The organism is Martinezella calliandrae (assembly GCF_030272695.1).
Lineage (GTDB): Bacteria > Pseudomonadota > Alphaproteobacteria > Rhizobiales > Rhizobiaceae > Rhizobium > Rhizobium calliandrae.
This window is the reverse complement of sequence record NZ_JARFYN010000037.1, coordinates 1-57671: the sequence shown is the minus strand read 5'-3', so window position 1 is coordinate 57671 and position 57671 is coordinate 1. Positions and strand designations below refer to the sequence as shown.

Below are 57671 nucleotides of genomic sequence, written 5' to 3'. Positions count from 1 at the left end.
TCACGACTGAGGCGCAAGTCTTGCTCGACGATATGTTTCTAGTTAGCGGCGAGATTCCCCGCATGACGAGCTACGAGAAGGGGTTCCCCGGCCACAAGCAGCGGAGCGAGGACGGCCAATCTTGGGAAGATGATCCGCTCATCATGGACGAGCGCTTTCTAGCCGTTCACGTGGGCGGCAAAGGCATTGTCGTACTCACGGCCTGCTCGCACGCAGGTATCATCAACGTTCTCAAACATGCGCAGTCCAGTTTCCCGACGATCCCGCTCTATGCTGTTGCTGGCGGCTTCCACTTGGCGGGCGGCAACGAGAAGATCATTGCCGAATCCGTGCGCGATATCGGAACGTTCGGTCTTACCTTAATTGCGCCGGGCCATTGCACAGGCTGGCGGGCGGTGAATGCCCTCGCGAACGCTTATGGTGACAGCACCGTGGCACCCTTGGCCGTCGGAAAGATATTCGCAATCTGACGCGCGAGCATTCCAAACGTGAGGCCTCGACTTCAGCTCCTGGCCCTTTGCGTCATCCAGCTTGCGCTGCAGAATTTGGTTGCTATCGGTGCATAGCGGACTCTGGCAAGCCGTCCGCCCTGCAGATTTATGGGTTCACGGCCTAGCGAAGAACGGAAAGCGTGGCGCATGTCCAGGCGCCCGCCAAGACCTCTATCGGCGCGGCCCCACTGGCTATCTTCGCCACAAGAATTTCATATCAAGGAGTTACAAGCCCATGTCTATCACGCGCGAAACCCTGATCCTGTCCCATGCCGGCGCAATGCAGGCTCTTGCCGCCGCGATCGCCCACGCCGAAAAGATCGGCATCCCGCAATGCGTCTTCATTGTCGACGCGAGCGGCGAAACCATTGCCAGCATCCGGATGGACGGTGCGAAATATCTGAGCATGCACACGGCTCGCGCCAAGGCCCGCACAGCCGCTTCGAGCAACGCGCCGACGGGTACCATGTCTTTCGAATTCGGCACCGCCGCCGGCATCGCCTCAAAGGGCGGCGTCACGCATCTGCCGGGCGGTCTGCCCATTCGTTTCGGCAGCCGGCTTGCCGGTGCGATTGGCGTAGGATCGGGCACGGGCGATCAGGATTTCGAAGTCGCCCGCGCCGCGCTTGCCGCCATCGGAGCCGATGCCGTTTGAAGGCGTGATCGATCATCTACCTCGGCGGGGTCTAAACCGCCGAAGCCGTTTCGATCGGCAATAGCTATTTGGCCATGGCACAATAAGGCGCCGGCAGGCTCTACCGCTCCCTTACCAATTTAAGGACGAGCTGTTGGAGATTGCCTCCGTCACTGAGCTCGGTTTTGTCGAAATCCCGGGCTCGCTGCCTCTCTTTGTTCGAAATCTCGGCTAGGCGCGTTGTCAGATCGGCTCTGATTTTGCGGCAATCAGGATCATCCGCGGCGGACAGGCCGACGCTTACAGCCTCGATCTCCTTCACCATGTCCTTGATCATCTCGCCATGCACGAGCTCATGTTTGTGCACGCCAGCGATAAAGGTTTCCCAACTTCTCCGAGTTGAGGCCGGCAACTGCTCCGCAGGCTTGGGCAACGTATAGGTGATGATCAGCTTCGGCTGTGCCGAAACAAGGACACAGGAACTCCCTTGAGGCTCATATTTCCTCGTCCAGGTCAGCTTGAAACCCGTGTATGCGATAGCGCGAACTTTGCTTCCAACCTCAGGGCCCCGTCCCCCGATTGATTCATAAAGTTCGGCGCCGGATTTTCCCGCTATGGCATAGGTCTTCACCTTTTCGACGGCCTGCCATTGCGCATGTGCAACCACCGGCAAAGACACGAGACAGGCCACAAGCAAATAAAATCGAATGCCTAGCCCCATGCAAAGCCCCCAAAACGATGCCGTCATTCCCGACGAAACTACCGGCTGGAGGTTCCGCTTTCAATCGGGCTGCCTATATTCGGGAATTCCTCGACGGAAAGGAGCCGAGGTTTTCGGTCCGTCCTTGCAAAGCACGATCGACCTGTCTTCGGCGAAACGCGCGCGGCAGCGGAACAAAGGCTCGCCGACATGAATAGCATCGCGGTGCCCGAACATCTGCTCGCTAAGATGTCGTCGTTTCTCGGCGTCGACCTGAGCGGCGCAGATCTTCCCTGAGGATATCGTCAGCTCCGACATCAACCAGTCGAGCCGGCACCGCGTCTCGGTAACTTGTCGGAATTGCCAGGCGCGATGGCCTTGCTTTGCGGCAACTGCTGTTGCGGCTTGCCAGCGGCGGTGGCCATCTTTTGGCCGTCGGCACGGGAAGCGAATTTGCCGATGTCATTCAGTAATGGTTTCAGGTGGGTGCGGTCGACGGCTTCAACGTTATGTGCTCGTCATTTCCGCCGACCTACAAACGTTCAACGTTATGGTCGCGCCGGAGCTTGTGAAGCGGCTATTGCGCCAGCCCGACCTCGGCTCAGCACCTTACGCCAACGCTACCGCCTGACCGACATCCGAGCCCAACGCGTCTTACTCAGAATGCCACCGACGAGTATAGAAGTTCTTCGGCCTCCTGGTGGGTCATATTGAAAACCGCCTTACCGATCTCAAAACCGAAACCGTTCCGGGCGAACGCAGCCAATTCTTTCGCCTTTCGCTTCTCATCGAGCTCATTTCGCCGAAACGGGCCGAAGCCGCGCTTGCGGGCAAAGATGACCGCGGCGAATACATCGTCGGTCGCATCCAAAGCCGCCGCCGCCGTCTCACCATCTATGCCGTTCGCAGAAAGCTTGTAAGCAATGGCCTTCCTTGATTTGCCGGAACGAACCGCCGAGCGCGTGCTGACCTCGGCATAGGCGACATCATTAAGCGCCTTCTGGCCATAGGCGAATTTGACGGCGAAGTCAGCGACGGCCTGAATCTGCGCGTCGCTGATGCCTTCAAATTTCTGCTTCGCCTTTCTCGTGATCGCATCGAACAACTGCTTTTCGGTCATCATCTTGCGTTCAAGACGATAGATCGTCGAATTGCGCGCCCAGGCCAGCATGCGAGTGGTCGGTGTTTGGTCCATGGGCGGAAAGCGTTCAGATTCGGCGAAACAGAGATTTGGAGAAAACGGTCTGTACGTCATGCACCTTGTTTTCGCAATGAACCTCTCGCCTCAGGCTAGGGATTTCAGGAGCGAATTCACGCCGTCTCTCCAGGCCCTGTTTGCCTGCAATTCCGCAGGAAAAAGCCCCGGTACAGCAAAGAAGGAAGCTGTTTCATCGTCGGTCTGCACGACGTCAGCCGCCGCCTTCAACAGTTCCCCGGAGCGTGGATCGTCCAGAGTGCCGGCCTGTTTGAGAAAGGCGATCCAAACGGCCGTAGCAAACGCGAACGCAGCCCCGTCGCTTCCTGAAGAAAGAGCGTCGACGGCGGGCTGAAAGAGCCGCTGAGGCAGTTTCTGCGAGCCGTCCATGGCGATTTGCAGCGTGCGATGGGCGATGGCTGGGTTTTCGAACCGCTCAACCAACTGGTCCATATAATGGGCAAGATCGATGCCCGGCACTGGATCAAGCGTCCCAACCGCGGCCTGCATGTGCCGTCGGACCAGCGCGACATTCTCGGGCACTCCCATGACGTCGCGGACGAATTCGAGCTTGTGCAATTGTCCGAGGTAGGCAATCAGCGAATGCGAACCGTTGAGCAACCGTAGCTTCATTTTCTCATAGGGCTCGACATCTTTGACGAAGAGCGCGCCGCCCGCTTCCCAAGCGGGGCGTCCCGAAACGAAATCATCCTCGATCACCCATTGCGAGAAGGTTTCGGCCTCGATCGATAGTCTGTCCTCCACTCCCAGTAGCTTTTCGGCACGGGCGCGAGTCTCTGGCGTTGCGGCAGGAACGATGCGATCGACCATGCTGCACGGAAAGGATACGTTTTCTTCGATCCATCCCGCGAGGGAAAGATCGCGCGCCGCTGCCATCTCGATCACAAGGCGCCGGACGATGCGTCCATTGCTCGGCAGATTGTCGCAGCAAAGCACCGTGAACGGCGGCTGACCTGCGTCCCGTCGCCGGGCGAGCCCTTCTGTCAGGTAACCGATGACCCCGATCGGGCGAGTAGGCGACTTCAGATCGTGGACGATTGCCGCATGGGCATGATCAAGTCCGCCGCCGACGGGATCTATGCCGTAAGCCTTTTCGCTGACAGTCAGCGTGACGACGCAGACAGCCGGATCGGCGAGCCTCGCAAGGACAGCCTCGCCATCCTCGCTGGCGGCGAGCGCCTCCACGATCGAGCCCACCACCCGCACACTATCGCCGGAGCGGTCGCGCGCAACAACACTATAAAGACAATCCTGCGCCCGCATATCGTGAGCGATTTCCGTCGACCGTAGGCTGACGCCGACAATACCCCAGTTTCCAAATCCATCCGCAAGCGCCGCATCCGTGTAGACCGCCTGATGCGCACGGTGAAAGGCGCCAAGGCCGATGTGAACGATCCCGGGCTTTAGAACCTGCCTATCATAAGCCGGCGACTGAATTGAACCATGTAGTTGCGTGCGGGCAGTCAATCGTTCCATCATTGGGCAAATCCATATTGGGGGTGTGACAAGGCGCGCTCGATGCCACGCAGTTCCGCGAGACCCTTCAACCGGCCGATGGCAGGATAGCCCGGTTGAGCGCCGCGCGCCAAGTCGTCCAGGATTTCCTGGCGCCGGCCTGAACGGCATCCTTGGCGCTGACCTTGTCGATCGGTCCAAACCATCTCCAGGTATGTCTCATCCTGAATTTTCCTTTGAAAACCGGCGCTACCGAACGCGGCGATAATCACTCTCGATTCAGATATACTACCATGGTAATATGTCAATTAAGCTTGTCGTGAACGCTGCCACTTCCCTTGTGTATAGAAGCGTTCCACCACGCACCGGAAGGCTCCATTGTCTCTGACCGACAAACAATCGGCATCCTTGCTCGCGATTGATCCGAAGTTGCCGATGGCACCGCAGATCTATGGCAATATCCGCCAGTCGATCCTCAATCTCCGTCTCGCGCCCAAGCAGGCTTTGAGCGAAAAAGAACTCGCCCTAATGCTCGGTGTCAGCCGTACGCCGGTTCGCGAAGCGCTGATCAAGCTCGCCGAGGATGGGCTGGTCGATATCTTTCCCCAGCGCGGCACATTCGTTGCGCCGATCCGTGTTTCGGAGGTCCTGGAAGCCCAATTCATTCGCGAAGCGCTCGAAATGTCAGTTGTCGCACGCGTCGCCGAACTATCCGACCCCGTCGCCATCGCCCGCCTGCATGAGAGCCTGGCGCGGCAGAAGCGTGCAGTCGACCATAGTGATCTTGATGGATTCTTGGCGGAGGATGAAAATTTTCATTTCATCCTGTCCGTGTCCGTCAATCTGACGAGGGCCTGGAAGGTCATCCAGAATGTCAAAGGCCAGCTCGACCGCGTTCGTGTTCTAAGCCTGCCCGAGCCGGGTCAACTGGCAGCGCTTTACGAGCAGCATCTGGCAATTGTAAACGCCATCGAAGCTGGCAATTCTTCCGCAGCCAAAAGACATATGGCCAAACATCTCCAGCAAGTGTTCCGCACCATCGAATCCCTGCTGGCAAAAAGAGCCGAGATCTTTGATTGATCCATGCCAGCAAGAGTGGCGCTGCTTATTTTCCAAACCCACTTGTCGCAGCGGCATGATGGGCTATGGTTGCAGCACGGCCCCGCGCTTTAACGTGGAGCGCCGAACGTCATTCGATGGCCGGAGGCCGTCTCAAGCACGACATCGCTATAGATCACGGGGCTCTCGCTCTGCCGACCGCTTTGCGGCTCGGATGCAGGTGCTCCACCAGAGGAGGCAGGAATGGATTATCGCAAGCTCGGCCCCAGCGGGGCTGTTGTCACGGCATATTGCCTTGGCACCATGACCTTCGGCGCAGAAGCGGACGAAGCGGCATCTCACAGATTGCTGGACGACTATTTCGCCTGGGGTGGCAATTTCATCGACACTGCCGACGTCTACGGCGCCGGCAGATCGGAGGAGATCATTGGAAGCTGGCTCAAAGCACGGCCGACCGAGGCGCGACAGGCGGTTATCGCCACCAAAGGGCGTTTCCCGATGGGCACTGGGCCGAACGATATCGGTCTATCACGCCGCCATCTCAACCAAGCTCTCAATGATTCGCTGCGGCGCCTCGGTGTCGAACACATCGACCTCTACCAGATGCACGCCTGGGACGCACTGACCCCGATCGAGGAAACGCTGCGCTTCCTCGACGATGCCGTCTCTGCCGGCAAGATCGGCTATTATGGTTTCTCCAACTATGTTGGCTGGCATATCGCCAAGGCCGTCGAAATCGCCAAGGCGCGTGGCTATACGCGCCCAGTCACGCTTCAGCCGCAATACAATCTGCTCGTCCGCGATATCGAGCTCGAAATCGTCGCGGCCTGCCAGGATGCCGGTATGGGCCTTCTGCCCTGGTCGCCACTCGGCGGCGGCTGGCTGACCGGCAAATACAAGCGCGACCAGATGCCGACAGGAGCTACTCGCCTCGGTGAAAACCCCAATCGTGGCAGCGAATCCTACGCCGCCCGCAATGCGCAGGAGCGGACCTGGGCGATCATCGCGGTCGTCGAAGAGATCGCCAGGGCGCACGGCGTCAGCATGGCGCAGGTGGCACTCTCCTGGACGGCCGCGCGACCGGCCGTGACCTCGGTCATCCTGGGCGCGCGCACGCCGGGACAACTTGCTGACAATCTCGGTGCAGCGGAACTGACGCTATCGGAAGCGGAGATGGAAAGGCTTAGCGAAATCAGTGCACCGCAGCCGTTGGATTACCCTTACGGCAAGGGCGGCACCAACCAGCGTCACCGCAAAATCGAAGGTGGTCGGTAAGATCGGCAACGGAGGCCATAGCTTCTCCGCCATCGGTCATCGCCAGGCATGCGGCGCAGGTAGTTTTGTGAGCCTGCATGGATTTGTGTGAGACAGACAACACATTGCCCGCAAAGCGCCCGCCTCCTGGCGGGCGCGTTCTTCTTTTTTTGAGAATGGTTATGCCTTGAAGAAGGCAAGCAGGTCCGCATTGATGACATCTGCATGGGTGGTGGCCATGCCGTGCGGGAAGCCCTTATAGACCTTCAAAGTCGCGTTCTTGAGGAGCTTGGAAGACAGAAGCGCCGAATCTGCGATCGGCACGATCTGGTCGTCGTCGCCATGCATCACTAGTACCGGAACATCGATCTTCTTCAGGTCTTCGGTGAAATCGGTTTCCGAGAAGGCCTTGATGCAGTCGTAGTGAGCTTTGGCGCCGCCCATCATGCCCTGGCGCCACCAGTTGTCGATGATGCCTTCCGAGACGGTCGCACCCGGACGATTGAAGCCGTAAAACGGGCCGGCCGGAACATCATGGAAGAACTGGGCACGGTTGGCGGCAAGCGCAGCACGGAAACCGTCGAACACTTCTATCGGCAAACCACCAGGATTTTTCTCGGACTTGACCATGATCGGCGGGACCGCGCCGATCAGCACCGCCTTGGAAACCCGGCCGTTGCCGCCGTGTTGGGCCACATAGCGGGCAACTTCACCGCCGCCAGTTGAATGGCCGACATGAATGGCGCCCTTCAGGTCGAGGTGTGCCGCAAGCTCTGCGACATCGGCGGCGTAGGTATCCATTTCATTGCCGGTCGCCGTCTGGCTCGAGCGGCCGTGACCGCGGCGGTCATGGGCGATGACGCGGTAACCCTGGTTCAGGAAAAACAGCATCTGCGCGTCCCAGTCATCGGCACTCAGCGGCCAACCGTGATGGAAGACGATCGGCTGACCTTTTCCCCAATCCTTGTAGAAGATCTGCGTTCCGTCCTTGGTCGTAATCGTGCTGCTGCTCATAGTGTCCTTACCTTTCGAAGATTGCTTTGCGGGAGAGGCTTGTGTGGTTTGAGCAAAGGGCATGACGGCGGCCGTCGCGGCCAGGCCGAGCCCGGCCGTCATGACACCTCGGCGAGTAGCTTGATTGATCGACTGGCTCATTTCAATCTCCATTAATTAATATCGCACGATTTATTATCGCGATATGCACACACCTAAAACCATTTCAGATTGCTGTCTATAAAAAAATTATCGCGATATCATTTTTCGTGATAGAGAAACATGGCGCGCGCCGATTGGAAGACTTGCATGTCCGGACCCAAACCTGTCCCCTTGGACAACCAGCTTTGCTTTTCGCTCTATGCGGCAAGCATCGCCATCAACCGCACATACAAGCCGATGCTGGATGTGATGGGCATTACCTATCCGCAATATTTGGTTCTATGCACGCTGGGTGAGAACGATGGGCTGACGGTCGGTGCGATCGCCGATCGGCTCGCACTGGAATCGAGCACCGTCACGCCGCCGGTACAGCGTCTGGAACAGGCGGGCCACGTCGAACGCCGCCGCAGCAAATTCGACGAGCGCCAGGTCCATGTATGGCTTACCGCGACCGGTCGCGCCCTGTTCAATAAGAGCAGCTGCCTCGGCGAGACCCTGGTGGAGCGGTCAGGCATGACAGCTGAGCAAGTCGAAGCATTGAACCAGAGCGTCCGGGAGCTGAAAAACGTGCTCGCAGGAGACCGATAGCCGGAGTCCATCAAGAGACCCAGCCTAATTGCCTCAGGCCGTCACCATCGAGCGGTGTGCTTAATGCCCACTCAAGGATTGCGCGAGTTGCAAATGCTTCTGCAGCGTCGGCAAAGCTTTCGCCGCAAGTTCGGGAACCTGTCTGTTGCCCTCGCCGGCCTTCTCCTTGAACTCGGAAATGACCTTCTCATGTTCCGTCACCATGAAGCTTACAAACTCCTTGTCGAAGTCGGAACCGGTCAAATGCTGGAGCTTGTCGAGTTCTTGTTGCGCCTCCCCCGAAAGGCCTGCGGAAACATTCACTTCGAGAGCTGCTGCGAGAGCGGTAGCCTCGCCCTTCGCTTTGCGGTGATCGGTGACCAAGGTCTGTCCGAACGAGCGCACGCCGTCGCTCCCGCCTTTTTGAGCAGCCAACTGTCCGAGTGCGATTTCCGCAGTGTCGCCTTTGATGGCATCGCTCAGGAATTGTTTATCGCTTGTCGCCAATGCCGATGAGGCTATCAGACATCCGGCTATTACCGTTGCACTCGCAAGTATTATTTGGGTTCTCATCGCAACACCCTCGTGATTGAACGCTCCGGCGCTATTCCGTTTAAAGCCAAATCGAAAATTCGCGTTTGATTTAGGCGGCATAATCGCCGTGAACCCCTATCCCAACGACTCGTCTTGTCGTGTCGGTCGTACCTTCGCCCGCATCACCGATAACCGTGTTGGAGGGGAGATAGTTCCTGTGTTTTTCTTTGAATTATCCTCGCGGCAGAAACCGCCGGAAGATGACGGCCAACAGCCGAACATAAGCTGTGATATGCAGGGGACCTTCGAGCCCTATATTCTGGAACATTTCCCCCACAAAGCAGTTGAGGTTCCGGATCATCCGACGCACAAATGTGGAGAACGGAACCGGATGAGCAAGCGGCAGAACCCGGATGACACGAAGAATACTCCACCGACTTTCTCCGCGCAGGACGCCCGTCAAGGTGAAATCATTTTGCAGAAGCGCTGGCAACGGTGGGTATTTGTCGCCGGTCTGGTAGGCATCGTACTGTTGGCGTTGCTCCTGGCACTGAAACTTTGACTAGGTTGGGACGGCAATCAGGGATGATATCGGCGAAGAAGAGGTAGTCTGCTTCGATGATCAACGGCGTGCTTCTGGATCTTGCTGGCGTCATCTATGACGGCGAAGACCTCATAGCCGGCGCAACATCTGCTGTTGCCCGGCTGCGCGAGGCGGGCCTTCCCATCCGCTTCGTCAGCAATACGACGCGCTCAAACAAGCAAACGATCTTGGACCGGCTTGAAAGATTCGGACTTTCCGTCACGGGCGACGAACTCTTTACTCCCGTGCAGGCAGCCCGCGATTGGCTTGGTCGACACCAGCGATCGCCCTACCTTCTGACCCATCCTGATCTGGCATCCGACTTCCACGGTCTGGCGGCGGGTCAAGGCAAGGCTCTCGTTGTCGGCGATGCCGGCGAGATTTTCGATTATCGGACCTTGAACGAAGCTTTTCGGGAATTGATCGGAGGCGCGGACTTCCTCGCGCTCGCACCCAACCGGACATTCAAGGATGCGGATGGAAAGCTCAGCCTCGATGCGGGTGCATTCGTGGCGGCATTGGAGTTTGCAACTCAAAGGCATGCCGTTGTCCTGGGCAAGCCGTCGCCCGACTTCTTCTTGTCGGCGCTTGCCAGCATGCATTGTCCGAAAACAGAAGCCGTGATGGTGGGTGATGATGCGGAAACCGATGTCGCAGGCGCCTTGCGGGCTGGACTTTCCAGTGCGCTGCTGGTCCGTACGGGCAAGTACCGTCCCGGCGACGAGACGCGCTTCAAACCCCAGCCGACAGCATTGGTGGACGATATTTCCGCCGCTGTCGATTGGATCATCGCGACGCGCAGCGTTTAGCCCGCAAGCGGAGATGATTGTGCCGGGAACGCCGCGTTGCGTCCTAGCCTACATCGCCGGTACGAACTTCCAAAACACGCCCTCAAAGCGTTCCGGATAATATTTGAATTCACACTCAAAGCGCCGGCCATAGGCTTCGGCATTCTCGAGGGCGATTTTGCTGACCGGGTTCATCCCGGTTCCCGGGGCAAACCAATCCTCAAGCAGATCCTCGGGCACATAGGCGCCGATCCGGAGCGGAAGCTTTGTCAATACGTCGTTCATCTCTTCTGGAGGCATTGTCTTCTCCAACTTGTAACGTCGCTGGTATCGGACATCGCGAGCCGGAGAGATTAGCTCCGTCGTTGGGCGACGACAGGATACCTATGCCCACTGATAGGGAGCTCCGCCCTGGGGCGGAGCCGTGTTTTCAATTTGCAGTATAACGCGTTGTCCGCAAAGACCCCGAGCTCAGCCGCGGCATCACCTTGCGAGGCGCCAAAACTGCCGGCATATCTGCCTCCAGGCACGCAGCGACAAAAGCCTCGCGCGCGACGATCGAGGGAATCGCGCCATTCAATGTTCCCCGGCATGTCTTCACGGCGCGGTCATACGGCTCTCCATTCCGGAGAGGCCACTCATTTTCGAGGAAATCCAACGCATCATATGCGCCGGCAAAGCTTCGTTCCAGACCACATTGCAATCGAATGGTAACGGGTCGTGTCCAGGGAACGCTATTGATCAGCATTTTCTTCCTCCTCGAATGCCGCCCGAATCACCCTGTTAGAATATTGCCGAGTCTCTCCTACGTTCAAGGGATAGCCAATGGCATTTGGAGGTCCATCCCCTCCCTTCGAATGTCGATTTCGATGCGCATCTCGGCGATGAAGAACCTCTGGTGCCTGAAGGACGCGATGTCCACCAGCAACTGGAGGTGAATGTCGATGGCTCTATCAGCGCTCCGACACGCCCAGGTCTCGGTTTCGATCTCAACCGCACCGCATTGGAGAAATTCAAGATCGAGGGTTGAGCTACCGGTGCCGATGAGGTCTCAGCGAGTACCTTAGGATTGGCGAATGTGACGTATCGTCAGGCGTTTCAGTTCTTCGACATCGCCGGCCTCGATGGCATTGATCATCAGATGATGCTCCCGGCCGGACTGCTCAATGCGCGCGCGGGTACGCCATTGCGAGACCGGCGCCGAAGAGGTGCGCTGGCGGATCTCGGTGATCAGCTCGACCAATTCCTTGTTGCCGCCGAGCGTCAGCAATTCGCGGTGGAAAGCAAGATTGGCTTCATAAAGTTCCAACATGGTGCCAAGGAGGATCGTTTGATCGAATCGCTTGGCTAAAGCGCGTAATTTTTGGATGCTGTCGGGCGAAGCGTTCGCGATGATTTCGCCGGCAATCGCCGTCTCCAAAATTATCCGGATATCGCTGACTTCCGCAGCGCGCCGGCCGTCCGGCTCATAGACATGGTAGCCCCGATTGGGCACATGCTCGACCAGTCGCTTCTGGGCGAGCCGGTCCAGTGCGCGGCGTACTTCCGGCCGCGTACACCCATAGCGCTTTTCTAGATCGATCTGCTTGAGCCAAGTTCCGGGAAGAAGCAATCCTGCGAGGATATCATTCAGAATGAGATCAGTGACATCACGGCTTGCCTCCCCTTCGACAACCGTCTCGTCGCTCTTCAATCCGACATCGCTCATCTCAATTCCCCTGCCTTCTACCTGCGATCGATATCATGTTGCTGCGGATTTCTGTAGCCGGTTGCGCGGAACTGGAAACCGTCCTGATGAAAAAATATCCATGCCGATATATTGCGCAAAAAATTTTTGTATCCTAAATTGGCGCCAATTTTGGTAACTCTATAATCCGAGCCTCATCGAAACGCCATGAAAAACTCATCAAAAATTTGGGACACGGTCGAAGAAAAGAGCCAGGCCTTTTTTGACCTCAGCGACCGCATTTGGGGCATGCCGGAAACCAACTATGAGGAGTTTCGCTCTTCGGCCGAGCACGCGCTTCTCCTTGAACAGGAAGGCTTCCGCGTTCAACGCAACGTCGCCGGCCTGCCGACGGCCGTCATGGGCGAAGCCGGCGAAGATGGTCCCGTAATTGCGATCCTCGGCGAATTCGACGCCCTACCCGGCCTCAGCCAGGAAGCTGGGATTGCCGAAGAACGGCCACTGGTTGCCGGCGGCAATGGCCACGGCTGCGGTCACAATCTGCTCGGATCGGGTTCGATGCTGGCCGCCGCCGCGGTCAAGGATTTCTTGGCCGCAAGCGGCCTGAAAGGTCGGGTCCGCTATTATGGCTGTCCCGCCGAAGAAGGTGGCTCGTCGAAGGGCTTTATGGTACGAGCCGGCGTCTTTGACGACGTCGATATCGCAATATCCTGGCATCCGTCGGCCTTCGCGGGCGTCAACAATCCGATCTCGCTTGCCTGCAACGAAATCAATTTCCATTTTTCGGGCCGGGCATCGCATGCCGCAGCAACGCCGCATCTTGGCCGCAGCGCGCTTGACGCCGTGGAACTGATGAATGTTGGCGTCAACTATATGCGCGAACACATGCCATCGACGGCACGCATCCACTACGCCATCACCGATGCCGGCGGTGCTGCGCCGAACGTCGTGCAAGCGCGAGCGACGGTACGATATCTGGTCCGGGCCCGCACACTCCCCGAGCTGCTGAGCCTCGTCGCCCGGGTCAAGAAGGTTGCCGAAGGCGCCGCCCTGATGACAGAGACCACAGTACGCAGCGAGATTATCAGCGGCGACGCTAATCTGGTCGGCAACACGCCGCTGGAAGAGCTGATGTTTGCCAATCTCGAAAGGCTCGGACCGCCGGTCTTCGACAGCGCCGACGAGGCAACTGCGCGCAAATTCCAGGAGACTTTCAGCATGGAGGACATTGCCGCCTCCTATGGTCGTTTCGGTTTGAAGCCGAAGAAGAACCAGGGACTTTGCGATATCATCTTCCCGCTTGATGCCGGCGACGGGACGCTCGTCGGCTCCACCGACGTCGGCACTGTGAGCTGGGTCGTGCCGACCGTGCAGATGCGCGGTGCTACCTATGCCATCGGCACACCCGGCCATTCCTGGCAGCTTGTCGCGCAGGGAAAGCTTCCTGCCGCCCACAAGGGCATGGAGCACGCAGCAAAGATCATGGCGAGCACCGCCCTCGACCTTATCAGCAATCCCGCACTCATCGAGGCGGCCAAATCGGATCACAAGGCCCGTCTCGACGGCACTCCTTTCGTCAATCCAATCCCGGATGATGTAGAACCGCCGCTGCCGGAGAAGAACAATGATTGACGCGACCGGCCTTGATCCCGATTCCAACCGCCTCATGGTGCATATCCGAGAATTCTCGCGGCGCGTAAAACTCTCGGGAACGCCTGAAGAGCTTCAGAGCTTCCATTATCTCCAGGCTGAAATGGACGCCTACGGTTATCGTACCCGACTGCTGTCACATGATGCCTTCATCAGCCTTCCGGGTAGAGCCAGGGTGGAGGCCGATGGCGAGGCTCTACGCTGCATCACCCATTCCATGTCCATATCCACACCGGCCGGTGGTATCGATGCCGAATTGATCCATGTCGGCGAAGGGCATGAGGCTGATTTCGCCTCACGGGATGTGCGCGGCAAGATCGTCCTGGTCGATGGCATCGCGACCGAAGAGGTGGCAGCACTTGCAAGCGCTGCCGGCGCGATCGGACAAATCCATGTCAGCCCGAACGAGCATCTCTACGAAATGTGCGTCTCGCCGGTCTGGGGAAACCCTTCACAGCACACGCGCAACAGGCTTCCGACGACGGCGATCTGCACGATCGCGTTGGGAGATGGCGAACGTCTCCGCAAGCGCCTTGCCGGCGGTGAAACGATCCGCGCCTCGATCGAAGCCGAAGTCGATACTGGCTGGCGCGAGACGCCCATCCTCGTTGCTGAACTCGGTCCGGACAAAGGCGCCGAGGATACTCCTTTCGTCCTCTTCTCTGGCCATCATGACACCTGGCATTTCGGCGTCATGGACAATGGCGGCGCCAATGCGACCATGCTCGAAGCTGCGCGACTGCTGGCCGAGGGACGACGGGATTGGAAGCGTGGACTGCGTATCTGCTTCTGGTCGGGTCATTCCCATGGCCGTTATTCTGGCTCGGCTTGGTATGCCGATGAATATTTCGACGAACTCGACCGCCGTTGCGTCGCCCATGTGAATGTCGATTCCACCGGCGGAGAAGGCGCGACCGTCCTGACCAATTCCGGCGTTATCGACGAATTGCGCTCCGTCGCTGCCGAAGCGATCGAAGCCGTATCGGGGCAGAAACATGCCGGCCGGCGCCATGGCCGCGCCGCCGATCAATCCTTCTGGGGTGTCGGCATTCCCTCCATGTTCGGCAGCCTCAGCCACCAGCCGCCGTCCCCGGTCAAAATGCTGACGGCCCTTGGCTGGTGGTGGCATACGTCACAGGACACGGTCGAGCACATCGATCCGGACAACCTTGTCCGTGATACGCGTATCATTCTTTTGGTGCTGCGCCGCCTTTTGACGGCAAAGGTCCTGCCTCTGGACTATGCAGTCTATGCACGATCGCTTGGCGACGAGCTCGCGCGACTGGACCAGACCCTCGCGGGGCGGCTGGATATCGGCGCACTTCGACTGTCGGCGGCAGACCTCGAGCGACAGGCCACTGTCTTGAAGAAGCGTTCGGACGGCGCAACCGAGGCTGCAGCAGAACGAATAAATACGGCGCTGATGCGTGCATCGCGCCTGCTGGTGCCGCTCAACTACACCAGCGGCGAACGCTTCCATCCGGATTCTGCTCTGCCGCACGCGCCCTGGCCGTCGCTCGATGGCATAAGGGAGCTTGCGCGCCTGCCGGCTCGTTCAGAAGACACCGCCTTTCATGTGGTTCACGCACGCCAGACCCGCAATCGCGTCGCTGTTGCGCTGCGGGAAGCGAATGCCGTCCTCAAGAGCGCCCTCGACTGAAAAACCGACAACCATCGAAACTGACAGGGGGCGGACAACGCTCCATCCAACCGGCGCCAACCACGCCGCACCGAAAAGGGGAATGAATAGATGAAGAAGATATTTGGCCTGACAGCCATTGCAGTTGCCCTTGCTTTTGCGCCAGTCGCCGCGAACGCCAAGGACTGGACCCATGTGAAGGTCGGCATCGAAGGTGCCTTCCCTCCCTGGAATCTCATGAATTCCAGCGGCCAACTCGCGGGACTGGATGTCGATCTCATCAACGACCTCTGCGCTCGCGCCAAGGTCGATTGCGAACTGATCGCCGGTGATTGGGCCGGCATGATCCCCGGCCTCAATGCCGGAAAATACGATCTCATCATGACCCTCGGCATCAATGACAAGCGCAAGCAGGTGGTGGATTTCACCCTACCTTACGCGAGCGGCGTCGCATCCTTCCTGCTGCTGAAGGGCGGCACGGTCGCCGATCTCCCCGATACCGGCAAGCGCTTGAATCTCAACGACAAGGCGGCGGCGGATCCAGTCATGGCCAAGATTGGCGAGGAATTGAAGGGCAAGACAATCGGCGTCGTTCAGTCGACCAGCCAGGAACAGCTGATCAATGCCTATTTCGGCAGCGATGTCAGTGTCCGTTCCTATCAGAATTCCGGCGAACGCGATCTCGACCTGAAGGCCGGGCGCATCGACGCCGGCTTTGACAGCGGTGTCTATGGCACGACGGCACTCGCCAAGCCCGGAAACGAGGACCTGGAAATGTCGGGCCCGCTGATGAAGGGCGCTATGCTGGCAACCGAAGTCGCCATCGGTATGCGCAAGGGTGAAACCGACTTGAAGGCGAAGTTCGATGCGGCGATCGAAGATGCTGCCAAGGCCGGCACGATCAAGACGCTTTCCGAAAAGTGGAGCAAGCTTGACCTGACGCCGACTTTGGCAACGAACTAAGCGCTTTCCGTCTCCTGCCCTTTCCGATCATGGCGGCATTGGCCACCATGCAGGAATTGGCTTTGCAGGATATGAGCCTGGCCGGAGTGCATCCTCCGCAAGCGAGATCATGGATATGTCAATTCCAATCCCTATCTTGACCCCCAGCGTCCGGCCGGTTCGACAATGAGCCAGCCGGGTTTCTTCGACATTTTAAGCTTCGGACCCGATGGCTGGGCGAAGGCATTGCTGGCCGGCGCCTGGATGACCATTCTTATCGCGATTGCCGGCTATACCATCGGCATCGTCATCGGCGGTTTCGGCTCCTGGGCGAAGGTTTCAGGCGGCAGCGCCACGCGGATTGCCGCCGACACCTACACAACCCTCCTGCGCGGCATTCCGGATCTGCTCGTTATCTACCTTCTCTATTTCGGCGGCAGCACGGCGGTGACAACCGTCGGGCGCCTGTTCGGTGCGGAGGGTTTTATCGGCTTTCCGGGATTTCTGGCGGGCTCGCTGGCGGTCGGGATCACGTCGGGCGCGCAGCAGACGGAGGTCTTTCGCGGCGCCTTCAAGGCCGTGCACCGCGGCGAGATCGAGGCGGCAGTTGCCTGTGGCATGTCGCGTTGGCTGCGCTTCCGGCGCATTGTTGCACCACTGACCCTGCGGCACGCGCTTCCTGGGCTCGGTAATGTCTGGCAGGTGGTGCTGAAGGAATCCGCCCTCGTCTCGATCACCGGCGTTGCCGAGCTGCTGCGCCAGGCGCAGGTCGGCGCCGGTTCCACCGGCCTGCCTTTTGATTTCTACCTGATCGCCGGGCTGCTTTACCTGGCCATCTCGACACTATCCAGCGTGCTGATGCGCCAGGCGGAACGCTACTTCAGCCGCGGCGTCAGGAGGGCCTGATGGACTGGAATTTCCTCAGCGAAACCTTCGTCAGCCTGATCGCGGCCATCCCACTGACGCTCTCGCTCGCGGGCCTGTCGATCATCTTCGGCGCCGCGCTGGCGCTGGCGCTCGCCATGGCGCGCCTGTCGGGCGTTGCGGTGCTTGACTGGTTTGCACGCTTCTATGTCTTCATCTTCCGCGGCACACCATTGCTGGTGCAGATCTTTCTGATCTACTACGGCCTCGGTCAATTCCCCGCGGTACGCCACAGCATTGTCTGGCCGATCCTGCGCCAGCCCTATTGGTGCGCTGTCCTGGCGCTCACGCTGAATACAGCCGCCTATGCCAGCGAGATCATTCGCGGCGGCCTGCTGTCGGTTCCGCATGGCCAGGTCGAGGCAGCGCGTGCCTGCGGCATGGGGCGCTTCATGCAGTTTCGGCGCATCATCCTACCGCTCGCCATCCGCCAGGCGCTTCCGGGCTATGGCAACGAAATGATCGCCATGGTCAAGGCGACCTCGCTTGCCTCAATCATCACGTTGATGGAGGTGACCGGCGTTGCCGCAAAGATCATCGCTGAAACTTATCGCGCCATCGAAGTCTTCGTCGTTGCGGGTGCGATTTATCTTGCCATCAACTTCGTGCTCACGCGCCTCGTCCAGCTGCTCGAATATTGGCTGAGCCCACATCTGCGCGAGCCGCGGCCCTTTCTTATCTCGACCACAGAAGGAGATGCGCCATGACCGATATGGCTCCCGCGCTCAGCGTCAGGAACCTGCACAAGAGCTTTGGCCCGGTGGCGGTCCTCAGAGGCATATCGCTTGATGCAGAGGAGGGCGACGTCGTCTCCATTCTCGGTTCGTCGGGATCAGGAAAATCGACCTTCCTTCGCTGCATCAATATGCTGGAAACGCCCGATTCAGGCGACATCATCGTGGCCGGCGAGACCATTCACATGCAGTTCGGCCGCAAAGGCACGCGTCCGACCGATCGCCGGCAAGTGGACCGCATCCGCTCGAGGCTCGGCATGGTGTTCCAGAGCTTCAATCTGTGGAGTCACAAGACAGTTTTGGAAAACATCATCGAAGCGCCTATCCACGTGCAGCGCCGCCCAAAAGCGGAATGCGTCGAGGAAGCGGAGGCACTGCTTGCCAAGGTGGGCATCGTCGACAAGCGCAACCACTACCCCTCGCATCTTTCCGGCGGACAGCAGCAGCGCGCAGCGATCGCCCGCGCGCTCGCCATGCGGCCGAAGGTAATGCTGTTCGACGAGCCGACATCGGCGCTCGATCCCGAGCTGGTCGGCGAGGTCCTGCGCGTCATGCGCGGGCTAGCGGAGGAAGGACGCACCATGCTCGTCGTCACGCACGAGATGGGTTTTGCCCGCGACGTCTCCAGCCGCGTAATTTTCGTCCACAGGGGTCTGATCGAAGAAGACGGCGAACCGCACGAGGTTTTCGGCGGCTCGAAATCGGAGCGTTTCCGCCAGTTCATTTCCAAATAAATCATCCACCGACAACAAAAAAGGGAACAATGACAATGAAATATCTGAGGTTTCTGCTGAAGGCTCTCAGCGTTTTGACGCTCGTCTTCGCCTCCACCGTCGCGCATGGGCAGGAGAAGAAATGGACGCATGTGACGATCGCCACCGAAGGTGAATTCCGCCCCTGGAACTTCACCAAGGCGGACGGCACTCTGGACGGCTACGAAATCGACCTGATCAAATACCTCTGCGCCCATATGAAGGTGGAATGCACGACTGTCGTCCAGTCCTTTGACGGCATGATCCCGGCCCTGCAAGCCGGCAAGTTCGACGCCATCATTTCCGGCATGTCGGCAACGCCGAAGCGCGAAGAAGTCATTGCCTTCAGCGATTCCTACGGCACGACCGGCCAGACTTTCGCGACCCTGAAAACCGATCCGCTGGCGCAATTGCCATTGAAGGACCAGGTCTTTTCGCTCGCATCGAACGAGCAGGGCGCAATCGACGCACTCAAGCAGCTCGAACCGATGCTGAAGGGCAAGACCATCGGCGTGCAAACGGCCTCGATCGCTGAGACCTTCCTGCAGAAATACCTGAAGGATGTCGTCACCATCCAGGAGTACAAGACGACCGAACAGCACGACCTCGACCTCAAGGCCGGTCGCGTCGACCTGATCATGGCCTCGACCGCTTACCTGTCGACGGCCGCCGCCAAACCTGGCAATGACGACCTCGTGCTGACCGGTCCGCGCTTCCAGGGGGGCCTGCTCGGACGCGGTAGCTCCGTGGGCCTGCGCAAGACCGATCCGGAGCTGAAGGCGATGTTTAACGACGCCATTGCCGCCGCCAAGGCCGACGGGACGATCGCCAAGCTGTCGCAAAAATGGTTCGGCTTCGACGTAACGCCGCGCTAAATCAATCCCAGGAAAAATGCCCAGTGGTTTTGCGTCCGGAATTGCGAAAATGCCAAAAGCCCGGAGCGCATCAAGAAACGCGACCTCCCGTGCTTGCCTGTTCCAGCAGGGCAAGCAATCCTTTTAGAATGTCCGTCGGCGATGGCGGGCAGCCCGGAATATGGAGGTCGACGGGTATGACTTTCGAAACTCCGCCAACGACGGCGTAGCTGCCCGCAAAGCAGCCGCCGTCGCGGGCGCAGCCGCCGAGTGCGACGACCCATTTGGGAGCGGGGGTAGCGTTATACGTCCGCTCCAGTGCTTCCAGCATGTTCTTCGTCACGGGCCCGGTCACAAGCAGTACATCGGCATGACGTGGCGAGGCGACGAAGCGAATACCGAAGCGCTCACTGTCGTAAAAGGCGTTGCTCAGCGCATGCATCTCCAGCTCGCAACCGTTGCAGGAACCGGCATCGACGGCGCGGATAGACAGGCTACGGCCGAGCCGTCGGCGAGATGCGGTATCTATGGTGAGGGCGAGTTCCTCCATCGCCGCATCGGAAGGCCGCGGCGCCGGTTCCGTCAGTGGCAGGCGGATCAGGTTTTCGAAGAGGAGCTTTCGCATGGGACCCTGCCCTCAAAGATCATGACCGGAGTAGGAACAATTGAACGACTTGTTGCAGAGCGGGAAGTCGGCAACGATGTTGCCTTCGATCGCCGCTTCCAGTAGCGGCCACTGAAACCAGGATGGATCGCGCAGATGGCAGCGCTCGATCCTACCCCCAGGCCCCAGTCGCAACCAAACCAGTATGTCTCCACGAAAACCCTCTACGAGCGCCATGCCTTCTCGACATTCGCCGACAATGGGGATCGCGTTGAGTATCTGTCCGATCGGAAGGCGGTCGAGGATCTGCTCGACGAGCAACAGGCCCTGCTCCACCTCGCGAACCCGGATCCAGACGCGAGCGTTGACATCGCCGTCGTTGAGCACCGGAACGTCGAAGGACACACTATTGTAAGGCGGATAGCGCAAGACCTGCCGGGCATCGAAGCCGCGTCCGGAGGCCCGTCCGACATAACCGCCAGCACCGTATTGGCGTGCCAGTTCAGCGCCAAGCCTGCCGGAGCCGACCGTCCTGTCCTGCAGCGAGGTGGTGTTGTCGTAGAGCTCGACCAGCGGCGGAAATCGACGGCGGATTTCTGTTAGCAGGCTTCGCAAGCCGGCCGCTCCGTCGTCATCGAGATCGTTGGTGACACCGCCCGGCACTATACGGTCGCGCATAAGGCGGTGACCGAAAGCAACATCGGCTGCGCGCAGTACGCGCTCGCGCAGCACGCCGCAATGAGCCAGCATCAGTGGAAAGGCGGCGTCGTTGCAGATGGCACCGATGTCGCCAAGATGGTTGGCGAGCCGCTCCAACTCCGCCATCAGAGCGCGCAACCAGATCGCCCGGGGTGGAGCAACGAACCCTAATGCAGTCTCAACGGCCTGCGAAAAGGCATAGGCATAAGCGACCGTACTGTCGCCAGACACTCTTCCGGCAAGTTGCACTCCGCGAGCAAGATCCGCGCCCGCAACCAGCGCCTCTATCCCCTTGTGGACATAGCCTAGCCGCTCCTCGAGGCGGACGACCGTCTCGCCATTGGCTGTGAAGCGGAAATGTCCCGGCTCGATGATGCCGGCATGGACAGGGCCGACCGGGATCTGGTGCAGGCCTTCACCTTCGGCACGCAAAAAGGCATAGGGACCGACCTCCGGCAACGCAACTTCGCGATCCCCGAGGGGGTGGCGCAGACCCCATCGGCCGTGATCAAGCCACGGCCGGGCGTCCGGCAGCTCCCGCGGCTCGAGTCCGGTCAGGTCGCGAATTGCCCGCTCCAGCCGCAGTGCCGGCGGATGCAATTGCGCGACGGAAGGATAGCCGGCACTGTCAAGCCCTTCCAGGCTCAGGACGCCGATCGCGCTGGCCTCCTCGTCGAGCAAGGCCATATGAACTGCGCTTCCTTCGCCCCAAAGCCCGAGCAGGACCAGACGTCCTTCGGACAATGCCTGTCTCGCCGATACCCACACCTCCACATCGGCGATGGCGCGCGGCCACGGAGCATGGTGTGGAACGGAACGGCCTACCTTGAGGATGTCACTTAGTGCCGGCATCATCCCCTCGCTTCATCGAAGAAGGTTTGCGATATGCCGGAACCAGGCCACCAGCTCTGACGGCAGATAGATGCCGGCGATAAGCACCAGCAGGAGATGAGCATACATCGGCACATAGGATGCGTCGGCGGGTGCCGTGCTGCCGCGTGGCTGCCCGAACACCGCTCCCGTCAACCGCAACAGCAGTGCACCGAAAGCAATCAGCAATCCGAAGACGAGCGGAATGGCAAGCAGCGGTTGCTTCGCAAAGGCTGAGCTGACGATCAGGAACTCGCTCATGAATATTCCCGCCGGAGGCAGGCCGGCGATGGCGACGACGCCGGTCAGCAGGCCCCAGCCGAGCCCCGGATGGGTTTCGGTCAAGCCGCGGATGGCGGAGAGCCTTTGTGTTCCCTTGACCTGGGCAATATGGCCGACGGCGAAGAAGATCGCCGACTTGGTCAAGGAATGCATGACCATGTGCAATAGTCCGGCGAAATTGGCGATCGGTCCGCCGAGGCCGAAGGCAAAGACGATGATGCCCATATGCTCGATCGAAGAATAAGCAAACAGTCGTTTGATATCGCGGCGGCGGTAGAGCATGAAGGCCGCGAAAATCAGCGAGGCGAGCCCCATCGTCATCATCAGCGGTCCTGGCGCAAGAGCTTCGGGATTGGCCGAAAGCAGCATCTTGAAGCGCAGGACCGCATAAAGCGCAACGTTCAGGAGCAAGCCGGACAGAACCGCCGAGATCGGTGTCGGCCCCTCGGCATGCGCGTCGGGCAGCCAGGCATGCAGTGGCGCGAGACCGACCTTGGTGCCGTAGCCAAGCAGCAGAAAGACGAAGGCGACATTGAGAAGCGCCGGATCGAAGGCAGACGCATGATCGATCAGGATGGTCCAGACCATGGCATCATAGCCTTCACCGACGACCGGCTGTGCTGCCAGGTAGATGAGAATGGTGCCGAAGAGCGCAAACGCGATGCCGACGCTTCCCAGAATGAAATATTTCCAGGCAGCTTCCAGCGCTTCGTGGGTGCGGTAGATGCCGACCATTAATACGGTGGTGAGCGTTGCTAGCTCGACGGCGACCCACATCAGACCGATATTATTCGACACGAACGCGAGATTCATGCCGAACATCATGATCTGATACATGGCATGGTAGAAACGAAGGTTCGCAGGCGTCAGCCGGCCGGTTTCCAATTCATGCGCGATGTAGCTGGCGCTGAATATGCTGGTAGTAAAGCCTACGAAGCTGTTGAGGACGATGAAGACGATATTGAGATCGTCGACAAGCAGATATTGTCCCGGTGTCGGCCGCGCCGTCACGAACAAAGAGAGGGCGGCAAGCAAGGTCAGCAGGCTTGCCAATACGTTCAGCCGCGCCGTCATCCGATAGCCGGGTAAAAGCGCAAGCAGTAGGGCCGCTGCGATCGGTATCACGAGGACTGCGCTCACCGCATCAAAAGCCAGGACGGAGGAGGAGACGTTCATGTCCGCCGTCTCCCTTTGAAATCATCAAGGGCGCGGACGTCGACCGTATCGAAGCGCTCGCGGATTCGAAACAGAAAGACGCCGATAACAATGAAGGCGATTAGGATAGAGAAGGCGACGCTGATCTCGACGACCAGCGGCATGCCCTTGGCGCCGGTCGCCGCCAGCACCAGACCGTTTTCGAGCGACATGAAACCCACGACCTGGCTGACGGCGTTGCGGCGCGTGACCATGATCAGCAGCCCCAGCAGCAGGACCGACAATGCGAAGGCAAGGTCTTCCCGCGCCAAAGGATCTGCCGTCGGCGTCACCCGAAGCATCACCACCGTGGCCAAGGCGACCAGACCGATACCAGCGAGCATGGTGGGGCCGATGCCGACCACGGTCTCGATCTCGCGGTGAATGCCGAGCTGGCGGATCATGCGATGGAGCACTAAAGGGATGACGATCGCCTTGAAGACGAGGGCGATCGCCGCCGTCACATAGAGATGCGGGGCATCCTGGACGAAGGCCTGCCAGGCGACCGACAGGGTCAGTATCAACGAGTGCAGCGCGAAGACGTTGAGCAGCGCGTAGAGACGGTCCTGATAGAGCATCATCATGCTGACCAAGACCAGGCCGCCGGCGAGCATATGGGCGATATCGAAGACCGGACCGTTCATCACAGGCTCCTCGAGACGAACCGCAGCAGGGTTGCAAGTAGGCCGAGCATGAGCGCCGCACCCAGGAATTCGGGTACCCGGAAGACCCGCATCTTGGCGGTCGCAGTTTCGAATACGGCAAGAAGGGCGCCGCCGACCGCAAGCTTGGCGAGATAAGCAAATATGCCCTCCAGATAGGCAACGGGCTCCTGTCCCGGCACGGCGAGTTTCCACGGGACGAACATGCAGGCAATCAATGACATGTAGAGCAGGAGCTTCAGGGATGCCGCCAGTTCGATCATCGCGAGGTGCCGTCCGGAATATTCGAGCACCATGGCTTCATGCACCATGGTCAATTCCAAATGGGTTGCCGGATTATCGACCGGGATGCGGGCATTTTCGGCGATTGCGACCATCACGAGGGCGATCAAGGCAATTGCCAGTGAGACGCGAAGGCCAACTTGCGGGGAGGTCATGAAGGCGGCAATGGTCGAGAGCTGGGTCGAGCCCGCTATCAGGGCAAGGGTGAAGATGATCAACAGCATGGACGGCTCCGCCAGCGTTGCGATCATCGCTTCGCGGCTCGATCCGATCCCGCCGAAGCTGGTACCGACGTCCATTCCGGCAAGCGCCAGGAAGAAACGCGCGCTGCCAAGCAGCGCTATGATGGCGATTAGATCCGCCGTCCAACTGAAAATAAGGCCGGTGGCGAAAGTCGGGATGATCGCAGCCGCGACCCAGGTCGCGGCGAAGATCAGATAGGGCGTGACCCTGAACAACCATGACGCATTCTCGGCCAGGACCACTTCCTTGCGCAGCAGCCGCAGGATGTCGCGATAGGGCTGGATCATGGAGGCGCCCCGCCGACGCAGCAATCGCGCTTTAATCAGACGGATGAAACCGGTCAGCAGCGGCGCCAGCAGCACGACGAGCGCCATCTGAAAAGCTTGGATGAGAAGAGCTGATATCACGACCATAGCGCCAGCACCAACAGCAGGAAAACGAGCGCGAGGAAAACCAGGCTTAGATAACGCCTGATCGTCAGGAATTGCAGATGGTTGAGCTTTTCGGCCGCGAAGCCGACGGCGGCGATGATCGGCAGGTAGAGATCTTCCCAGATGAGATCATGGGTCGTGACGGTAAAACGCGCCGGGCGGAGATCGCCAGGCGCAGGCATGTCGACCTCCTCACGGGCGCGGAAAACCAATGTTCCGAAAACACGCCGCACGGGCTGGGCGAAGCTGCCCGCCGTATATTGCGTTGCCGGGCTGGCCTGCGGAAAGCCACAATCCCACGCGGGTGCCCGGCGCAGCCCTCGCGAGGCGAAGCGGTGGATGAAATAGGCCGCAGCCGACGCCGAAAAGAGGGTGAACAGGAATACGAGAAGGCCGTTATAGGAGCTACGGCTTTCTGCTACCGGCACGATCGACAGCCACGGAATATCCGTCTGCACAGGCATCCGGTCTCCGATCATCGACAATGTCACGGGTGCGAGCCCATCGATGACGATCCCAGGCAGAATGCCCGCCAGAAGACACAATGCCGCCAGGACAGACATGGCGGTGAGCGAGAAGCGATCGACCTCCACCGCCTGCTCGGCCACAGAGGTACGAGGACGGCCGAGAAAGGTCACGCCGTATGTCTTGACGAAACAGGCAGCCGCCAGCGCGGCCGACAAAGCGAGCGTGCCGCCCACAGCAGGCACGAGGATCTTCAAACCCCATTGCGGCACCGCGGGGCTTTGCAGGATGGCCTGGAACGCCAGCCACTCTGAAACAAAGCCGTTAAATGGCGGCAGGGCCGAGATCGCGACGCAGCCAACAAGGAAAACCACGCTGGTGACCGGCATGCGATGGATGAGGCCGCCGAGCTTGTCCATGTTCCTCTCGCCGGTCGCCGTCAGCACGGCGCCTGCGCCGAAGAACAGCAAGCTCTTGAAGAAAGAATGGTTGAGGACGTGGAACAGCGCGGCGGTCAGCGCTAGTGCCGCCGCCAGCTCCATGCCGTTCGCCTTGAACGCAAGCGCGAGCCCGAGGCTGGCGAAGATCACCCCGATATTTTCGATTGTGCTGTAGGCGAGCAACCGTTTCAGATCGCTCTCCATCAGCGCCTGGAGGATGCCGAGGACGGCGGTCCCGCTGCCGATGATCAGCACGACGCTGCCCGACCACCAGGCCGGCGTGCCGAGCAGGTCGAAGACCACGCGGATGAAGGCATAGACCGCGACCTTGGTCATGACGCCGCTCATCAGAGCGGAAACATGGCTTGGGGCAGCCGGATGCGCCAGCGGCAACCAGACATGCAAGGGCACGAGACCAGCCTTGGAACCAGCGCCGAGCAGCAGCAGGATAAGCGCAAGCCCAGCCACGAACTGCGTGTGCGCGGAGGCTCGCATCGCCGCAAAGCTGTAATCCCCGGCAGATCCGGCAAGCAGACCGAAGGCGAGCAGCAGGGCCAGCGTGCCGAAGCTTGCCATGACGATGTAGACGTAGCCGGCTTTGCGATTATCGGCATCACGATGGTGGGCCATCACCAGAGCCCAGGAAGCAAGCGACATGAACTCCCAGGAAATGAGGAAGGTGAAGGCATCGTCCGCCAGGATCACGAGGTTCATGCCGGCAAGGAAGGTGGGAAAGAACGGCAGCACGCGATGCGGCGCATGTTCGTGACGGCCGTATCCAAGGGCATAGAGAGCCGAAAGGACACCGCCGAGATTGACGACCATCAGAAAGAAGGCTGCGAGCGTATCGAGCCGGAAATGGCTTCCCAGCCATGGCAGGCCGAAAGGAAGAACCAGCACCGGCGCCTCTCCGGAGGGAAGGCCCGTGCCAAGAGATGCGAGAGCAGTCGCAAAGGCGATGGCGGAGAAAACCAGGCTCGTACCGTAGACAAGCTGCATCGACCGCGTCGAACGGGTCAACAGCACCGCCAGAACCGCCGTCCCAAGCAATGCCGCCACACATAACAACAAGACGGAAACCGATATCACGGGCGCCTCCTCGCTGCACGCGGGGGCGCGGACGGTTCGGCCGTACTGCTGTCCGAGGCCTTCATCTTCGCCTTGAGCCTGACCCCTCGCCCGCCATCCAGACTTGTCGCGCCCTCGTTGATCACCTCGACGCCCGCACCATCAAGGGCAGCCAGAAGACGCATAAGAGAGTCGACATTGCCGCGCACCACGTCGGCGCTCGCCTCCATTCGCTGGATCGTCGGAACAGAAATTCCCGCCAATTCGGCCAGTTGGCGCTGGTCGATACCGAGAAGGGCCCGGGCGGCCCGCATCTGAGCGGCAGTAATCACGATTGAACCATCGCTTATCTAGCACAGACTCTGATAATTGACGTCTATGATGTGCCTATTGATGTCTGAAATCAATATTCTGATGTGTTGGCACCCTTCTGAGACGAATCGTCGCTTGTTAAGACGCAATGCCAGGGAGTAAGTTGAGTTTATTTCACGCACCAAGGAGTCATTCGTGGCCGACGAGCGCCGCCACAGGAGTAAGCCGTGCCAATCGGGATAACGAACGGGGTCGCTGAAGCGCCTGCAAACGAACGCTCCTATCCTTTCGAACCAATGAAATATCCCCGCAAAGCAAAAGAAAAAACGCCTAACCGCAGCCCCACCCCTCCCGGCGATCCCGACGCCGTCACGCCAGTAGTTCACGTCACATGCTCGTAAGACAGGGTTCTCACCGTAACGAAAAGATCGATCGCGGCCTTGCGGCTTCGCTTGCTGGGATCGCCGGCGCGTTGAATGCATCGGCTTTCTACTCGGTCGGCTTTTTCTCCGCCAATATGACGGGCAACGTGTCCACACTTTCGGATCACCTCGCTCTTGGTCAATGGCTCTCCGCCCTGTTCTACGGCGGGATCGTGGTGGCATTCGTGCTTGGCGCGGCGGCGTCGACGCTGATTGTCAACGAAGGACGTCGCCGCAACGTCCACGCCATTTATGCCTATAGCATTTTGACCGAAGCGGTGTTGCTCGCCCTTCTCGGCTGCGCGGATCTCTGGCTGCTGGCGAATTGGCGCGTGCCGGTTCTCGTTCCCGGCCTTGCCTTCCTGATGGGCGTGCAGAATGCCGTCGTCACCCGCATCTCGGATGCCCGTGTGCGAACCACGCATGTGTCCGGGATGGCGACCGATCTCGGCATCGAGCTCGCGATCGCCTTCGATATCTTATGTGGACGCGAGCCCAAAGCCGAGGCTCGACACAATCTGACCAAGCTGCGGCTGCACCTTTGCACGATTGCAGCCTTCCTGATCGGCGGCATTCTGGGCGTTGTCATCTATCACGCCGTCGGCGGCTACCTTCTTATTATGGCCGCGGTATTGTTGACGGTGATCGCGCTCGACGCAATTCGGCGGGCGAAGAGGACGTCGTCCGCCCTTAGCACCGTCTCGTCGTCCTAATTTGCCCCGCGCTCGTCGTGCACTCTGTTCAGATTTCGAAATTATGTATTTCGATTTAACGCCACGATAGTTCTTGCGCCTTCGTCGCACAAACGGCGATAGTGGCGAGCGACCTCTCGGATAAGCCTAATGATTTAGGCGCGCGGCTGGCATTTGCGACTTGAAGGTGAAACCAGAAATGACAAGACCCGTGATCGGAGTAATCGGGAATGCCCGCCTCGTGGAGAGCCAATATTGCGCCCAACACGTCGGAGAAAACAATCTCCGCGCAATAGCCGAAGTTGCCGGCGCATTGCCGCTGATGTTTGCCGGCAACCCGAAACTTACCAACATTCCGGATTTACTGGCGATCGTCGACGGTGTGCTCCTGACAGGGGCAAGAGCCAATGTGCATCCGAGCCACTTCAACACCGCGCCGGATCCCAAGCATGAACCTTATGACGAGGATCGTGACGCCTTGGCGTTGCCGTTGATCGAGGCCTGCGTTGCGCGCGGCCTGCCCGTTTTCGGCATATGCCGTGGCTTTCAGGAAATGAACGTTGCGGCCGGTGGATCGCTGCATCCCGAAATTCGCGAATTGCCTGGACGCATGAACCACCGGATGCCGCGCCTTGAGAATGGAGAAATCCACCCCGATCCGGAGGTGGTTTTTGCCGATCGCCACGATGTCCGACTTGTCCCGGAGGGAATCTTCGCGCGCATTCTCGGCCGGGACGTGATCCGGGTAAACTCCCTTCACGGACAAGGCATTCTCGAGCTCGGCGAAAGGGTTGTCGCCGAAGGCGTTGCGGAGGATGGCACGATCGAGGCGATCCGGTTCAAGGATGCTTCGGGCTTTGCGCTCGGCGTGCAGTGGCACGCCGAATATGATCCTCAATTCAATCCCGTGAACCGGGCCTTATTCCAGGCGTTCGGCGACGCGGTGAGAAAGCATCGGGAAGGCCGTTAAGCAATATCGTCAAACAATCGGCGGGTTCAATTTAGCGAACCCTTCCTGGCGCCTGTAGGGAAAATAGGGATAGGGCGCCGTCACCAAACTCGCCTGATCCAGCTTGTCGAGCTGTTCTTTCGTAAGCGACCAGCCGAAAGCACCGAGATTTTGCCGCAGTTGCTCCTCGTTGCGCGCGCCAATTATGACGCTTGCAACGGTCGGGCGGCTGATGAGCCAGTTGATGGCGATCTGCGGCACCGTCTTGCCCGTGTCCGCCGCGATGCTATCGAGCGCCTCGACAATGTCGAAGAGCTTTTCGTCATCGACTGGCGGGCCGTAGTGCGCGGTGTCGTGCAGGCGGCTTTTCTCGGGGAGCGGTTGGCCGCGGCGGATTTTGCCCGTCAGCCGGCCCCATGCAAGCGGGCTCCAGACGAGTGCGCCGACATTCTGGTCAGCGGCGAGCGGCATCAGTTCCCATTCGTAGTCGCGGCTCGCAAGCGAGTAATAGACCTGATGCGCCACGTAGCGCGCATAGGTATGCTTTTGCGCGACGGCCAGCGATTTCATGAGTTCCCAACCTGAAATTGGAGGCGCCGATATAGCGAAGCTTTCCCGCTGTCACCAGACGATCGAGTGTGGAAAGCGTTTCCTCGACCGGTGTCGAGGCATCGAAGGCGTGCAATTGCAGAAGATCGATATAGTCCGTCCCGAGGCGGCGCAAAGCGTCGTCGACTGATTTGATCAGCCGCGAGCGCGACGTCCCCCAATCGCCGGGTCCGTCGCCGGTCGGAAGTGCGGTCTTGGTCGAGATCAGGATGGCATCGCGCCGGCCCCGTATCGCCTGGCCGAGTACCTCTTCCGACGCACCGGCGGAATAGACATCCGCCGTATCGAAGAGATTGACGCCAGCTTCAAGGCAGATATCGAGGAGACGCCGCGCCTCCATTGCACCCGTTGTTCCCCAGGCGCTGAACAGCGGACCGCTGCCGCCGAAGGTGCCGGCTCCAAAGCTCAATACCGGCACCCTCAGGCCCGATGCGCCGAGATTTCTGTATTCCATTGGTCTTTCTCCTGTCGTTTCAACAGAGATAGACGCTCCATCTAATGTGATATAGATTGCCTGAGAGAAACTTACTTGTGATTTGAATTCATCATGGGCCGACAGGACATTAATCGCTCCGGCGAGATGGAGGTCTTCGTGCGCGCCGTCGAACTCGGCGGCTTCACCGCCGCGGCGGTGGCCTGCCGCATGACGCCATCGGCCGTCAGCAAACTGGTCACCCGTCTTGAAGCGCGCCTCGGTGCGCGCCTTGTCAACCGTTCGACGAGGCGCCTAAAGTTGACGCCGGAGGGATGCGCTTTCTATGAGCGGAGCGTTGCGATCCTCGTTGATATCACTGAGGCCGAGCGTTACGCCTCGGCCGGAGAGCAGGCTGCGGGACGCATCCGCATCAATACCAGCGGCTCTTTCGGCAATCATGTGCTGGCGCCGCTCATCCCTTCTTTCACGGCGCTTTATCCCGCCGTCTCGCTCGATATCTTTCATACCGACAGGGTCGTGGATCTGGTGGAAGAGAGAGCCGATGTTGCAATCCGCACCGGCCCGCTCAAGAATTCAAGGCTGACCGTCCGCAAACTCGGCGTCGCACGCAAGGTCATCGTCGCCTCGCCGGACTATCTGCGGCGTCACGGCGCGCCGAAATCGGTCGCTGAGCTCGAAAGACATTGCCGCATCGGCCTTTCCTATTCCCGCGCCATCGAAGGCTGGCCTATGCGGAGCGACGGTGAAACAATAACGATTCCCGTTACTCCGGGCCTGCAGGTGAGCGATGGCGAAGCCATGCGTCATCTTGCGCTTTCAGGTGCCGGCTTGGCACGGCTTACGGACTTCACGGTCAAAGCGGATATCGATGCGGGCCGTCTCGTGGCTGTTCTCGGAGAGCTCAACCCAGGCGATGTCGAGGAGTTTTATGCCGTCTACATCGGCCAGGGCGGCCCCCTGCCCGCACGCGTCCGGGCGCTTCTGGAGTTCTTGCGTGACAATGTCAGACTGTGACGATGTTATGACCCGTGGACTTCGGCCTGAGCTTCGCTGGCGTCGGCGAAACTCTGTGCTGCAACAGGAGGCTCACGCCTCTTGAAGACCAATTTTATTGCGCCGTTGCCGCCTAGTTTGCCGCCGCTGCCAAAGACGCGGACTTCGCCCTCGGAGCTAATCTCCACCGAGAGCTCGACTTCATCGAGTGCCATTGCCAGCCTGCTTAGCGGCTGATCGAAGACGTGTTGCACGACCTCGAGCAGGTTGGCCATCTGTCCCTTCAACGCATCAGCGCCGATGCTGACCGCCTTGAATGGCGAGCCCACGATGGAGCCGAAACCGCCGCCGATATCGTCACCACCCCGCGCACCCTGTTCGCCAATAATGGGTCCAGTTGCAAAACTACTAGAAGAATGTGCGTCGGTAATGATCGTAATTTCTCTGTTCATGTCGCGTGCTCCTATCGTGTCCCTTCAACGGACGTGCACCGGGAATTCATCTGCATACCATTCACATCACGTAGACCACTCTGAAGCCGACCCGACCTTCCCATCCCGTCAGGGTTTCCTTCATCCAGTCTCGATATGCCGAACGGCAAATCGCCGGATTATGCGAGAAGGATCCGCCGCGAAGAACGCGGATATCGGATTTAGGATCGACAAAGGGGCTGCCGTCGCGCGGTATCGATCCGAGATCGGGGTTCCAATTGTCGAGGCAGTGCTCCCACACATTCCCGTGCATTTCGAAGAGGCCAAAGCGGTTCGGTGGATAGGATCGGACAGGCTTGGTCGACCCGTAAAACGTGCCCTCGGGCCCCTTGGCATAAGCCCCATCAGGATAGGCGACGTCTGCATAATCGGGGCGGGAAACGTTCTCACCAAAGCTCATTCCGCAAACCGCGCCGCCCGTGCCGCAATAATTGGCAAGCGCCGGCGTCAAGGTCGGTCCGAAATGGAAGGCCGTCGTCGTGTCCGCCCTGCAGGCACGCTCCCATTCGGCTTCGCTCGGCAGCCGAATGAGGCGTTCGGTCAGAGCGGAGAGCCTGGCACAGAACTCACTCGCCTGCTGCCAGGTTACAGTTTCCACGGGGCGGTCGTCGCCAGGAAAGGAGGACGGCGCAGCCGATAGCGAAGTGCCAATCTGGCTCGGATATGCAGCAAGCACGGCACGCCATATTCGCTGCGTCACCGTCGTGCGGCTGACAGCGATGCGGCCGATGGTAACGTCAATCTGTTGCTCGAATTTGCCGACGCGGAGCAGTTCGTCAATTGGCGAGCCCATCTTGAAAGTGCCAGCCGGCAGGATGCTAAATTCGATGGCATTGTCGGCATCGATGGGCTGGCTGAAAGTCTCGACACTCTCCCAACGTGTATCAAGCAATTCACCCTTGTCGTCGACGGTCGTCACCGGCACCGTCTCTGCGCGTATGGGCGAAGGATGCAGCGCCCCTCTGTTGCGAACCATCCATGCTCCTGTCCCGATCGCTGCGAGAAGACCTGTGGCGCCGACCCCGTAGAGAAGCGTCCGTCGCGACATTTTTGGAAGACCGATGGCATCTCCTTGGCTTGCACCCTTGGGCAGTGACGGAGTAGCGCCGGGATTATTGCCGCTGTCGGACTCGCGCTTTATGGTAACGCGCCTGATACCTTCTCTCGTCTGAGCATCGGCCGGCGCGACCGCATTGATACGCCACCACAACTGCTCGGCCTCGGCGAATTTTCCGTTCGCTTCGGCCTCCAGCGCTTCGAGTTTCAGCGGCTCCAAGTCCTCGGGCAAGGCAAGCGCAGGAAGCAGGATGAAGTGGCGCTTGGCAAGCGGCTCGACAAAGGTCGAGGGCGTCTGGCGGGGCTTTCCATATTTGCGGCATAGGTCCGGGACGGCGAATTTGAGATAATTGTCCAGCCGCTCGACCGTGGCGCAGTTCTGCTGACCTTCCATTTTGAGGCCTTCGAGCAGCCCATAGGTGAAGGCGCCGTGACGGAGTTCCGCGATCTCATAGGAAAATTCCGAAGGGCTGCAGGAGCATATAGTGACGGCGCCCTGCTGCCTGTCCAAACCGAGACCTTCACCGTCGCGGGCACCCTCATTGCGGCAGGCATCGAGAAGAAGGACGACATTGTCGGCGCCGCTGCGTTTCAGTCGCTCGGCAATATGATGCACCGAAACTGCCGTTTCCTCGACATTGCCGGGATCGGCATCGATCGGCAGCAAGTAGTCCTGATCCCGCTCCCGCCGCCCGTGGCCGGCAAAGAAAAACCAGAGATTGTCGCTCGGCCGAAGGAAACGCTGTTCGAAACGCACCCTCAGAAAACGCATCAGGTTGCCGAAGGTCGGACGTGACTGCAGCGGACTTCCGAAATCCGAAGGCAACGGCGGCGCGTCCTCGGCGAGATAATAAACTCGGCTGAAATGTGCTGTAGCGCTGAAAAAATCACTCATCGCTTGAGCGTCTTGTTGAGCGAACTCGAGCGGCCTTAAATTGTCGTAGCGATTTATCCCTATGCAGATTGCCCAATTCTCACTCATGCCCGGATTGCTGCCCCATAGACAATGTCGATCAATGCGAAAACGGCAGTCGGCGCCTGGTATCGCACCACCGCCAAATCCCACTCACTTCATACTGCCGCTGCCGCTGCCGCCTGAACCGCTACCACCCATATTGCCACCGCCGCTGTTGCCGGTGCTGGAGCCACCGCCCATATTGCCGCTACTGCCCGCGCTGCTTGCGCCGGCATTGCTGCTACCGCTCGATCCAGAACTGCCCGATCCGCCGCTGCGATTTCCACGGCCGCGCTGTGTTTCCCCAATCGGGCTATCTTGGGTCGGCGACGAAGCCCAAGGCCATATGAACCGTTTCCGCACATATTGACTCTCGAGAATGGAACCCGTTGCCCGATCGCGGAAAACGCCGCGGTCGTTGTCTGTTTTGGCGCCATTGATCACCGGTGGAAGTGCGAGACGTCGGGTGGCGGAGCCGCCGTCAACAGGTTCCAGAGCCCTGATCGGATCTGCGAAGATGACACGTTCGGAACGGAATTCGTAAGCACCGACACCGCCTGCTCCCAAACCGGTGCAGACGATCGCGGCCGCCCATATCACGCACAAGTCGTTCATCACGACCTCCCGAAATTGCGTGAGAAAATTATAATATACAAAACCTTCCCTTGCACGACGAAACACAGATCACGCCCAAAGGTACCCCGCTTGATTTGGTTTCGCCCGAGAAACGCACTCGCGCTTTGGTCAATGCCAGTCCTGATGGTGGGAGCGGTGAACGTCCGTGAGCCCGTTTCGGAAGAACCGGTCATAGTAGTCGATCTCCACGTGATGCGCCTGCAGCCAGACGCCTGGCACGTGGATGGCATCGCAATGGGCCGGGAACCGGCCATGCGTCTCGTAGATATAGGTGCAGATGTCCCGCGCGCAGCCGATGACATCGGCATTGTAGACGGCAGCTTCCGCAAGATAGCGCTTGCCGTAGTCGTCCTTATAGATCTCTGCAAAGAGCGCCTGGTCATTGAAGAGGCCGTTCTTGCCGAACTTCTCTTCAACGACCGCGGCAACGGCGTCAGCCATGCTGTCGTAATAGGGTGGCGACATGCCCTTGATCAAATGCTCCCCCTTGAAGCGCAATCCGATCGGGTTGCTGCGCAGGTTGGAGTAGCGCGGCAGCGGTACCTGCCAGCGCAGGATGTCCATCAGGCGCCAGCGTGGCGTGACGACGTCAAACCCCAGCATCGGACCGTAAGTCTTGAGGAATTTCGGATCGCCGAGAAGAACCGGCGGGCTGATGGAACCGTGGATCCAGGCACCGAGCCCCATGGCATCGGCAGTCAGGAATATATTCTGCAACAGCAGATCGGCCTCGATCTGCGTGCGCAGCGAGCCAATGACGCCGAGCGGTATCTTGATATCCTTGTTCAGAAAGCCCTTGTCCACCCAGCGCTTCACACCTGCGAGCCGATAGAAATTGCGGTCGTCCACGATCGCCGGCCGGGCGCCGTCCGGCTGGGTCAGAAGGTACATCATGCCATTGATATATTGCCGCGAGAGGTCGACGACCGGCAGGAAGATCGTCGTGCCTGGCAGGTTCGACAGGAAGCGATTGGAATCGAGATATGCCGGAAAGGCGCGCTTGCCGTCCGGGACATCGAGGCGATGCTCAAGAATACGCACCTTGGCCTCTGCTGCCCGGGCAATCAGCCTTTGCGCCGTCAGCGCTTTCTCGCCGTCCGGTGGTGGCGGCAATTTGCGGATGAAATAAGTGCCACTGTCGTTGATCATGAAGAAATGCGTGCCCTGGGCATTGTCGGGACTGCCGGCGGTCCGGCCCTCCATGACAAGATTGGGCTTGGCCATGATCGGCTGATGCGTGGCCGGGTCCTCGAAAGGCCGGTCGGGCATGGTGAGCCCCGTCGCACCGGTGATGGCGATCAGTATTGCCTCCTCGAGTTCTGAAAGAGGTTCACGCTGGTGCTCCGACTCGTAGCTCATCGTGCCGGCCAGCACCGAGCTTCCTTGGCTGACACGATGGGTGCGCCGTCGCCATATCGTCTCGATCAGCGGTCTGCGCAAGAGCGCATCGAGACCGCGATTGCCGGTCAAGGTTCCGGCCGCCGTCGCGCTCGTTGGCGAAAGGTCATCTGCTCCAGGAATGTCCGTCATGATGCCCTCCTTTCCAGATCCTGCTTTTCGCCGCCGAAAAGAACCGGCCGCCAGGGCACGAAGGCACTGGCATTGCGCGGCAGCATCGACGCCAGATCCGGGCAATGGCGCAGGATCAAGCTCGTCATGCCGTTGTTTGCGATCCAGTCCATCCCGAAGGGCGAATAGACTTCCGGGCGGAAGTCCACCGTCAGGAAACGATCGCTCTGCAGCCGGCGTGACGCCATGAGGATGAAGATACGGAAAGCGGTGTCACTGAAGCCAAAGCCTTCCGGCGGCGGTTCGGCAAAGAGGCCAACCACCGTGTCGATGCGGTCGATGTGGCCATAGATTTCTTTAAGCAGCCGCACGTCCTCGGGATTGGTTGACAACTCCTCCCAATGCTTGATCCGTGGCCGATGCAGGCCGGCCCTGAATTCATTGTAACGCGGCACGCCACGGCGCCGCGTTCGCACCAAGTCGACGACGGAAAGGTCGATGATCTCCTTGTCGCGCGCAAAGGCTTGGAGTGCGCGGGGGGAATTGTGCAGCGTGATGGCGCCGGGATGGGCTGTGCCGAAGGAATAGAGCGTGTTGCGTAGACCGTATTGCCGCATCATCTCATCGGCGCCCGGGCCTTGGATGTCCATGAAACTCTTTTCGGTGATCTTGGCACCCGTCTTATGGTTGTAGAAGCAATAGTCGTCTGGCAGTAACGGATGCATGCGGTAGACGGTGACGAAATCCTCAGTCAACGAATAGGGCGTACCGTGATGGTCCGGCATCGTCTTCGGAATGCCGGTGGAGGCATGCGCGTCTACCAGCCAGAGGCCAGCCTTTGTCAGCCAGTCATTGGCGGGCGGGCCGTTCCAATTGCTGGAGAGGCCAACCTCGATCGCCTTGGTCGCAAGGATCGCCGGCGTCCATTCGACCGTATGGATCTTGGCAATCAACGCTGAGACGATCAGCCTGGCGGTCTGGTAGATGCGTTCATCGTCCCAATTGCCGTATTGGCGTCGGAGCTCGTCGCAGAGCAGATTGTGTTCACGCGCAAACAGCGTGTGCATGGCGCTCAAGCCCAGCCACCAACTCTCGTTGAACCCTGTCACTTCGAAGCCATGGACATCGACTGGCAGATGCCCGTCGACCAGGCGTATTTTCGGGCCCTCGCGCAGGTCCTTGGCCTTCTTGTTGTCGGGACCGTAAACCTCCGAACCGTCCCACCAATGCGAAGCGGCATTGCCGAAATAGATGGGCGGCTTGCCGTCATAGCCGCTCATTTCCATGTTTCCGGCAATTCGCATCACGTCTTCCGGTTTGCCGCCAACCTCGCTTGTCCATTTCATGCCGGCGGGAAGGCCGACGACGACGTCCTTTTCCCCAAGCGGATGGCGGGCGTGGTTGACCCAATCATGGACTTGAAACTGGATCCAGGCCGCGGCCAGGATATTAAGCGAGCGCGCCGGAATGAATGTGTCGCGATGCAATAATTGCTGCGCGACCACCACTGGATTGGGCGTATCGAAGAGTTCAGGTTGAAAAACTGGGGGGAGGTTGCGGCCGAAAGTCGAGCCTACGGCACCCATCTTCGGCGCCGACAGATCGTTGAAGGTGCCGTCATAGGTCCGCATCTGCCGCTCGCCTTCGGCAATGGCCGGCAGCGGCGTCGGGCGAGCGATGGGCGGCGCCTCGACCGGGTCGGTCGCGATGAGGTTCTTTTCGCGCAGGACGTAGCGGAAAGCGTCGAGATTGAGCAGGCTGAGCCGCAGCGGCAGCCGGTGCCAGGCGATGAACCGGTTGATGATCAGAAAAGCAGAGCGCGCAATGCTCCCCGCCACAAGATTGCGAAGCGGAACCGGGGTCGTCCAGCGGAAATTGTGGCGGTAAGCGGCGCTCGCGTCGTAGACCACCTTGCGTGCCCGGTTGAGATTGCCGAGTGGCCTGAAGGCGTCGGTCGTGTTCCAGGGGTTGAACGCCAGTTCGTCGACGAGGCGGGCATTGGCGATGGTCTCGGCTTCACCGGTCTTCGGCTTGCTGACTTTGAGATCTGCCACCTTGATGGGAGGCGAAGCGGTCTCCGTCCATTCGATGGACGTGTCCTCGATCGGTGTCGACCTCGGGTCGGCGAAAAGCTGCAGACAGAGTTCGTAGTTGATGTCCCCGACCTCCAGGCGCCGAGCGAGCTCGGCTGAGAGATAACCGGGATCGGTCTTTGAAGGATCGGGAGCATGCGCTGCGTTCGCTGCGGGACGGAAGAGATAGCGCGCCGCCAGCCTATCACCCCAACAGATCGCACCGCGGCTCCAGAACGTCTCAAGCGCCAGGCTGCGGATTTTCCGATTGCGTCCGGTCGTGACGTTGCGGATCATTCTAAGGGTTTCGGAGGGACCGAAGGTGAAGGCGAGGCCGATCACACCGAACAGCCGGCTTAAGCTTCCACCCGCCGTTGCCTTGGCGAAGGCAACGAACTGCTTGGCGTCGCGCGCATGGGAAACAGGGAAGTTGGTCGCCAAGAGATCGTGGCTCTCCCGATCCGAGACATTGATGCGCACCGCCAAGCCGCGCAGATCGGGCTTATAGTCCGGTTGACCGAAGCCACTGGCATTGGAGAGGCGCAGTATCGTGGAATAGCTCTTACCGGGCTCGGCAAACCCGACCCTCAGATTTTCGGGCAGGTCATCGACGAACTTCAGCTCGGCGTCGATAGCCGCAAAGACCGCCTTGCTGTGAAATGCGCGCTGAATATCGGCCGCTTTGGCATAGGCGCGCGTCTTGTACTGGACACGCATCATATCTTGAGCGAGGCGCTCGAAGGCCAAGCGCTCGGCCTCCACTCCTCCTTGATAGGATTCATTCCACTCCATTCTCGTTCACCCTCCTTGAACGCATCGGACAATGGCTTCTGGCACATCGTGCTGATGGGAATGCATGGGATTGAAAAGAGGCGGACGATCCCCTGTTTCCCGGGGCCGTCCGCGATGCGCCCGAGAAACGCCTTCTGATTTCGGCCCGTCGCGCCGACGAATAAAGTGGTTATTGCGTACCCCGACCCGGGACTATCCGCTCCTCGACCATTTCCGCGATGCCGGATAGAAGCCCTTTCGGCGAAGGACTGTAATGCGGCAGCGCAAGTCGCGTGATGTGGGCGTCGATGATCGCCGGTTTGCCTAGTGCGAGCGCCTCGTCGAAGGCTCTTTCGAACTCGTCGATCGTCCCCACCCTGTATCCCTGCGCACCGCAGGCCCTGGCATAGGCGACGTAGTCCGGATTGGAGAACTCGACCAGTCCCGATTCGGCATAGGCTTCGAGTTGATAAAGCTTGATGAGCTTGAACTCGCCGTCGTTGAAAATGATCCAGATGATAGGGATGTCGTATTGAACGGCGGTCAGAAGCTCGAAACCCGACAGCAGATAGCACCCGTCGCCACAGCCAACGATGACCGGGCGGTCGGGATTAGCGCATTTGGCGCCAAGCGCGCCATTGACATGTCCGGCCATCGGCCCGAACCCGCCGGGCTTGCGGAAGAACTGCCCCGGCGACAGCTCTAGATAGTAGCCAAGCCAGGCAAGATGCGCGCCCGCATCTGCGAGCATAATCGCATTCTGCGGCAGGCGCTTAGAGACCGCTTGGGCCAACTGTCCTGGATGGATGTCATCGGTGAGATGGACGATGCGCTCCGCGTCATAGTCGCGCCCCAGGGCAGGCCGCGACGGCACGGCGGCAGCCTTCGGCCATATTTCCTTGTTGAGCGCCGCGATCGCGCGTTTCGCATCGCCGATGATTGCGGCGTCGGCCTTGTAGACCTTGTCGATCTCGCCGATATCGATGTTGATATGGACGAGCCTTTTGCCAGTCAGGAGGTCATCGCGAAAATTGAAGGTGGCATGCTGCGCGAAGGAATTCCCCACGGCAAGGATCACATCGGCCTCAAGGAAGGCCTTCCACGCCGTGCTATGGCCGCTGTCGCAGAACACGCCGACAGAGAGAGGATGGCGCTCCGAAATGATGCCTTTTCCATCGAGCGTCGTCGCGAATGGAATCTGATAGCGCTCCAGGAGTTCCGTCAACTCCGCTCCGGCGCCGCTGCGAACAGCGCCAAACCCGATCAAAGCCAATATCTTCTTGTCCTTGGCAACGGCATCCGCCAGGAGCCCGGCAACCTCGTTCACCCGCTCGGAATCCGGTAGCACCGGACGTCGCTGGAGATTGATATCGTGGTAGTTGTCAACGGAGACGCCATGATGCGTCAGGTTTTCAGGGACATGGATGTGAACTGGGCCGGGGCGGCCATCGAAGGCGAGGTTGACGGCCTCTTCGACAACGTCGCAGGTCTTGGCAGCGTCCGTCAGTAGAAATGACTTCTTCGTGGTGGCCGCAAACATCGCCTGCGAATCCGGAGTGCGACTGACGCCGGAGGTTTCGTTCAGTGCGCCCTTTCCCTTCCAATCGAGGGATGCGTAGCCGGAGACGGCCAGCACCGGATAGGAATCCGACATGGCAACGGCCATACCGGAAAACAAATTGAAGGCGCCTGGCCCCGCGGTTGCAAAGCAAAAGCCCAAACGGTCCGAATGCATGGCATACCCGCAGGCCATGAACGAAGCCGCCTGTTCGTGGCGGGTAATGACGGCCTTGATTGAGGAATGTTTGAGGGCAAGCATGAGACCGGCGGCATTTTCGCCCGCTCCGCCAAAGGCGGCACCGACCCCCACTCCCTCAAGTGCCTTTACGATCGCCTCGTAGACTCTCATCGAGAACGCCCCCCAAACGCACATATGGACCGGTGCGCCTATTCCCCAAATGCACTGTCAATGCGGAAAGACACTGCTTCTGCGTTTCAAGCATTCGCAAATATTAGGAAATATCAATAAGAGCTAAATCTGCCTGCTTAGCCCCGTCGCGTTCCGCGCGAAAAAACCCAGGCAACCGAAGCTGAAATATGCTGTCGAATCAAACTGCGACTCAGCGGTACGATGCCGCAATCCCTTATCGTTAAGACCATCTTTGCGCATTTTCAAATAAACTTCAACCTCAGATTACCACAAGGAAACTGTGTCGAACCGACGCTCCGGTTTTTCTCGGTCAATAGCGCTTAATGCAGTTTCCTAAAGCAATTTATGATCAGCGGGGAGCCGCTGGCAGGTCCACCCAGCTCGGGAACGGGTTCAGGAGGCGTCGGCATCGCAGACTTCTAAACCCGTGCGCTGAAGGCCGCGCGCATCTTGGGCGGGACATTGAGCAATGCGAGTGCGGCGCCCAAATCGTCGCTCCAGCCGGCCGGTAAGGCCGATGGCTGAGCGAACTCATCGGTGCCGCTGAGAAAGTGCTGGACGGCATGGAAGCCAAGCGCGCGATAGACTTCGAACTGCTCCTCGCTGAAAAATTGATCGAGCGTCGTCTCATGCGGAAAGGTCGGGTTCCGCCTCTTGTAGTCCATGATGTAGTCGTTCTCGTCGCCGGTCAGCGACGACTTGACGTAGAGCAATATGCCCTTCTCGTCCTCACCATATTCGATGATCCCCACTGCGGCATGGGGTCCCCTGGATCTTGTCAGCGCACCCGCGTTCGATGCCATCTCGCTGGCCACTTCCAATGTTTTTTTCTGGATGTCCTGCCAAGGGAGATCGATACGGATACCGAGATCGATCCGCGCCATGACCTGAAGCTTTACGAAGGATTCAAACGTCATGCTCGGATCAGCTTCCGCGTCGATGGCGAGGATGACCTTGCAGCGACGGCGCAGCAATTCGAATATGCCGAGATTTTCGATATGACCGCCGTCGGTCAGATAGACGTTCAGCTTTTTCTCGTCCAAACGACCGGCGGTTTCATTGGCAAAATACCAGGTACCAAAATTCGACCACCATCGGTTCCACCAATGACGCAACGCGTCGAGCCTTGCCGGATTGGCAAGCCAATAACCGAGGCGGACATTCAGCAAGGAAAGGCTGAAGGTCAATATTCTGACGGTATGATTTCCCATATTCGCCGACGCCGCCGCGCCGGACGTGGCCATCGCCGTCGCAAGACTGAGCGACGGGACGGCAGCCTCCATTTTTCTGGCCTCTACATAGCGTGTTGCCTGGCTTCCGATATAAAGCGGGCTGAAGATGAAATTGTCGGCATTGCGCCCACGCTTATTGAGGGCTTTCGACGCGATCAAATTGATGGTCGTGTTGACGAGAAGATAGGGCGAATAGGCCGCGCCACGGTTCCAATGGCCTCTCGCGGCATCGAACTGTTTCAACGACGAGAATTTCCACCGGTCGACATCGATCGACGGCTTGTTGCTTAAAAGACGCGCGCGCTCGAACAGGAAAGCCCGGCTGAGACGGTCCCGGTAGAGCTGATTGAGCGAGTTGGAGTTGGGACCGATGAAGAGACAGACGAAGGCAAGCAGCAAGGCGACCCATAGATAGAGCGAGCCGATGGCGCCCAGCCTCCTAATGGCAGGGACATAGTCTAAAGCAAGGACAGCCGCGGCAGAAAGCCATGACGGAGCGACGGGCACGGGCGCCGGAGCAGGGGCCAAGTTGGCTACGGGCGTAATCGCCCAGAAACTGAGATAGAGATAAGAGACCCACAGCAGCAGCGGCACGACAAGGGCGGCAAGATAGAGGGCGATGCGGCTTGAATATTTCTGCAGCGCTTCCGTCCAGGTCGCCTCTCCAAGCGTCGCTCTTGCGATGTTCGCGAGCTTCTGTGCCGCGCCGATTACCGCAAGCGCTGCGGGAAGGAGAACGCTGGCAAGCCCGGGAACCACGTGCGCGATGGCCAAAAGGAGGCTCTTCAAGCCGCTGCTTTCAAGACCGGCAATGTTCGCCTCGGCGCCCGTTGACGCCTCGAACATGCCGCTGAGGATGAGCGGCTGCAGTTCGAGGAGAAAGGCGCCGGCGATGACGGCCACAAGCCCGCCGAGCATCCATGCAAGTCGTTCGCGCGTCACCAGCCGGCTAGTCTGAAATGTCACGGAGGTTGCGATCGCACTGGCGAACATCAAGGCTAATACGACGACGGTCACATTGATTGTCAACGTGAAGGCTTCCAGGCCCTCGATGGTGAACAGGGGGAGCCTGATGCTGCTGAGCGGAAAACCGATGATATCCGGCTGCCCCAGATCAGTGGAACGAGGGTTGCAAGCGACGGTGAACACGGCGAGCAGAAGCAGGACTGGCAGGACGATCAACGCGTTCACCAGTAATCCGCGCATCAAAAGCGCAAAGCTCGTCAGATAATCGATCGTTCCGTTCGGGACGAGGAAGTTCGAATAGTTTCGCAGATGCTGGATTTCCGGCGTCTCCTCAGAATCGAGCTTGCTGGCGAAAGGGAACGTATAGGGCTCCTGCATCATGCCGGAGACGATGGATGTACCGATGTAGCCGCCGCCGGACACCGTGGAGAGATAATCGAGGGCGTCGAAGACATGTGGCTCGCCATCGCCCGTCAGCGAATCCAGCGCCTGCGAGGCACCCAGGCAAAAGGCAGCAGAACGGATGCCGCCGCCGGAAAACGAAAGTCCGGTCAGGTTGCTGCCGGCCTCCATTCGAACCGTACCACGCCCGCTTGTCCCAATATGGCCCTGCGATAGCTTCGCCGCATGACGGGGGACGTGAAACCTCGAGCTCGCCGGACCTTGCGTCGTTGCGTGGTGCTTCGCGCGGTCCGCTTCGACGCCGCCACTCTGAAGTGACTGGCGCCGGAAATTGACGACATCCAGCTCCCTATTGAAGATTGCTTCGAAATCCAGGGTCATGCGCCCCACCCTATCGCCGAGAACGGTTGTCGCCCCCAAAAATGCGCCTCAGAACTGTATCAGAAATGTCTTGCGGCGTAAGACGCATTCTCCTCCCACCGAACCAGGTCCGATCCCGTGTCGGCTAACGCAACATATCCTCAAGCGCGTTGCGCATGGATGTGCTCGGTATTCCGAAGACACCGCCATACGGCTTGTCCAGATCGGCGATAACGAAGATGACAGTCGAAATCGCCAGCGCCCCAATGCCGATCGCGACGACCGTAAAGCGATTATGCCTAGCCTGAAGGCCAAAGCTGATAAAAACCAACATCAGCCAGAACATCAATACACGCGAAAAAAGACCCGACATAGTGCCTTGCGCATCCTCGATCACGGCCTCGCGACGGTGCATGACGTCGTCGAAGGAGAGGCGGCAAGCCGCAAGCTGGTTTTGATGAAATGCATCCTTTGGGTCGAGCGCTGCTAAAGACAGTCCGACGCCGGTAATCAGCGCCTTCAAAGTGCGATCCTCCCCGACGCGTGCGACCCCTGCCAGATCGGGAAGCACGACGCCGGTCGGTTTCTCCTCATCAGGCCAGGTGCTCGCGATAACGCCGGCGGTATATTCGCGCAGAACAGCTCTCATGGCTGCGGTCTCCGCTCCATAGCCCTGCAGACATTGATCGAAAGCAGCAAGGCTTGCGGCATACATGCGGCGATCACGATCGGTGGTATCGAAGGAAGCCTTTACCGATGCCAGAAGCAGGCTGAGAACAAGGGCGGTAAAGGTCACAAGCAGGCCCGTCACCAGCCGCAGCGCCTCGATGTTGTGATCCGAGAGATGCTGATCCGACAGCCGTTGCCTCAAAAAAAATCCGAGGGCCGCGCTCGCCCCCAGCAAACCGAACGCCACTAAGGCCAACTGAATTTCGCCCATGATCTCGTTGCCAGCTTAGTTTGCGTTCAATTCTCATCGCGCCAGAGCCAGTGCAAATCCGGTCGCGCTGTTTCCAAGAAACGAGAAACAGTCCCCATTTCATGATCCTGCTAATCCAAGATCAGCGCAAGCGAGAGCGAACGCATCACTATTTTTGGCCCGCTCATAAAGATCCAGTATAAGTACGCTCGGCCAAAAAAAAGAAGAATAGCTGCGTGAAAAGAGCTAACGCTTTCCTGCGGAGGGAAAATCTATATTGATCTGCAGGCGGTCGCGGCCGGCGACCTTGGCGCCATAGAGGGCAAGATCAGCACGTCGATAGACTTCTGCCAGCGTGTCGCCACTTTTGGCGACGGCCAGGCCCGCCGAAAACGTGTAGGAAAAGTTCGATGGATCCGGAAGCGGCTTGCTGTCGCGCACGAAAGTTAGCATGCAGTGAATGATACTTGCGGCTTCATCGACCGGCGTCCTTGGCATGACCAGAACGAACTCCTCTCCCCCACCCTGCCGAAGCAATCAGTCCGGCGCACATGAGCCTGGATCAGCCCCGCGAAGTCCCTCAAAATCAGGTCACCGGCGTGGTGCCCAAGACTGTCATTGATAAATTTAAAATTGTCGATGTCGAAGACGGCAAGACAGCCGAGCGGTTGATTGGCGGCCGCCGGTACCGAAAGCAGTTCTTCCAAGCGTGCCATGACGAAGCGTCGGTTGGCTACGCCCGTGAGCTCGTCTGTCTGCGCGGCTTTGATTGCGACATCGCGATCCTGTCGCAAGTCACGTTCGTTCGCCCTGATCCGGGTGATGTCGCTCGCAATGCACAGCATCCAACCGCTTTCGCGCACGGTCTCCGTCATCCAGAGCCAACGACCATCGTGGAGGTCCGTCTCGAAGGCGCGAAAACTCACTTTGCCGCGTCGCGACTGAGTGGAGCGCAGCCATTCCTCAAAATTCGCCGCGGCGATCACGGTCCCTTGTTTCAATCTATAATTGCGGCGCATCAGATCCGCCCACAACGGATGTTCATCCGCCGCGATAAAGAAGGCAGAGCGAAATGCGGGATTGGCAAATTGCAGCCGATCCTCAGCATCATAAAGCGCGATCAGCACTTGCGTGTCCGCCGCCATCGGGCCGAGCTGGTCAAGAAGTTTTCTTGTGCCGTTGTTCAGGGAAATCATCATCCACTTCGCAACAAGGACTGAGAGCGTTGAACCTAAATGCTATGCCGGAAGAAATTCGTAAAGCTAAAATACCCAATTGCTCAACGATTGTGTCGCTCTGACGCAGAGCTGTTTCCTCCCAGCCGTCACGGCCAAAGTGCCGGCTCGATGACAAGCACATTCGAAAAAACTGGGAAAACCTCCTTCCCGGTCTGCGGATTTTTCTAATCGCCCCTTCGTTAATTGATAGTTAACCATAATTGAGGTTATTCTAAAAACCGAACACAGGGGCTTGATTTCAAAATCTGTCGCGTAATTTGCCCGTGAAAATACGATAAACGATTGCCGCGATCACAGATGCACTTACTCAAATTAATAGCGCTCTTAACATTGGCGATTTTCGGGACCAGTTGCACGACGACGGGTGGAGTGCGGCAATCGGGTGGCGCCGAAACCATTCCGAGCGACAAAGCGTTGGCGTTTCCCCCGCCCGGCGGCCCTGCGATTGTCAACGTGGTCGAACGTAGGCATGGTAACGACGTTGAGCAGATGATTTCGCTCTCCACCTCGTCGACGGTTCCGGGTCAGAATTTCGTCAAAGTGCTGTTTCTCGCAGTGTCCGGATCAACTCCCGGATTAGGCAGCACACCTTATAAAATGATCAGCGAAGCTGAGATCGCACGTGAAATAGCCGCAACCATACCGGGCGTCCGTCTTTCTCGCTCCGCAACCTTCGTGCAAAATACCTACGGACCATTCGGGTATGCTGCAGGCCGAAGCCGAGCCGGAGATACATGCCTTTATGCCTGGCAGCAAATCCGCGCAGGTCGCTCCACGCCGGCACAGCAGCGCAACTTCAGCATGGTTCAGGTTCGACTTCGGCTCTGTGATGCGCGCGCAACCGAGCGCCAACTTCTGAGCACCGTCTATGGCTACACGATCGCTGGCGGGTTCGAAGGCGAGAGCTTGAACCCCTACGGTACCCCAAGGGGAGCCGACGCGTTGCTCGGTCGTCCTGGCGACCCGATTTATCCCGATGTCGGCGGTTACCGCAACTCCCAGATGGCTATCGGCTATGAAGCCAGAACGACTGCGGTCCGGCCGGCAATCGTCAACCACCGGACCGTGATCCAGCCAAAAGCCGTTACTGTGGCTCCGCCTCAAGCGGTCGGCCCTCACATAGCTTTGCCGGATCCGCAAGGTGGTACGCCCCAAACAGGGGCCGTAACGGCGCCAGCACAAATATCAGGGCAGGGTCAGCGAGGAACGATGGGGACCAACGGCATCGTGGTTCCGTCGCCAGACTGTATCGGCGACGCGGGCACGACCGCGGCTTGCCGGAAATAGGGAAAATGAGCGGGTGCGCCGGCCGCGCCTGTCTCCGCACCGTCGAAGGGAAGTCGATGCATACGGCACGAAGCATCTTGATATGGGTTCTGGTTTCGCTGTGCGGACTAGTACTGATTACGCTGCCGGTTAACCTCCAGACCCAGCTCATCGCCAGCACTGCTATCGTCACCTTCATGGCGATCATCAAGGTCCTCAAGGCTCAAGGAACTTGGCGACTGATCGCTCTTGCCTTCGGTACATCTATCGTTTTGCGCTATGTTTATTGGCGAACGACCAACACGTTGCCGCCCGTCAATCAGCCGGAAAACTTCGTCCCCGGCCTGCTGCTCTATCTTGCGGAAATGTACAACGTCGCCATGTTGATGCTCAGCCTTTTCATCGTTGCGACGCCTCTGCCCTCTCGCCCAGCCCGCGCATCCAAGGTACAACAGTTCCCTTCCGTCGACGTGTTCGTCCCGTCTTACAACGAAGACACAAAGCTTCTTGCCAACACACTCGCCTCCGCCAAGGCGATGGATTATCCGGCCGACAAGCTCCAGGTTTGGCTGCTCGACGATGGCGGCACATTGCAGAAGCGCAACTCCACCAAACTTTTGGAATCGCAGGCAGCGATTGCGCGGCACAAGGAACTCAAACAGCTCTGCGAAGAACTCGACGTCCAGTATTTGACCCGCGATCGCAACGAGCATGCCAAGGCCGGCAACCTCAACAACGGCTTGAAACATTCGAGCGGCGACCTGATCGCTGTCTTCGATGCCGACCATGCCCCGGCACGCGATTTCCTGCTCGAGACCGTCGGCTATTTCGAAGACGACCCAAAACTCTTTCTGGTTCAGACGCCGCATTTCTTCATCAATCCCGATCCGCTCGAGCGCAATCTGCGGACTTTCGACAATATGCCGAGCGAGAACGAGATGTTTTACGGCATCATTCAGCGCGGTCTGGATAAATGGAATGCGGCATTCTTCTGTGGTTCGGCCGCCGTATTGAGCCGCACCGCCCTGGAATCCCAAAAGGGCTTCAGCGGGATCAGCATCACAGAAGACTGCGAAACAGCACTGGCCCTTCACGGCAGCGGCTGGAACAGCATCTATGTCGACAGGCCGCTTATCGCCGGTTTGCAGCCCGCGACGTTTGCGAGCTTCATCGGCCAACGCAGTCGCTGGGCCCAGGGTATGATGCAAATCCTTCGCTTCCGCTTTCCGCTGCTGAAGCGGGGCCTCACGCTACCGCAGCGCCTTTGCTACATGTCGTCCACGCTGTTCTGGCTCTTTCCCTTTCCCCGCACAATTTTCCTCTTCGCGCCGCTCTTCTACCTTTTCTTCGATCTGGAAATCTTCACGGCCTCCGGCGGCGAATTTCTCGCTTATACGCTTGCCTACATGCTCGTGAATCTGATGATGCAGAACTATCTCTACGGTTCCTTCCGCTGGCCGTGGATTTCGGAACTCTATGAATATGTCCAGACGGTGCATTTGCTGCCGGCCGTAATTTCGGTCATGCTCAATCCGAAAAAGCCGACTTTCAAGGTCACCGCCAAGGACGAATCGATCTCAGTCAGTCGTCTTTCCGAGATCAGTCGGCCCTTCTTCGTCATTTTTGCCGTCCAGATCATCGCGGTCGCGGTAACGATATACCGTATTTACGCCGAACCGTACAAAGCGGATGTGACGCTTGTCGTCGGGGGATGGAACATGATCAATCTGATCCTATCCGGTTGTGCGCTTGGCGTCGTTTCGGAACGCGGCGAGCGGGCATCCTCTCGCCGCGTCAGGGTCAACCGTCGCAGCGAATTCGGTATCAATGGCAAGTGGAATTCCGCCTCGATCGAGGATGTTTCCGTTCACGGCGCGCGACTGAATGTCTTCAACAAGGACCTTGATCCGGTTATCGTAGGTGCGGAGGGAGTGCTCCGCTTTCAGCCATATAGCGGCGCAGAAATGGAGACACTGCCGGTTATCGTCCGCAATATCCAGCGAGCCGGCGAAATAACGACAATTGGGTGCCAATATGTTCCCAAGGGTGCTCCGGATCACCGCCTTATCGCGGATCTGGTGTTTGCAAACTCCGACCAATGGACACAGTTCCAGCAAGCGCGCCGCCGCAATCCCGGCATCATTCGCGGAACGATCTGGTTTCTGGGTCTCTCGCTTTATCAGACAAGCCGCGGTTTGCTTTATCTTTTCCGCAGCATGCGATCCGAAAGCGAGGCGGAGCAACAAGGGGCAAAGGCAAGCAATTGATGAAAAGCGTCCTTTCAGCGCTCCTTTTCCTGTTTGGCGTCACAGTCGTTCATGCGCAGACGGCCCCCTTCGACATGTCCGGCGAACGGTCGAAGACTTTGAAGCCGATCGTGCCGGAAACATTGATGCCGCGGGTAACTGCACCGCAAACGACCACGCCGCAGGTGACGACCCCAAAGGTGACCGTTCCACAAGTGGCAGCTCCGCAAATAGCGCCGTCGCAAGCGGCCACCCCCAAGGCAAGCACGCCGCAGGAGGTCACGCGGCAACCGGTCACGCCCGTCGTGCCGGCGCGAAACAATCCGATGGTGACGGCAGTTCCTGCGACTCCCGAATTCCAGCGATATGTGGTGCCGTTCGCGGATTTTCGATTGGAGGGCGAATACGATCGAAGATCCTGGTCGATCTATCTCACTCCCGAACAGGCTGCCGCTCCCGCCAAGTTCCATTTCGCCTATCAGAATGCCGTTGTCGTTGCGCCCGAAGCTTCACAGCTGACCATCCTTCTTAACAATCGTGCAATTGGCCAGCAGCAGATCGGTTCGCCGGATAACGCTTCGGCGATAAGTTTCGACATCCCGCGCGGCCTGTTGCAGCCCGGCGCCAATCTGGTGACCTTCGAAGCGACACAGCGCCACCGCACCGATTGCAACATCCAATCAACCTACGAACTCTGGTCCGATATCGATCCCTCAAAGACCTATTTGAGCTTCGCCGAACAGGATGCGCAAAAGCCATCGAACACGGATGCGATCCGCGCAATCGGAGTTGATGACGCGGGAAAAACTGAATTCAACCTCGTCGTGCCCGCTCTGGCGCAGCCGGGCACCACAAAACCGCTGCTGCGGCTTGCTCAGGGTCTATCGCTACTGAGCGGAATGCCGAATGAAACCTTCTCTTTCAATACGGACTCCGTGCCGCCCACTGGCCCCGGAAAGATGACGGTGCTCATCGGGACACCAGCTGAACTACAACCCTTGTTTTCGGCACCTGAGGCAGCACAGACCGCCGGATTGGCAACCTTCGTCAAGGATCCACGGACCGGCTCTACAATCCTGCTCGTCAGCGGGCCGTCCTGGCAGGCGGTCTCAGCAGCAATAGATACCATCGTTTCGCCAACAGACAGAGACCCGAAGGTCCTTCGCGATACATTGGTAACCCAGCGATGGAGCGCGCCGGACGCGCCATTCTTCTCTTCCGATACGAGCCTTGCATTCTCGCAATTGGGAATCAACACCACGGAATTTTCTGGTCGCCGCTTCCACACCAGCTTCAACGTGGCAGTCCCGGCGGACTTCTATGCCAATGCCTATGGCGAGGCGACAATCTTCCTCGATGCCGCCTATGCAAAAAATGTTCAGCCGGGGAGCCATATTGATGTCTATGTAAACGGAAGCATCGCCACAACGAAGCCCATCACTGCAACCAGTGGCGGTATTTTCCGGCACCTACCCATTCGCGTGACGATGCGCCACTTCAAACCGGGTCTCAACACCGTGACGCTGGAAGCGATGTTGCTGACCAACGAAGACCAAGTTTGCCTGCCGGGCACGACCTCCACTTCAACACCGCGCTTTGCACTTTTCGATACGAGCGAATTTCATATGCCGGATTACGCCAGGGTCGGTCAGCGCCCAAATCTCGCGGCGCTGGCGGGCACCGGCTATCCCTACAACCGCGGTACCGTGCCGGCAGCCCTTTTCATCGATCGGGCCGACCCCGACACTTTATCCGCAACCGCGACATTGCTAGGGCGGGTGGCAGTCGTCGCGGGACATCCGATCGCGGTCGATCTTATTGCTTCGCCGGGCGGCGTCGGAAATCGCGATGCGATTTTCGTGGGCTCGATTTCGCAGATGCCGACGACGACGTTGTCGCAGATGAATATCGCGACCACCAGTCAGGCATCCTGGCGCCCCGTTATCGCCGGGCAAGGCGCCGAGCCGGAAGCGGCAATCACACTCGCCGAGTGGCGCGCGAGAGTTGGTGGCGGTGCTTTGCAGCACCAGATTTCGTTGTTTCAGGATTGGATGCGTCGAAACTTCGACATATCGTTGAGTTCCCTGCAGTTCATTCCCAGTGCAGAGCGCGTCTTCACCCCCTCGAATGTCAACAGCTTCATGATTGCCCAGGGAACGAGCGCCACAGGCGAGTCAACCTGGACGATCGTCTCCGCGCCTTCTGCAAAGGACTTGCGAGCAGGAGCCGAGGCCATGACGTCCGAGAGCAATTGGCCACGGATCGCCGGTCATATCACCGTTTACTCCAGCAAGACCGGAAAGGTCGACACGGTGCCAGTCAGCCGTTTCGACTTTGTCATGTCTCAGCCTTGGTCGTTCACCAACTACCGTCTGATTGCCGCCAACTGGCTTTCGACCAACATTCTGTCCTACGCATTCCTCGTCGTGATGCTCTTCCTATTGATCGGCGTCACAACATCCGGAATCCTTGCAAAGATTGGCAGGCACGAATGAGGCGTTGGCGCACCTTGGTCGTTACCGGCTGTATCGCTCTCATGATGATGTGCCAGCAACTTGCGGCGCAACACGCCGCAATCGATCCGCAGGCATGGGCGGCCTACAAGGCGAAATTCCTCGACGCGACCGGCCGCATCGTCGATAACGGCAACGGCAATATCAGTCATAGCGAGGGGCAAGGTTATGGCTTGTTGCTTGCCTATCTTTCAAACAGTCCCGCCGATTTCGAGCAAATTTGGTATTTCACGCGAACCGAGCTCCTGCTGCGCGACGATGGTCTTGCGGCGTGGAAATGGGACCCGGCCGTCACGCCCCACGTGACGGACACGAACAATGCCTCCGACGGCGACATGCTGATCGCTTACGCCTTGGCGCTGGCGGGATCTGCGTGGAACAAGAAGGATTATCTTGAGGCGGCAGCGACGATAGCGAGGGCGCTTCTGTCGCATGCCGTGATCCACGCCGGCGGACGCACGCTGCTTCTGCCGGGTATCCAAGGCTATGCGGCCTCAGAACGCGATGACGGACCGGTCGTCAATCCCTCCTACTGGGTTTATGAAGCCATCCCCGTCATGGCGCTGCTTGCTCCTTCGGATGAATGGCAAAAGCTGACGGAGGATGGCCTGTCCCTGCTCCGCTCGATGCAGGTCGGGCCGCGGAAATTGCCAGCGGACTGGGTGAGCCTGCGTACCATGCCCAGACCCGCTAACGGCTTCGAGGCCGAATTCGGCTATAATGCGATTCGTATCCCACTTTACCTTGTGCGAGCGGGGATATCCGACACGGCGCTGCTGACACGGCTGCAGGCGGGTATGACCGTCGAAGGCGATGAGCCGGCTACAATCGACCTGGCAACGGGCAAGCCAAAGCAACCCCTTGTGGACCCAGGTTACCGAGTTGTTGACGATGTTTTGGCGTGCGTAACAAGCGGAGCGAAATTGCCCGCCTCGGCTCGGCAGTTTGTACCGTCACTCTACTATCCGTCGACCCTTCAATTGTTAGGCTTGGCTTTTGTTGAGGAGAAACATCCCGAGTGTTTATAAAATCCCTTCTGCTAACGGTCTCCGCGGCAGTCGTAGTGGCAGGATCTGTCATCGCGATGAAAGACCGTGCGAGCCTCGAAGAAGGATTGGCACTGGTCGCGCAAAATCGCCCGGACAACCAAGTGGCGCAGACCGGAAGCATCAAGCCAACAGAAATAGCCTTCAACTCGCCTCCTATCGATATGAAAGCAGTCGCCGATCGCATCCAGGCAGCGGCCCCTTCCGCAGTTTTGTCCGACACACCGGCCTCTGCTGAAGCGGCACCGGACACATCGGCGGCTTCGCAAGTAACAGCGGCCCCATCCGATGCCTTTGTTCAAGCGACGCCTCAATCGGCGACGCCGCAGCCCGCGGCGCCGCAAAAAGTCGACGAGAGCGCACTGCGCTATTTCGCCAGCCGCGGTGACAAGGCCCGGCTCCAGGCAGAGATTTCCCGTCTCCAAGCGCTTTATCCGAATTGGGTACCGCCTGCCGATCCTCTGGCCATCCCGCAAAACAGCGACAAGCAGCTCGAAGCCATGTGGCAGCTCTACTCAGAAGGTCGCTACGCCGAGCTGCGCAAGGCCATCGCGGATCGCCAAGCGGCGGAAACCGGATGGCAACCGCCCGCCGACTTACTGGAACGCCTCGATGTTGCCGAGGCGCGTGCGCGCCTCGTCAATGCATCCGATCTCAAGCAATATGCAACCGTTGTCGATATCGGCGCCAACACGCCGAGCCTGCTGACCTGCAGCGAAATCGACATTCTGTGGCGGGTTGCCGAGGCATTCATCAAGACCGACCGGGCTGCCCGCGGCCAGGACGCTTACGTCTACATCCTGAACAATTGCGTCAATCCACAGGAGAGGCTTGCGACCATACAAAAGGCGTCGGCACTGCTGCCCTACCAGCCCATGCAGGATCTTCTTGCGCTGGAGAGACCCGACGGCAACGGCGGGCGGGAATTTGACAGCATCCGCACAGACCTGGCGCGGCGCTTCGTCGCCGAGGGCAATGACGATCCGAAACTGTCCGTGGCGCCGAAGTACCTATCGCAGGTTGAACAAGCGGCTTTAACCCAGGGTCTGGCGTCCGATGCCCTGCTCCTCGGCTGGTATCATCTGCGCCGGGAAAACCATGACGAAGCGGAAAAGTGGTTCCGCGCAGCCCGCAGCAAGGACGATTCCGCCTCGGCATCGCAGGGTTTGGCCCTGATCCTGATCGCCGACCATAAGCCTCAGGAAGCCGAAGACGTCATGTTCAGATGGCGCAACGATTCCAAGGATGCGACAGCGACCTACCTCGCGGCCACCGCCAATTTGATGGCGCTGCAACCACCAGCCAATCTCAGCGAAGACGTGCTAAGCCGCATGGCCGCCGAAGTCATCGAGCAAAAATACGTTCCGACCGCGCAGGAATTCGGATGGTATGCACGTACACTCAATCAGCCGCAAACCGCGGCACGCTGGTTCGAGACGGCGTTGCGCTGGAAACCCGACGATGAACCTTCGGCCTATGGCCTGGTCATTACCCGCAATCAGTTGAATGACCGGCAGGGCGTAGCCGAAATTCAACGGCTGTGGGCGGGCCGTTCGGAGCGTATCGCCAGGCTGGGCGAGACCACACCCCGAACATCCATCGGCTCCGTACCGCTGCCTTCGCCAATTCAGGCGGTGCCGCAAATGACCATTACCCCCACCGGCCCACGGCCGCTTATGACCCCACCTCAAACATCCGAGACCAATATCAACACGCGCCAACGCACTGTCGCCCCTACGGGATACGGCCAGCCGGAGAGGCAAATCACGACGGTTCGACGCGGCGTGCGCGGACCGCGTGGTTGCTCCACGACGACAAATGCGCAGCGCCTCGATCCGGCGGATGCGTTGTCTCGTGGCTGGTGCCTGATGGATCTCAACCGTCCGATGGAAGCGATCGAAGCCTTCCAGGTCGCTCTGAACGGTCCGCCCGGCAAGGCGCGCGAAGACGCAGCCTATGGGCAAAGCCTCGCCTATCTGCGCGCGGGGCTCGCCAACAACGCGGCTGTCGCCGCAGCCAAGGCGCCTCTCAACCGCCAACGCGCCGCTGAGCTGCAGGTTGCCATACTGGCTGATCGCGCGCTTGCCGCATTTGCCGCCAAGCGCTATCAGGAAACCCTGATCTATCTCGATCAACGCGCGCAACTGCAGCAGGAACGCGTCGATTTAATGGTTCTGCGCGGCTACTGTTATCTCAATCTCAAAATGTACGACGATGCGGGGCGCATATTCAACGCCGTCGCCGCGACCGGCAACAGGGACGGAAATCGCGGCCTCATCGATCTGAGGCTCACCCTACATCCGGACCACTGATTTTATTGATTGAGGTTCGACCAGCAAAAAAGGGAACGCGGCTCAAATCCGAGCGGCGTTCCCGGACGTCGCCTGCTCAGGCCGACGGCTGCTTCGTCTTGCGCAGATAAGGCAGGATAGTATCGAACGAACCGAAACGCATGATGGCATCCTCGTTGGATACGGCGGCCGTGATGATGACATCCTCGCCCCGCTGCCAGTTCGCCGGCGTGGCGACCTGATGCTTCGCCGTCAATTGAATGGAGTCGATAGCGCGCAGGATTTCATTGAAGTTGCGCCCCGTCGTCATCGGATAGGTGAGGATCAGCTTGATCTTCTTGTCGGGGCCAATAACGAAAACCGACCGCACGGTGGCGTTGTCGGCAGGCGTGCGGCCTTCGGAGCTTTCGCCGGCGCCAGCTGGCAGCATGTCATAGAGCTTGGCGACGTTGAGGTCCTTGTCGCCAATCAGCGGATATTCGACTTCGAATCCGGTCGCCGTCTTGATGTCGCTCTTCCACTTGCTGTGGCTTTCGACCGGATCGACAGAAATGCCGATGATCTTGACGCCACGATTTTCGAATTCCTGCTCAAGGCCCGCCATTGCCCCAAGCTCAGTCGTGCAAACCGGCGTGAAATTCTTGGGATGCGAAAAAAGCACCGCCCAGCCGTTGCCAATAAAGTCGTGGAACTGAATTTGCCCGCGGGTCGTGTCGGCGGTGAAATCGGGTGCGATATCGTTGATACGTAGGCTCACGTGTGTCCTCCAAAAATCGGATCGTCGTCCTGGTCAAAATTGTTCGCGACGACGTTGGGTTTAAAGAATCTGCCACAGGATGGCGTTTAATGCTTTCAAAGAAAAGCCTTCTTGTTAAACGGTCGCGCCAGCCGCGGGCATTGTATCCCGCGGTCTTCGGCGCCTGGCGCGCGCCTTCAGCGTCTCCAGTAGGCCATACCCACTCGGCCAGCGCCCGAAGCCGCTCGCGACATTGATGTGACCCGCAAGGCCGATATTGCGGAGATCGGATTTCCAAAGGCGCCCGAAGAGCGTAAGGCGGTCAAGCGTCATATATATGTCGTTCAGGCTTCCGATCGTCATGCTGGGGAAAGGCAGGGCCTCGGTGGGCATGGTTCCGAAAGAGATATGCCCAGCATGCAGCGCCTCCGTCGCGCTAAGATCACAGGGCGCGACGAGCAACGCACCCTTGACCCGTTGCGCCGTCGGGCGGCCCGCCAGTCTCGCGGCCAGCAGGCAGCCGAGGCTGTGAGCCACGACGTAGGCCTCTCCCGCCGCCTCCAACGCCGCGTCGAGCTTCGTCATCCAGTCTTGCAAATTCGGATGATCCCAGTCCTCCTGATCCACCAGACGGCAGTCCGGCTGATCCTGCAGCCAGTAATGTTGCCAATGCCCTTCTCCCGAACCGAACAGACCCGGCAAGATCAGCACTTTGCTCATCGCAGCCCCGTCATCGTGAATTGAGGCTGCGGCACGCGCCCCGCGTAGGGGCCGCGATCAGGGGAATGGAGCATCAGATCACTCCCGCCACGAGCGCGAATAGAAATACTAAGGACGAGACGACGGAGCAAACTTCGATACCATAGACAAGATGTGATCGGATGCTGTTCTGAAACTGTTTCACAACCGGTCGTCGCAGATCGAAGGCCAGTGCCATGGCGTGCCTCCTTTCTCAATACCAGGGCGCCGGTGTAGAGCACCAATAGTAGAACTCGTAATCGCGAGCCGATCGCTCACGATCGTCATCCGAAGCGATCGATCTTTCGACCGGTTTGCCGGAAACGCCCCGCTCGCTCACCCGGCGAGGCGCAAGACGCCTGAAGGCTACCTTCAAGCGGCTGATGAAATCGGATTCCATGCGATCCTCCATCTCATTGATCGGGCCGCGAGTTCGCTATCCAAGCCTCGACAGGCCTATCGACGAACAGATTTTGTCTATAAAAATAGTAGATTAAAAGGAACGGCCGTCTTTCCTTGCGCAGAAAACAGGAAATAAGTTTCGTCCTCAGGGCGTCTGTTTCGGTCGCCAGCGCAATGACCAGGCCACCGACACCGCGACCGACCGCGAGGAAATATTCGGCTCCGACAGTCGCAAGCCAGGCATAGATCAAGCCGAGATGCATACCTGTCGCGATCGAGGGCGTGGCGGAGGGAAGATAGATGCGCAGCACACGCTGCCCCGCATTGAACTTCAAGGCGCGTCCGAACTCGATCAGATCTTCTGGCGCGCTGCGCGGTTGCTTGTGTAGCGCCGCGTCCGGGGTTTCGTGAGGTTCGCTAATTTGTCCTTGCAATTCTGGAGTTTCACTCCACAAATGCAAGGATGATTAGCCGTCGAATATCATCCGAACTGAATGAACTCCTAGACACGCGCCCAGCTGTCGCGCTCATCGGCCCGCGTCAGGTCGGTAAGACGACATTGGCACTCTCCATAGCCGACCATCGTCCATCGATCTATCTCGATCTGGAATCGGATGCTGATCGC

Annotated in this window: 50 protein-coding genes and 4 pseudogenes (1 of these 54 running past the window's edge); 24 read left to right on the top strand and 30 right to left on the bottom strand. The window is 59.0% G+C overall.

All coding sequences use genetic code 11. From position 1 onward, the window contains the following. Positions 1-470, top strand: partial view of an MBL fold metallo-hydrolase gene (locus PY650_RS24300; protein ID WP_285882155.1) — the end only. 511 nt of this gene lie to the left of the window's left edge; 470 of the gene's 981 nt are visible here — the last part of the coding sequence; its start codon lies beyond the left edge, outside the window; its stop codon occupies positions 468-470. Positions 471-726: 256 nt separating this feature from the next. Next, complete coding sequence (locus PY650_RS24295; RefSeq protein ID WP_285882154.1) at positions 727-1146, top strand: GlcG/HbpS family heme-binding protein; 420 nt, start codon at positions 727-729, stop codon at positions 1144-1146. Positions 1147-1246: 100 nt separating this feature from the next. On the opposite strand, the gene PY650_RS24290 is transcribed toward PY650_RS24295, so the two are convergent. From PY650_RS24290 to PY650_RS24275, 4 genes and pseudogenes are all read right to left on the bottom strand, one after another. Continuing rightward, positions 1247-1846 (bottom strand): DUF922 domain-containing Zn-dependent protease, encoded by a 600-nt coding sequence (locus tag PY650_RS24290; RefSeq protein WP_285882152.1) that lies wholly within the window; start codon positions 1844-1846, stop codon positions 1247-1249. A 637-nt stretch (positions 1847-2483) separates the two neighbouring features. Then, entirely contained in the window at positions 2484-3020 is a 537-nt protein-coding gene (recX, locus tag PY650_RS24285) for a recombination regulator RecX (RefSeq protein ID WP_285882151.1), read from the bottom strand. Positions 3021-3110: 90 nt separating this feature from the next. After that, entirely contained in the window at positions 3111-4520 is a 1410-nt protein-coding gene (locus tag PY650_RS24280; protein WP_285882150.1) for a mannitol dehydrogenase family protein, read from the bottom strand. Then, positions 4517-4663: pseudogene (locus PY650_RS24275) on the bottom strand (mannonate dehydratase); the annotation flags it as partial. The pseudogene PY650_RS24275 and the gene PY650_RS24280, both read right to left, overlap by 4 nt. 211 nt (positions 4664-4874) lie before the next feature. On the opposite strand from PY650_RS24275, the gene PY650_RS24265 reads away from it, so the two are divergent. Continuing rightward, on the top strand, positions 4875-5576 hold the full coding sequence (locus PY650_RS24265) for a GntR family transcriptional regulator (RefSeq protein ID WP_285882149.1): 702 nt from the start codon (positions 4875-4877) through the stop codon (positions 5574-5576). A gap of 222 nt (positions 5577-5798) precedes the next feature. Further along, positions 5799-6830: an aldo/keto reductase gene (locus tag PY650_RS24260; RefSeq protein WP_285882148.1), complete on the top strand. Its 1032-nt coding sequence runs from the start codon at positions 5799-5801 to the stop codon at positions 6828-6830. Positions 6831-6989: 159 nt separating this feature from the next. Here the strand turns inward: PY650_RS24260 and PY650_RS24255 are convergent, their stop codons facing one another. Then, entirely contained in the window at positions 6990-7823 is an 834-nt protein-coding gene (locus tag PY650_RS24255) for an alpha/beta fold hydrolase (protein WP_285882169.1), read from the bottom strand. A gap of 288 nt (positions 7824-8111) precedes the next feature. On the opposite strand from PY650_RS24255, the gene PY650_RS24250 reads away from it, so the two are divergent. After that, the gene (locus PY650_RS24250; protein WP_285882146.1) at positions 8112-8552 is read left to right on the top strand and encodes a MarR family winged helix-turn-helix transcriptional regulator; all 441 of its coding nucleotides are present in this window, start codon (positions 8112-8114) and stop codon (positions 8550-8552) included. A gap of 60 nt (positions 8553-8612) precedes the next feature. On the opposite strand, the gene PY650_RS24245 is transcribed toward PY650_RS24250, so the two are convergent. Further along, entirely contained in the window at positions 8613-9104 is a 492-nt protein-coding gene (locus tag PY650_RS24245; RefSeq protein WP_285882145.1) for a DUF4142 domain-containing protein, read from the bottom strand. Positions 9105-9192: 88 nt separating this feature from the next. Here PY650_RS24245 and PY650_RS24240 point away from each other — a divergent pair, with 88 nt between their 5' ends. Continuing rightward, on the top strand, positions 9193-9627 hold the full coding sequence (locus tag PY650_RS24240; RefSeq protein ID WP_285882144.1) for a hypothetical protein: 435 nt from the start codon (positions 9193-9195) through the stop codon (positions 9625-9627). 56 nt (positions 9628-9683) lie between these two features. Further along, complete coding sequence (locus PY650_RS24235; protein ID WP_285882143.1) at positions 9684-10457, top strand: TIGR01458 family HAD-type hydrolase; 774 nt, start codon at positions 9684-9686, stop codon at positions 10455-10457. Between the two features lie 48 nt (positions 10458-10505). On the opposite strand, the gene PY650_RS24230 is transcribed toward PY650_RS24235, so the two are convergent. Next, positions 10506-10736 carry a hypothetical protein gene (locus PY650_RS24230; protein ID WP_285882142.1) on the bottom strand — a complete coding sequence of 77 codons (231 nt, stop codon included), beginning with the start codon at positions 10734-10736 and terminating at the stop codon, positions 10506-10508. Positions 10737-10866: 130 nt separating this feature from the next. Next, entirely contained in the window at positions 10867-11184 is a 318-nt protein-coding gene (locus PY650_RS24225; protein ID WP_285882140.1) for a DUF982 domain-containing protein, read from the bottom strand. Between the two features lie 84 nt (positions 11185-11268). On the opposite strand from PY650_RS24225, the gene PY650_RS24220 reads away from it, so the two are divergent. After that, positions 11269-11466, top strand: a complete 198-nt coding sequence (locus PY650_RS24220) for a hypothetical protein (RefSeq protein ID WP_285882139.1) — start codon at positions 11269-11271, stop codon at positions 11464-11466. 33 nt (positions 11467-11499) lie between these two features. Here PY650_RS24220 and PY650_RS24215 read toward each other — a convergent pair whose 3' ends face one another. After that, the gene (locus tag PY650_RS24215) at positions 11500-12144 is read right to left on the bottom strand and encodes a GntR family transcriptional regulator (RefSeq protein WP_285882138.1); all 645 of its coding nucleotides are present in this window, start codon (positions 12142-12144) and stop codon (positions 11500-11502) included. 186 nt (positions 12145-12330) lie between these two features. On the opposite strand from PY650_RS24215, the gene PY650_RS24210 reads away from it, so the two are divergent. The 7 genes from PY650_RS24210 (at position 12331) to PY650_RS24180 (ending at position 19639) form a co-directional block, all read left to right on the top strand. Further along, a complete protein-coding gene (locus PY650_RS24210; RefSeq protein ID WP_285882137.1) occupies positions 12331-13755 on the top strand; it encodes a M20 family metallopeptidase in 1425 nt (474 codons plus the stop codon). Beyond that, positions 13748-15433, top strand: coding sequence for a M28 family peptidase (locus PY650_RS24205; RefSeq protein WP_285882136.1), 1686 nt, complete (start codon positions 13748-13750; stop codon positions 15431-15433). The genes PY650_RS24210 and PY650_RS24205 overlap by 8 nt, the downstream gene beginning before the upstream one ends. A 90-nt stretch (positions 15434-15523) precedes the next feature. Then, positions 15524-16375 (top strand): transporter substrate-binding domain-containing protein, encoded by an 852-nt coding sequence (locus tag PY650_RS24200; protein ID WP_285882135.1) that lies wholly within the window; start codon positions 15524-15526, stop codon positions 16373-16375. 165 nt (positions 16376-16540) lie between these two features. Beyond that, positions 16541-17260, top strand: coding sequence for an ABC transporter permease (locus PY650_RS24195; RefSeq protein WP_285882134.1), 720 nt, complete (start codon positions 16541-16543; stop codon positions 17258-17260). Beyond that, on the top strand, positions 17260-17985 hold the full coding sequence (locus PY650_RS24190) for an ABC transporter permease (protein WP_285882133.1): 726 nt from the start codon (positions 17260-17262) through the stop codon (positions 17983-17985). Before PY650_RS24195 ends, PY650_RS24190 begins: the two co-directional genes overlap by 1 nt. Further along, complete coding sequence (locus tag PY650_RS24185) at positions 17982-18746, top strand: ABC transporter ATP-binding protein (RefSeq protein WP_285882132.1); 765 nt, start codon at positions 17982-17984, stop codon at positions 18744-18746. Before PY650_RS24190 ends, PY650_RS24185 begins: the two co-directional genes overlap by 4 nt. 35 nt (positions 18747-18781) lie before the next feature. Continuing rightward, positions 18782-19639: a transporter substrate-binding domain-containing protein gene (locus tag PY650_RS24180; protein WP_285882131.1), complete on the top strand. Its 858-nt coding sequence runs from the start codon at positions 18782-18784 to the stop codon at positions 19637-19639. A gap of 70 nt (positions 19640-19709) precedes the next feature. On the opposite strand, the gene PY650_RS24175 is transcribed toward PY650_RS24180, so the two are convergent. Genes PY650_RS24175 through PY650_RS24145 form a run of 7 tightly spaced genes read right to left on the bottom strand, consistent with a single transcriptional unit; the run spans position 19710 to position 27190 of the window. Next, on the bottom strand, positions 19710-20243 hold the full coding sequence (locus tag PY650_RS24175; RefSeq protein WP_285882130.1) for an NADH-quinone oxidoreductase subunit B family protein: 534 nt from the start codon (positions 20241-20243) through the stop codon (positions 19710-19712). A gap of 12 nt (positions 20244-20255) precedes the next feature. Then, positions 20256-21773: a hydrogenase large subunit gene (locus PY650_RS24170; protein ID WP_285882129.1), complete on the bottom strand. Its 1518-nt coding sequence runs from the start codon at positions 21771-21773 to the stop codon at positions 20256-20258. A 12-nt stretch (positions 21774-21785) separates the two neighbouring features. Next, positions 21786-23249, bottom strand: coding sequence for a hydrogenase 4 subunit F (locus PY650_RS24165; RefSeq protein WP_285882128.1), 1464 nt, complete (start codon positions 23247-23249; stop codon positions 21786-21788). Continuing rightward, on the bottom strand, positions 23246-23911 hold the full coding sequence (locus tag PY650_RS24160; RefSeq protein ID WP_285882127.1) for a hydrogenase-4 component E: 666 nt from the start codon (positions 23909-23911) through the stop codon (positions 23246-23248). The genes PY650_RS24165 and PY650_RS24160 overlap by 4 nt, the downstream gene beginning before the upstream one ends. Continuing rightward, positions 23911-24867 carry a respiratory chain complex I subunit 1 family protein gene (locus PY650_RS24155; RefSeq protein WP_285882126.1) on the bottom strand — a complete coding sequence of 319 codons (957 nt, stop codon included), beginning with the start codon at positions 24865-24867 and terminating at the stop codon, positions 23911-23913. Before PY650_RS24155 ends, PY650_RS24160 begins: the two co-directional genes overlap by 1 nt. Next, positions 24858-26879, bottom strand: a complete 2022-nt coding sequence (hyfB, locus tag PY650_RS24150; RefSeq protein ID WP_285882125.1) for a hydrogenase 4 subunit B — start codon at positions 26877-26879, stop codon at positions 24858-24860. The genes PY650_RS24155 and hyfB overlap by 10 nt, the downstream gene beginning before the upstream one ends. Continuing rightward, positions 26876-27190, bottom strand: a complete 315-nt coding sequence (locus PY650_RS24145) for a helix-turn-helix domain-containing protein (RefSeq protein ID WP_285882124.1) — start codon at positions 27188-27190, stop codon at positions 26876-26878. Before PY650_RS24145 ends, hyfB begins: the two co-directional genes overlap by 4 nt. Before the next feature lie 371 nt (positions 27191-27561). Between PY650_RS24145 and PY650_RS24140 the strand changes: the two genes are divergently transcribed. Further along, entirely contained in the window at positions 27562-28305 is a 744-nt protein-coding gene (locus PY650_RS24140) for a YoaK family protein (protein ID WP_285882123.1), read from the top strand. Positions 28306-28483: 178 nt separating this feature from the next. Then, positions 28484-29254 (top strand): gamma-glutamyl-gamma-aminobutyrate hydrolase family protein, encoded by a 771-nt coding sequence (locus PY650_RS24135; protein WP_285882122.1) that lies wholly within the window; start codon positions 28484-28486, stop codon positions 29252-29254. Positions 29255-29263: 9 nt separating this feature from the next. On the opposite strand, the pseudogene PY650_RS24130 reads toward PY650_RS24135, so the two are convergent. Continuing rightward, positions 29264-30296: pseudogene (locus PY650_RS24130) on the bottom strand (aldo/keto reductase). A gap of 93 nt (positions 30297-30389) precedes the next feature. On the opposite strand from PY650_RS24130, the gene PY650_RS24125 reads away from it, so the two are divergent. Beyond that, complete coding sequence (locus tag PY650_RS24125; RefSeq protein WP_285882121.1) at positions 30390-31292, top strand: LysR family transcriptional regulator; 903 nt, start codon at positions 30390-30392, stop codon at positions 31290-31292. Between the two features lie 5 nt (positions 31293-31297). Here the strand turns inward: PY650_RS24125 and PY650_RS24120 are convergent, their stop codons facing one another. The 9 genes and pseudogenes from PY650_RS24120 to PY650_RS24080 all read right to left on the bottom strand — a co-directional run bounded on the left by PY650_RS24120 (position 31298) and on the right by PY650_RS24080 (position 45715). Next, positions 31298-31723 carry a Pepco domain-containing protein gene (locus PY650_RS24120; RefSeq protein WP_285882120.1) on the bottom strand — a complete coding sequence of 142 codons (426 nt, stop codon included), beginning with the start codon at positions 31721-31723 and terminating at the stop codon, positions 31298-31300. Positions 31724-31784: 61 nt separating this feature from the next. Further along, complete coding sequence (locus tag PY650_RS24115) at positions 31785-33800, bottom strand: SUMF1/EgtB/PvdO family nonheme iron enzyme (protein WP_285882119.1); 2016 nt, start codon at positions 33798-33800, stop codon at positions 31785-31787. A gap of 84 nt (positions 33801-33884) precedes the next feature. Next, on the bottom strand, positions 33885-34388 hold the full coding sequence (locus PY650_RS24110) for a hypothetical protein (RefSeq protein WP_285882118.1): 504 nt from the start codon (positions 34386-34388) through the stop codon (positions 33885-33887). 129 nt (positions 34389-34517) lie between these two features. Then, the gene (locus tag PY650_RS24105) at positions 34518-35939 is read right to left on the bottom strand and encodes a hypothetical protein (protein ID WP_285882117.1); all 1422 of its coding nucleotides are present in this window, start codon (positions 35937-35939) and stop codon (positions 34518-34520) included. Beyond that, positions 35936-38782, bottom strand: coding sequence for a peroxidase family protein (locus PY650_RS24100; protein WP_285882116.1), 2847 nt, complete (start codon positions 38780-38782; stop codon positions 35936-35938). Before PY650_RS24100 ends, PY650_RS24105 begins: the two co-directional genes overlap by 4 nt. Before the next feature lie 169 nt (positions 38783-38951). Then, positions 38952-40670: a thiamine pyrophosphate-binding protein gene (locus tag PY650_RS24095; RefSeq protein ID WP_285882115.1), complete on the bottom strand. Its 1719-nt coding sequence runs from the start codon at positions 40668-40670 to the stop codon at positions 38952-38954. Between the two features lie 440 nt (positions 40671-41110). Next, positions 41111-43672, bottom strand: a complete 2562-nt coding sequence (locus PY650_RS24090) for a patatin-like phospholipase domain-containing protein (protein WP_285882114.1) — start codon at positions 43670-43672, stop codon at positions 41111-41113. Positions 43673-43796: 124 nt separating this feature from the next. Then, complete coding sequence (locus PY650_RS24085) at positions 43797-44591, bottom strand: bestrophin-like domain (protein WP_285882113.1); 795 nt, start codon at positions 44589-44591, stop codon at positions 43797-43799. Between the two features lie 225 nt (positions 44592-44816). Next, positions 44817-45715: pseudogene (locus tag PY650_RS24080) on the bottom strand (GGDEF domain-containing protein). 390 nt (positions 45716-46105) lie between these two features. On the opposite strand from PY650_RS24080, the gene bcsN reads away from it, so the two are divergent. Genes bcsN through PY650_RS24055 form a run of 5 tightly spaced genes read left to right on the top strand, consistent with a single transcriptional unit; the run spans position 46106 to position 55191 of the window. Next, positions 46106-47095, top strand: coding sequence for a cellulose biosynthesis protein BcsN (bcsN, locus tag PY650_RS24075; RefSeq protein WP_285882111.1), 990 nt, complete (start codon positions 46106-46108; stop codon positions 47093-47095). Between the two features lie 56 nt (positions 47096-47151). After that, entirely contained in the window at positions 47152-49341 is a 2190-nt protein-coding gene (bcsA, locus tag PY650_RS24070; RefSeq protein WP_285882168.1) for a UDP-forming cellulose synthase catalytic subunit, read from the top strand. Beyond that, positions 49341-51815, top strand: coding sequence for a cellulose biosynthesis cyclic di-GMP-binding regulatory protein BcsB (locus PY650_RS24065; protein ID WP_285882110.1), 2475 nt, complete (start codon positions 49341-49343; stop codon positions 51813-51815). The genes bcsA and PY650_RS24065 overlap by 1 nt, the downstream gene beginning before the upstream one ends. Further along, positions 51812-52861 (top strand): family 8 glycosyl hydrolase, encoded by a 1050-nt coding sequence (locus PY650_RS24060; RefSeq protein WP_285882109.1) that lies wholly within the window; start codon positions 51812-51814, stop codon positions 52859-52861. Before PY650_RS24065 ends, PY650_RS24060 begins: the two co-directional genes overlap by 4 nt. Positions 52862-52917: 56 nt before the next feature. Then, positions 52918-55191 (top strand): cellulose synthase, encoded by a 2274-nt coding sequence (locus PY650_RS24055; protein ID WP_285882108.1) that lies wholly within the window; start codon positions 52918-52920, stop codon positions 55189-55191. Between the two features lie 76 nt (positions 55192-55267). Here the strand turns inward: PY650_RS24055 and PY650_RS24050 are convergent, their stop codons facing one another. From PY650_RS24050 to PY650_RS24035, 4 genes and pseudogenes are all read right to left on the bottom strand, one after another. Then, positions 55268-55927 carry a peroxiredoxin gene (locus PY650_RS24050; RefSeq protein ID WP_285882107.1) on the bottom strand — a complete coding sequence of 220 codons (660 nt, stop codon included), beginning with the start codon at positions 55925-55927 and terminating at the stop codon, positions 55268-55270. Between the two features lie 114 nt (positions 55928-56041). Then, entirely contained in the window at positions 56042-56626 is a 585-nt protein-coding gene (locus PY650_RS24045) for an RBBP9/YdeN family alpha/beta hydrolase (RefSeq protein ID WP_285882106.1), read from the bottom strand. Between the two features lie 232 nt (positions 56627-56858). Beyond that, on the bottom strand, positions 56859-57044 hold the full coding sequence (locus PY650_RS24040) for a hypothetical protein (protein ID WP_285882105.1): 186 nt from the start codon (positions 57042-57044) through the stop codon (positions 56859-56861). 172 nt (positions 57045-57216) lie between these two features. Next, positions 57217-57420, bottom strand: a pseudogene (locus PY650_RS24035) (ABC transporter permease subunit); the annotation flags it as partial. Positions 57421-57509: 89 nt separating this feature from the next. Here PY650_RS24035 and PY650_RS24030 point away from each other — a divergent pair. Then, positions 57510-57671 (top strand): AAA family ATPase (locus tag PY650_RS24030; RefSeq protein ID WP_285882167.1); only part of this gene is annotated, 162 nt, incomplete at its 3' end.

Excerpts from the sequence above, each read along its gene's own strand:
- PY650_RS24295 (WP_285882154.1), top strand. The coding sequence starts at position 727 with ATGTCTATCACGCGCGAAACCCTGATCCTGTCCCATGCCGGCGCAATG.
- PY650_RS24290 (WP_285882152.1), bottom strand. The coding sequence starts at position 1,846 with ATGGGGCTAGGCATTCGATTTTATTTGCTTGTGGCCTGTCTCGTGTCT.
- recX (WP_285882151.1), bottom strand. The coding sequence starts at position 3,020 with ATGGACCAAACACCGACCACTCGCATGCTGGCCTGGGCGCGCAATTCG.
- PY650_RS24280 (WP_285882150.1), bottom strand. The coding sequence starts at position 4,520 with ATGATGGAACGATTGACTGCCCGCACGCAACTACATGGTTCAATTCAG.
- PY650_RS24260 (WP_285882148.1), top strand. The coding sequence starts at position 5,799 with ATGGATTATCGCAAGCTCGGCCCCAGCGGGGCTGTTGTCACGGCATAT.
- PY650_RS24255 (WP_285882169.1), bottom strand. The coding sequence starts at position 7,823 with ATGAGCAGCAGCACGATTACGACCAAGGACGGAACGCAGATCTTCTAC.
- PY650_RS24250 (WP_285882146.1), top strand. The coding sequence starts at position 8,112 with ATGTCCGGACCCAAACCTGTCCCCTTGGACAACCAGCTTTGCTTTTCG.
- PY650_RS24245 (WP_285882145.1), bottom strand. The coding sequence starts at position 9,104 with ATGAGAACCCAAATAATACTTGCGAGTGCAACGGTAATAGCCGGATGT.
- PY650_RS24235 (WP_285882143.1), top strand. The coding sequence starts at position 9,684 with ATGATCAACGGCGTGCTTCTGGATCTTGCTGGCGTCATCTATGACGGC.
- PY650_RS24230 (WP_285882142.1), bottom strand. The coding sequence starts at position 10,736 with ATGCCTCCAGAAGAGATGAACGACGTATTGACAAAGCTTCCGCTCCGG.
- PY650_RS24225 (WP_285882140.1), bottom strand. The coding sequence starts at position 11,184 with ATGCTGATCAATAGCGTTCCCTGGACACGACCCGTTACCATTCGATTG.
- PY650_RS24215 (WP_285882138.1), bottom strand. The coding sequence starts at position 12,144 with ATGAGCGATGTCGGATTGAAGAGCGACGAGACGGTTGTCGAAGGGGAG.
- PY650_RS24210 (WP_285882137.1), top strand. The coding sequence starts at position 12,331 with ATGAAAAACTCATCAAAAATTTGGGACACGGTCGAAGAAAAGAGCCAG.
- PY650_RS24205 (WP_285882136.1), top strand. The coding sequence starts at position 13,748 with ATGATTGACGCGACCGGCCTTGATCCCGATTCCAACCGCCTCATGGTG.
- PY650_RS24200 (WP_285882135.1), top strand. The coding sequence starts at position 15,524 with ATGAAGAAGATATTTGGCCTGACAGCCATTGCAGTTGCCCTTGCTTTT.
- PY650_RS24195 (WP_285882134.1), top strand. The coding sequence starts at position 16,541 with ATGAGCCAGCCGGGTTTCTTCGACATTTTAAGCTTCGGACCCGATGGC.
- PY650_RS24190 (WP_285882133.1), top strand. The coding sequence starts at position 17,260 with ATGGACTGGAATTTCCTCAGCGAAACCTTCGTCAGCCTGATCGCGGCC.
- PY650_RS24185 (WP_285882132.1), top strand. The coding sequence starts at position 17,982 with ATGACCGATATGGCTCCCGCGCTCAGCGTCAGGAACCTGCACAAGAGC.
- PY650_RS24180 (WP_285882131.1), top strand. The coding sequence starts at position 18,782 with ATGAAATATCTGAGGTTTCTGCTGAAGGCTCTCAGCGTTTTGACGCTC.
- PY650_RS24175 (WP_285882130.1), bottom strand. The coding sequence starts at position 20,243 with ATGCGAAAGCTCCTCTTCGAAAACCTGATCCGCCTGCCACTGACGGAA.
- PY650_RS24170 (WP_285882129.1), bottom strand. The coding sequence starts at position 21,773 with ATGCCGGCACTAAGTGACATCCTCAAGGTAGGCCGTTCCGTTCCACAC.
- PY650_RS24165 (WP_285882128.1), bottom strand. The coding sequence starts at position 23,249 with ATGAACGTCTCCTCCTCCGTCCTGGCTTTTGATGCGGTGAGCGCAGTC.
- PY650_RS24160 (WP_285882127.1), bottom strand. The coding sequence starts at position 23,911 with ATGAACGGTCCGGTCTTCGATATCGCCCATATGCTCGCCGGCGGCCTG.
- PY650_RS24155 (WP_285882126.1), bottom strand. The coding sequence starts at position 24,867 with ATGGTCGTGATATCAGCTCTTCTCATCCAAGCTTTTCAGATGGCGCTC.
- PY650_RS24140 (WP_285882123.1), top strand. The coding sequence starts at position 27,562 with ATGCTCGTAAGACAGGGTTCTCACCGTAACGAAAAGATCGATCGCGGC.
- PY650_RS24135 (WP_285882122.1), top strand. The coding sequence starts at position 28,484 with ATGACAAGACCCGTGATCGGAGTAATCGGGAATGCCCGCCTCGTGGAG.
- PY650_RS24125 (WP_285882121.1), top strand. The coding sequence starts at position 30,390 with ATGGGCCGACAGGACATTAATCGCTCCGGCGAGATGGAGGTCTTCGTG.
- PY650_RS24120 (WP_285882120.1), bottom strand. The coding sequence starts at position 31,723 with ATGAACAGAGAAATTACGATCATTACCGACGCACATTCTTCTAGTAGT.
- PY650_RS24115 (WP_285882119.1), bottom strand. The coding sequence starts at position 33,800 with ATGAGTGAGAATTGGGCAATCTGCATAGGGATAAATCGCTACGACAAT.
- PY650_RS24110 (WP_285882118.1), bottom strand. The coding sequence starts at position 34,388 with ATGAACGACTTGTGCGTGATATGGGCGGCCGCGATCGTCTGCACCGGT.
- PY650_RS24105 (WP_285882117.1), bottom strand. The coding sequence starts at position 35,939 with ATGACGGACATTCCTGGAGCAGATGACCTTTCGCCAACGAGCGCGACG.
- PY650_RS24100 (WP_285882116.1), bottom strand. The coding sequence starts at position 38,782 with ATGGAGTGGAATGAATCCTATCAAGGAGGAGTGGAGGCCGAGCGCTTG.
- PY650_RS24095 (WP_285882115.1), bottom strand. The coding sequence starts at position 40,670 with ATGAGAGTCTACGAGGCGATCGTAAAGGCACTTGAGGGAGTGGGGGTC.
- PY650_RS24090 (WP_285882114.1), bottom strand. The coding sequence starts at position 43,672 with ATGACCCTGGATTTCGAAGCAATCTTCAATAGGGAGCTGGATGTCGTC.
- PY650_RS24085 (WP_285882113.1), bottom strand. The coding sequence starts at position 44,591 with ATGGGCGAAATTCAGTTGGCCTTAGTGGCGTTCGGTTTGCTGGGGGCG.
- bcsN (WP_285882111.1), top strand. The coding sequence starts at position 46,106 with ATGCACTTACTCAAATTAATAGCGCTCTTAACATTGGCGATTTTCGGG.
- bcsA (WP_285882168.1), top strand. The coding sequence starts at position 47,152 with ATGCATACGGCACGAAGCATCTTGATATGGGTTCTGGTTTCGCTGTGC.
- PY650_RS24065 (WP_285882110.1), top strand. The coding sequence starts at position 49,341 with ATGAAAAGCGTCCTTTCAGCGCTCCTTTTCCTGTTTGGCGTCACAGTC.
- PY650_RS24060 (WP_285882109.1), top strand. The coding sequence starts at position 51,812 with ATGAGGCGTTGGCGCACCTTGGTCGTTACCGGCTGTATCGCTCTCATG.
- PY650_RS24055 (WP_285882108.1), top strand. The coding sequence starts at position 52,918 with ATGAAAGACCGTGCGAGCCTCGAAGAAGGATTGGCACTGGTCGCGCAA.
- PY650_RS24045 (WP_285882106.1), bottom strand. The coding sequence starts at position 56,626 with ATGAGCAAAGTGCTGATCTTGCCGGGTCTGTTCGGTTCGGGAGAAGGG.
- PY650_RS24040 (WP_285882105.1), bottom strand. The coding sequence starts at position 57,044 with ATGGAATCCGATTTCATCAGCCGCTTGAAGGTAGCCTTCAGGCGTCTT.